The following is a 57,671-nucleotide window of genomic DNA, read 5'->3' as shown; positions in this document are numbered from 1 at the left end:
CGTCTTCAATATTTAATGGATCGAGTAGTGCCTTTTTTGCCATTAACCCATTGTAATTTTCATCATTTGCCGGAACATTTCGCTCATCGCCAAAAAAGAAATATACTTTTTCCCAATCAATTCTATGTTCGCATTCTTTCGCCAGAAAATGATAAAGTGCTTTGGGTGAACTACCTCCGGTTAAAACAAAATTAAAACGATCATTTTCCTCAATAGAAACCTCAGCAATTTTGATAATGTAATCTGCTAAATCTTCAGTGAGTTCTTCAATCGTTTTATATATTAATAAATTCATATTGCTAAATATTAAACCTAATTGCGAGGCAAAAAGCAATCTCCATCACTTTAGTTGATTATTGCTTTTTGCCCAGCTATGAGGAGTTTTTACTCTTTATTTTTTAATGGTAAATTGAACCAATGGAAGCCATCTCTTGCAATAAGTGCCTCTGCTTCTTCTGGTCCCCAGCTATCGGCTGGATAGTTTGGAAAATTTATTGATTTTTTACTTTCCCAGGTGTTTAAAATTGGCATTACCAATTCCCAGGCAGCTTCTACCTGATCGCCACGCATAAACAACGTTTGATCACCCATCATGGTATCCAATAATAAAGTTTCATAAGCTTCCGGTGTGTCGCCCTCATAAGTTCCTTTATAGTCAAAAACCATATCAACAGGATTTAAAACCATATCCAAACCAGGTCTTTTCGCTTGCACCTGCATGCGAATACTCATTTCTGGTTGGATACTAATTACCAGGCGGTTTTGTTGCCAGCTTTCTGTTACATCAGAAGAGAAAATTTGATGAGGAACATCTCTAAACTGAATGGTAATAAGAGATGAAGTTTGATTTAACCGTTTTCCAGTTCTTAAATAAAATGGAATTCCCTGCCATCTCCAGTTATCAATATGGAATTTTACAGCGGCGAAGGTTTCTGTATTGGAGTGTGGATCTACACCTTTTTCCTGGCGATAGCCCGGAACCTCTTTACCTTCAACCCAACCTTTGCTGTATTGGCCACGTACAGTGTGGAAACGGATATCTTCAGCAGAGAACGGACGCATGGCTCTTAAAACCTCCACCTTACGGTTTCTAATTTCGTCGGCATCAAAGTTAATTGGCGCTTCCATGCCTATTAAGCACAACAACTGTAAAAGGTGATTTTGAATCATATCACGCAGAGCACCAGCACCTTCATAATAACCACCCCGATCGGCAACACCCAACTGTTCGGTAACCGAAATTTGAACGTGATCAATGTAAGATCTATTCCATAATGGTTCAAACAGTGCATTTGCAAACCTAAACGCCATCATGTTCTGCACCGTTTCTTTACCCAAATAATGATCAATGCGGTAGATTTGCTTTTCGGTGAAAATAGTACTTAATAATGCATTAAGTTCTTTTGCAGACTCTAAATCATGACCAAATGGCTTCTCAATTACGATACGGCTATTATCTTCATCCTCAGTAAGTTTATATTTTTGCAGGTATTCGGCAATAACAGGGAAAAAGTTTGGAGCCACGGCCAGGTAAAAAATCACCTGCGTATCTTTGCCATATTCTTTTTGGTATTTTTCTACTGCCGCTTTTAAATTCTCGAAGGTCTTAGGTTGAGCAAAATCTGTAGGACAATATCGAATGGTATCACCAAACGTATCCCATTTTTCTTTTTTAACTTTACCCGAGCGAGAAAATTCATTTACAGCTTCTTCTAGAGCGGTTTTGTAACTCTCATCGGTATACTCGGTTCTACCGGTGCCAATGATAGCAAATTGATCAGGCATGTAACCCTCAATAAATAAATTGTATAGCGCAGGTGCTAATTTTCTTTTATTTAAATCACCTGTACCACCAAATATTACAAATATTGTGGGGTTTAATGCGGTTTTGGTTTTCATTATATTTTTGGATTCTTAATCAAATTTATTACGATAATTTGTTCCAATCAGCATGGAATACGCCATCTTTATCTATACGTTCGAAGGTGTGAGCTCCGAAGAAATCTCTTTGTGCCTGTATTAAGTTCGAAGGCATTCGAGCAGTGGTAACGGTATCGAAATAGGTTAGGGTAGAGGCAAAAGCTGGAATTCCGATACCAGCGTTGATGCAGGCTGAAATGCTTTTACGAGTACCGGCAAGTGTAGATTTAATAATCTCCTGGATACCGCTATCACCGAACAAGTGTTCCAACGAATTATCTTTTTCGTAAGCCTGGTAAATATCTTCTAAAAATTTAGCACGGATAATACAACCCCCCCTCCAAATTTTCGCAATTTCCTGCAGTTGAAGATCGTATTGATATTCTTTAGAGGCTTGCACTAACAGGTGCATCCCTTGTGCATAAGCGCTAATCATAGAAAAATAAAAAGCATTTTCTAAATCATCAACAGTGATATCAATTTTGTTTTCTTTTTTACCAAAAGCATCCTCAAGTGAAACCCTTAATGCTTTAAATTTTGATAAATCGCGATTTGAAACTGCTTCATTGATGGTAGGCACCGGCAACTGAAGTTCCATTGAAACTTCTGAAGTCCATTTACCTGTTCCTTTTGAGCGGGCTTCATCTTTAATTTGATCTAATAAATCATTTTGTGTTTCTGTATCTTTAAACAAAAATATTTCTGCAGTAATTTCTAAAAGGAAAGATTGTAGTCTGCCTTCATTCCATTTCTTAAATACATTGTAAATTTCATTGTTAGAATAACCCATCCCGTTTTTAAGTACACCGTAAACTTCTGCTATAAGTTCCATGATAGCGTACTCAATGCCGTTGTGTACCATTTTTACAAAGTGACCGGAAGCACCTGGACCAATGTAAGTAACACACGGATCGCTACCTACTTTAGCAGCAACTGCGTCGAAAACGTCTTTAACCACGTTGTATGCTTGTTTATCTCCTCCAGGCATCATACTTGGTCCAAACCTTGCACCTTCTTCGCCACCAGAAATCCCCATTCCAAAGAAATGTAAACCATCTTTTTCCAATTCGTCAACGCGGCGGTTGGTATCTGTAAAGTGCGAATTTCCACTATCAATAATGATGTCGCCTTTACTCAACAAAGGTTTAAGTTCATTAATAACGCTATCCACAATTGGGCCGGCCGGCACTAACAAAATCAGGGTTCTTGGCGTTTGTAAACTATTGATAAAGGCTTTGATATCGTTAAATCCTTTAAGATTGTGCTCTTTTCCTTCATCTTCAAGTTTTGAGATCATCTTCTGATCTTTATCATAACCCGTAACGGAAAAACCTTTATCTGCCATGTTTAATAATAGGTTTCGGCCCATTGTGCCTAAACCTATCATCCCTAATTTGTAATTTTTAGAATCGTTATTTGACATTTCTTGCTCTTTTGCTTGTTACCCAAAATTAGGGTTTAGAAATTAATATTATTAATTGTGTTGTTATTTGATTGTAATAAAAAAACCAATTAGTGTATATTTTACACTTTGGGATTAACGGTAAATATATTGTATTTATCGGCCAATTTCCAAAGTTTGGCACCGCCTTTAATTCCATCTCTGTTGGTTACCAGTTTCATGTTTTCATCTAGCTTAAAGTCTATCTGTTTCGAGTTGCCTCCGCCGATATAAAGGAAATCATAATTGAATACCGTTTTATAAGTTTCGATTACTTTTTTAAGGCGTTTGTTCCAACGTTCGCCACCTATCTTTTCAAAAGCTTTGTTTCCGATATAATCGTCGTAATCTTCTTCTTTGTTTAACGGAAAGTGTGCAAGTTCCAAATGGGGTAAAAGCTCGCCATCAAACAGAAGGGCGGTTCCAAAGCCGGTTCCAACAGTGAACACAATTTCGAATCCTTTTCCCTCAACTACGCCCAAACCTTGTTGATCGGCATCATTTACCAACCTTACTGGTTTATCGAGAGCATCTGCTACACGTTGGGCCAAATCGACATCAGCCCATTTGTTTTTTGCCAGATTAGGTGCAGTTTTTACAATCCCATTTTTTACATAACCTGGAAAACCAATTGAAACCCTATTGAAAGTATTAGGGATAGGCTTAATTAACGCTTCAATACCGGATACAATATCTTTTGGTGTTGCACCTTCGGGAGTTTTACTTTTTAAATATTCTGATAGCATATTCCCATCCTCGTCTAGCAATACTGTTTTAATACTTGTACCGCCTATATCGATAGATAAGATATTGGATTGATCGTTATTTGTTTTTGTTGCCATGTTGCAATTATTTATACTAAAACTGATTGATGCAAATTAATAGAATCAAAAAACATAAAACGAATAGAAAGGTATTTAATTTAAAATAGTAGACTACTAAATATATAGATTTAGTAGAATATTATTATGTTTGTGGCGTTTAAAATTGAAACAGAACTTTCATATAATGGGCTTAAATTATCTTGCATTTGCAATTCCAGCTTTTTTTATTTTTGTATTTATAGAATATCAAATCGCTCAAAGGCAAAAAAGGGAGAAAATTTTTAGATATGAAAGTACCGTAGCTAACTTTAGTGTAGGTATAGCAGAGCGCCTATTAAATCTGTTTATTGCAGCTAGTTTTTATCAGGTATATGATTGGGTATATCGTAATTATGCTTTGTTTGATATTTCTACAAAATGGTACGTTTGGGTTTTACTACTGTTGGCGACAGATTTAGTTTGGTATTGGTACCATAGATTGGGGCATGAAATTAATTTTTTATGGGCTGCACATATTGTTCACCATCAAAGTGAAGAATTTAACCTTTCGGCAGCGGCGAGAATCACCACTTTTCAGGCAATTTTTAGAAATGTATTCTGGTGTATATTACCCTTCATAGGTTTTCAGCCTACTATGATCATTAGCATATTGTTGGTGCATGGGGCCTACTCATTTTTTACCCATACGCAAATGGTAGGGAAACTGGGTTGGTTAGAAAAGATTTTCATTACCCCATCGCTTCATGGAGTGCACCATGCAAGTGATGAAAAGTATTTGGATAAAAATTATGGTGATGTTTTCGTTTTTTGGGATAAACTTTTCGGTACTTTTCAGCAGGAGGAGGAGGCCCCAAAATACGGTCTCACGCACCCATTAAAAAGTTATAGTTTTTTGTGGCAACATTTTCATTACTACCTCGAGATAGGAGAGGCCTACAAGCAAGCAAATGGTTTAAGGGCAAAATGGGATGCACTCTTTGGTAGTCCTGCATTGATGGACCAAAATATCAGGCCAATTTTAGAAAAGAGATTTGAACAAAATAAGATTAAGAAAAACTCCAGGGTAAATTTTAGGCTTTACCTGAATATTCAATTAATTGTGGTTGTAGCCATGCTTACGGGGCTAACATTGTTTTTTAACGTTATTGATTCGTGGGGGAAAATCGCCATGTCATTTTTTATTTTGCTTACTTTAATTAATATTGGTGCGCTCCTGGAGCAACGAAGATGGATCTATTATCTTGAATGCTTTCGTTTGATTTTAATTCTGGCTTACTTGTTTTATAGCTTAAATATTTTCAGCTTCGTTATTTTGCCAATATTCGTACTTGTTATTCTAGAGAGAACAATTTCTTTAAGTAAAATTTACATTAAGTACGTTTTTGCTAGGTAAGAGCGTAGTGTTTGGTGTTTCTTTATCTTTCATTTACGCTGACATGAGAATGTTACATAGAATTTTTATTTTATTAAAAATGCTTTAATAGCATTTTAGTTATATTTAAATATTTTAATGTAACCAAATAATTACCGGTTTTTCTTTAGCGAAATCTTATTCGCAACTCATGCTGTTAATGTCTGTATATACAGCTTGAAGCTATTTTATCGTACGTTTCTTTCATCGTATGTTGAATTATCTTGGCGCTTCATTTTCTTTAATATAGAATTGCAGCAATTGAAAAAGATAATTATCTTCTGAAATTCGTTAATTGTTTTTAGTTTCGATTTGTTTTGTTAATTTTATTTATCGAAACCATTAATAATGGCAAAACGAACAATTCGTAATTTTATGAGCGTTTATTTTGTTTTCTTAATTGTTGCTTAACATATCCTTAATCTCGAAGGGCTTATTTTGCAGCTATTCCGAAAGCGTAACAAAACGAAAATTACTAATTAAAAAAGCTAATAACCGGATATAATATGAACAAACTTTTTACTAAAACTAGTTCCATGTTTTGGCATGGATCAAAAACTGTTGATGAAATCCCTAAGCATCTTCAGTATGATGAACAGAAGTCTTTTCTATCAGTAGTAAGTCATCCCTTTTCATTTTATTTCAAAATTTTACTTATTGGGCTATTTCTTTCATCTACTCTGAGCCTGTTTGCGCAGCAGCCGGCACAACGCTTTGTAGTTAAAGGAAAAGTGCTCGATGATGGAGATGGACAGCCTTTAGTGGGTACAACCATAAGCGATGGCGCTAGAAAGGTATTGGGCGTAACAAACGATAATGGAGATTTTTCGGTTAGGCTTCAAGGTACAGGAACCATTTCATTCAACATGGTTGGATATACGGTTGTAAGCAGAAGTATTTCTGGGAATTTGACTGGATTAACAATTAGACTGAAATCATCAAACAGCCAGTTAAATGAAGTGGTAGTAACTGCTCTAGGCATAAAACGAGAAGAAAAATCACTAGGTTATGCGGTTTCTAAATTAGATAGTACAGCATTCACCAATGCGGTATCAAGTAACTGGACGGATGCCTTATCGGGTAAAGTTGCTGGTTTAAATTTGGTTAGAAATAGCGGTCCTGCAGGTTCAAACAAAATAATTTTGCGTGGCGAGAATAATTTAACGGGAGATAATGAAGCATTAATTGTAATCGATGGTGTGGTTGCAAGTAGTTCGGCCAGGCGTACTGGTGGAACAGGCGGTGGCGTTTACGGTACATCAGGAGATATAATGCCGGCCGATTTTGGCAGTGGCTTAAACGATTTGAATCCCGATGATATTGAGAATGTTACTATCTTAAAAGGACCTGCGGCATCAGCATTATATGGTCAACGTGGTGCAAATGGGGCAATCATTATTACAACCAAATCTGCTGGCTTAAACCGAAAAAAAGTTAATATTTCATTTACATCAAATAGCGCATGGGAAGAAATAAACCGCAGTCCTGATAGGCAAACACAATACGGGGCAGGCGTTGCCGGAAATTCATACTTTTCTTATGCTGCAAGTGCTGATGGTGCAAACACAAGTGCAACAAGTTCTACATACGGGCCAGAGTTTGACCCAGGTATGATGTTTTTTCAGTATGATCCTGCGACCAAAAGTCAAGGGTTAACCAGAACTCCTTGGGTGGCTGCGCCTGATCCTGTCGATGCATTTTTTAAAACAGGTTTTGAATCATCCAACTCATTCAGTATAGACGGTACTTTTAAAAAAGTTGGTTTACGTTTATCAGCAAGTCATGGAAATAATGAGTGGATTGTACCCAATACAGGATTAGATAGAACAACAGTAGCCTTAAATGCAACAACCAACATCACTAAAAAATTAAATATTAATACTAAAATACAATACAGTAATCGCAATAGCGATAATTTGCCTGCAACAGGGTATGGTAATCAATCGTTAATGTATTGGTTTATGTTTGCACAACCTAACGTAAATATAGATTGGTATAAAGACTACTGGGCACCAGGTCAAGTTTTTAGACAGTTTACGAACTTAACCACAACTTTTCCTGAAGGGCCTTATGCAATTTCAGAACAATATTTAAATGGGCAGAGACGTAATGGTTGGTTAGGAAATATTCAAGCTACCTATAAATTTACTGATGAGCTTAGTCTGATGTTAAGAGCATCTGGCGATTTAAATAACGATGTTCGGGAAACCCGCCGTCCTTGGGATGCTGCCGGTAATAAATTTGCACAGGGTTCCTTCCGTGTAGCTGACATCCGTTCGTATGAAATAAGTGCTGACTTTTTATTAAGATATAATAAGAAGATTTCCAAAGATTTTCAAGTGACCGCTAGTGTAGGCGGTAGCCAAATGAGAAACCAATATAATAAATTAGAGAAAAGAGCCGATGGATTAATTATTCCAAATCTTTATGATTTAACAAATAATCAGAATCCAGTGGTATATGTTCCAGATACAGCACAATTTAGACTGAACAGTTTTTATGCGCTAGGCTCTTTAAGTTATAAGAATTATCTTTTCTTAGATATCACAGCCCGTCAAGATTGGAACAGTACTTTAGCTACTATCACCAGAACTGATAATGTTGGTTTTTTCTATCCATCAGCAAGTTTGGCTTTTATTGCTTCAGATTATTGGAAGCTGCCTAAGATGGTAAGCTTTGCCAAGTTAAGAGCTTCAATTGCACAAGTAGGTAGTGGAAGCACTGTTCCCTACAGAACCGCCTATAATTATTTGTATGCCAGCGACGGAATTTATCCGGATAGTGCGATGAACAATCCTCGTGTGTTGCCAAACCCTGATTTAAAACCGCTTATTACTACAACGGTTGAAGTGGGTATGGAAGTAAAACTATTTAATAATAGATTAAATTTTGATTTTGCTGCATACAGCGGGAATACTAAAAACCAAATACTCAGTAGAATTATCGACAAATCTACAGGTTACAACTTGCAGGTTATAAATATAGGTAGAGTAGATAATAAAGGTATAGAGTTGGCTATTAATGGAACACCATTGAAATCAAGAGTTTTTAAATGGGAAGTAAATGCAAATTTTTCGGCCAATAGAAATAAAATTAGAGAATTAGCAGATAGTTCGGTTGTATTACGCACAGGTGCCCTGGGTGGTGGCCAGGTAGTGGCTAATGTAGGCGGAAGCATGGGCGATATGTACGGAAGAGGTTATTTAAGATCTCCAGACGGTCAAATCGTCTTTAACCCGCAAACTGGTGTTGCCCTTGAGAATCCAAACTTATTGTATTTGGGTAATACGTTACCACAATTTAGATTTGGTTTCGGATCAAACATCTCCTACAAGAATTTAAGTTTGGGCGCTCTGTTCGATGCACAGTTAGGTGCAGTTGGGCATTCGTTAACATTTTCTAGAATGGCATCCTTGGGTAAGCATACTATCACTTTACCAGGAAGATACAACGGTGTCGTTGGCGACGGCGTTCTTTTGAATCCAGATGGTACTTATAGAAAAAATGATGTAGTGGCTACTGATATGAACGCTTATTACGAATCTCTTTATGGTAGCGGCCAAGCGGAGGGAAGCGTTTTTAGAACTGATTATTTGAAATTCAGGGAAGCAAATTTAACCTATAATTTCGGGCAAAAAGTGCTTAAAGGTCTTGGTTTCACTAAACTAAGCTTAGGTGTTTATGGCCGTAACTTATTTATTTGGTCGCCTTGGCCTGCATTCGATCCAGAGTTTGGAACTTTAGCCGGATCAGATATTGTTCAGGGATTTGAAACTGGGCAGTTGCCTTCAACCCGTACTTTTGGCGCCCGTTTAGTTGTTGGACTTTAACTTTATTTATCATGAAAAATTATAAACTTAAAATAACATATACATTTTTGGCCATTATCGGTTTGGCGATATCATCTTGTACAAAAGATTTTACGGAGGTAAATACCGATCCTATTGGCAAAAGTACAACAAGCGCAAACCAATTACTTGCGCCAGCGCTGGTAGGTGTATTAAATACTAATATGGTTAGAAACTGGAATTTCAACAACCAGTTAATGCAAGTTACCGTTGAGATTAATGATTCTGAAGGTAGGGTTTTTAGGTATGATGTACGCAGAACGCTTGCAGATTATACCTGGAACAATTGGTACCTATATCTTACTGATTTAAAAGATATTTACAATATAGCGAGCAAACCAGAATCACTTAATAAGTCATATCAAGGCATATCATTGGTCGCACAAACTTGGGTATATCAATTACTAACCGATACTTATGGCAATATTCCTTTCAGCCAGGCGAATATGGGGAAAGAAGGTAATGTACAACCTGCATTTGATAGGCAAAAAGATATTTATACTGCGATGTTTGCTCAATTGGAGCAGGCAAATCAACTTTTAAAAGAAGGAACTCCTATTGTTGCTACCAGTGATCCTGTTTTTCAGGGAGATGTTTCTAAATGGAGGAGGTTCTGCAATTCTTTATACCTCCGGCTTTTATTAAGAGTATCGGCTAAAAGTGAGGTTTCAACAAGTGTAATTGCTAAGATTAAACAGATAGTAGATACGAATCCGGCAGAATACCCGATTATGCAAGACAATACGCATACCGCTAAAATACTATGGAATGGAACCAATAGCAGCACCGCAGTTTATTCATCGCCATTCATGGTAAATATACGTGCCGCCGACTTTAGAGGTATTCCTATCTGTGATTTCTTCTTAAGTAAATTAGTTAGTTGGGGTGATCCAAGAATGAATGGAAGTCTGGGAACAGGAAATGTTAATCGCTTTTGCATAGATCAAGCTCCAAATGGAGGTTTTGTAGGTGTTCCAAGTGGTTACGCACCTGGTTCTGGTGTTACTGTTTTATCACATTTTAATTCAGATGCAGATTCGAATAAACCAACATTACAAACCGATCGTTTTACAGGAATTATCATGAACACGGCGGAAGTTGATTTCATTTTAGCAGAAGCAGCTGCAAAAGGGTGGATTAGCGGGCCTACTGAAAAATATTACTATAAAGGAATGGTTGATGCCATTAACTATTGGCTGCCAAACTACATCAGTACCCCAACTGATAGTAGATTTATCGATTATATCACCGCTGCCGATTTGGAATGGGACCCAACATTGCCTCTAGATAATACAACTCTAGGCAATACGAGCCAGCTGGAAATGATCCACATTCAAAAATATTATGCTTTGTTTTTGGTAGATATGCAACAATGGTTTGAGTTTAGAAGAACTGGCCATCCAATTCTACCTAAGGGACCAGGTTTAGTAAATAACCAAAAAATGCCAGCCAGGTTAAATTATCCGTTGGTTACCCAATCTACAAACCCAACAAGCTACAGTAATGCGATAGCCATACAGGGACCTGATGATATTAATACGCTAATGTGGTGGCAAAAGCCATAATCATAAAAAATTCATTTGAAAATTATGAAAAAGATATTAAAAAATGCGCTGTATGCATTAGTTTGCATGGCCTTTATAATAAGTTGCAAAAGAGATTCCGATTATGTAATTTCTACTCCAAGTTCTTTTATTCCGAACTTCGATTTGCGGAAGATATATACTAACGCTGAGGTAAGCTTAAACCTTGAAAATATGCGTGGAGCGAGTATGGTTAAGGGTCAGGTAATCTCCGATCATTCTACTAGAAATTTACCTGCAGGTTTGCTAATTATTCAAAATACCAGAATTGTTGGAGGAGCAGATTCTTTAAGAGGAATAGCCATTAATATTGGTGCCGATGCGGCTAAATATGTTCCAGGAGATTCAGTTCACGTTAAAATTGATGGCGGTGTTTTAAAGCGTGTAAATGGCTCATTGCAAATTACCGGAAAATCGGGTGCAGATGTAACTAAAATCGCTTCAGGAAAAACATTGTTTAATACGCGTGGATTCGGAAATTTAATTACCACCTATCCTGATCGGTATGACTGTACTTTACTTACCATCTACAAATGTACGTTTAACCCTACTTTGTCGAGTTCTGAAACGCTGTCAGGTGAGAAAACAATTAATGATGGTACCGCAGATTTGACACTCGCAACCGATCCAAGCGCAACATTTGCGAATGTAAAACCGCCTTATTCTGGCAATTATAGGGGTATTATCATTAATAAAATGGTTAATGATAAGATCGTTCCACAACATCGTTTAATCAATCCTAATGACATAAGTCCTTTAAGTTCAACTGTCGATGCTCCTGAATGTATCATTAGTGGTTTTATCAGCGATGTTAACGGAGGCGATGGTAATAATGAATATGTCCAACTTCGGGCAACTAAAGATATTAATTTTGCAGTTACACCTTTCTCGTTAGTTGTAAGTAATAATGCTGGTGCATCTGTTCCTACTGGTGTGCCGGCGCAAGGTTGGGCAACTGGGCAACAAAGAACTTACAAAATTAATCTTACATCTGGAACAGTTGTTAAAGGAGAATTCTTTTATGTGGGCGGTATTAATAAACTTATAAATGGTGCGAATTCAACTTCTATTGCATCTTCGAAATGGATAAGAGCTTTAGATTATAATAAGGTAAGCGATAGATTCAATTCATCGAGCACTGTAACAGGTAATGCAACCACTGGACTATTTGCAAACAGTGGAAACGCATTTGGTATGGCATTGTTTAGAGGAATTGAAGTTACCCAAGCCACCGCACCTATTGATGTGTTATGGGTTCATAGTGGTGGAAGTTTGTATCAAATTGGCGCAGCGCCAAATTATGGTGCTGGTTATAGAATTGGAAACACAGATATTTACGATATCATCAACCCACAAACCTTAGTGCCTCAACCGTATTACAGAGCAGGAACAAATACTCAATCTTTAACTTATGCATTACCTGCAGATGCAGGTTACTTCTACGTGTTGGGTGGTGCTTATGATACAAAATTGAATAAGTGGGTAAAGGCACGTACACAAACCACAATTATTTTAAGCAAAACTTCTACTATAGCTGAAATAGAAGGCGCAAATGCCACTGAGATTAGGTAGCTGATTTATATAACCTAAAATGAAAATTGAAATGTTAGGAGAAAACTCAAAGAAATTTTCTCCTAACATTTTAAAACAAAGCAACTTCAAATTCTAAATATCTCCCATAAATTATCAAATCACCAATACATATTCATCCTAAATGAACAGAAGATCGTTTATCCAAAAAACTGGATTACTTACCACAACCTTATTTGTAAGCTTAAAATCATACTCCGCTTTTTCTCTTTTAGATATTGATAATAAAATTAGCGGCAGGGTAACAGCTAAAGGAAAAGGTATTGCAAACGTGGTGGTATCAGATGGTTTTAATGTAATCCAAACCGACAAAAATGGCAAGTATACTATCGAAGTAAATCCTTTAGCCAAGTTTATTTGGATTAGCACACCATCAGGTTATGAATTTACCACAGAAAGCCATTTGGCAAAGTATTATGAGCAGCTTGATGCCAAAACAGATTTAAATTTCGAATTGAAGGCGATGAAACAAGATGATAATCGCCATAATTTTATTATTTGGGCCGATCCGCAGGTGAAGAATAAAAAAGATGTCGAGAAAATGATGACAACATCGGTTCCTGATACTAAAAAGGTAATTCAATCGATGGGAAACATTCCGGTACATGGAATAACGGTTGGGGATATTGTTTGGGATAACCACGAATTATTTGTCGATTATAATCAAGCAGTGAAAGAAATGGGTATTCCATTTTTTCAATGTTTAGGTAACCATGATATGGATTACAGAATGGGTGGCGATGAAACTTCGGATAAGACATTTCAAGAGCATTACGGACCAACTTATTATTCTTTCAATCGCGGTAAAGCACACTATGTAGTAATGGATGATGTACGTTATTTAGGAGAAGAACGCAAATATGACGGCTATATTTCTCAAGCTCAACTAGATTGGTTGGCGAAAGATTTAAAGTTTGTAGATAAAGATGCGTTGGTTATCATCAATTTGCATATTCCAGTGCATAATTCGGTGAAAAACAATACAGATTTATATGCGGTTTTAAATGGTTTTACCAATGTTCACATCATGTCTGGCCATACCCATTACATGCGTAATGTTATTACCAATGGAATTTTCGAACACAATCATGGTGCAGTTTGTGGTGCATGGTGGACTGGGCCAGTTTGTGAAGATGGAACACCAAGAGGTTACGGCGTTTACGAAGTAGATGGAAAAAATTTAAAGTGGTATTATAAATCAACAGGTTTAGATAAAAAGGAGCAAGTACATATTTATGTGGATGAATTGACCAATCAAAAAAGATTGATTGCCAATGTATGGAATTGGGATCCGAAATGGAAGGTAGAGTATTTTCTGGATGGGAAAGCAATGGGAGAGATGGAGAACCAAAAAGGTTATGATCCACAAACGGTAACTTTATACAAAGGTGCAACGCTACCTGCAGGCAGAACTTTTCCCGAACCTCATTCTACCGAACATCTATTTCTTGCTCATTTTCCACCAGCTGTAAAAGCAGTAAAGGTTATAGCAACAGATCGCTTCGGCGAAAAATTCGAAGCTGAATTCAAAGCTTAAACGTAGAAGGCAGATAAATTATAGCATTCAAAATAATTAATATGAAGTTTAAAGTAGCAGTATCAGTTTTTTGCGGCGCAACCTTATTTGCGTCAGTTGGATTTTCTCAGCAAGCTAAATTTCCGGCATTTAGCGCAGAAGCCCACCGGGGAGGTCGCGGCCTTTACCCTGAAAATACCATTACAGCCATGTTGCAAACCATGAAAATTGATGGAATAACCACTTTGGAGATGGATACCCACATTACTAAAGATGGCAAAGTAGTGGTCACGCATGACGATTATTTAAGTCCGGCGTTTATGCTTACGCCTGAAGGGAACGAGATTCCTGTTACAGATGCGAAAAAATATCCTGTTTTCGGAATGAATTATGATGAGCTACGAAAATTCGATCTTGGAACCAAATATTTTGATCAGTTTCCAAAGCAGCAAAAATCAAAGCAATATATTCCATTATTAAATAGTTTGATCGATTCTGTTCAAGCCGAAATCAAGAAAAACAAAAGCAAGCAATTTTTCTACAATATCGAAACAAAATGTAGTGAAAAAGGAGATCGAGTGACCAATCCAGAGCCTGAGGTTTTTGTTAAACTATTAATGGATGTTATTGAGAAAAAGAAAATCATGCCTTATGTGGTGATTCAATCTTTCGACAAAAGAACGATTCAGATCATTAATAAAAAATATCCGAAGGTGAAGACTTCATTTCTGGTAGCCAATAAAAAAAGTTACGAAGAAAATATAGCTGATTTAGGTTATAAACCGTTTATCTTGAGTCCGGTATGGCAAATGGTTAACGAAGAAATGGTTGCGAAGGCACATGCTGATGGCGTTAAAATTGTGCCATGGACAGCCAATACAGCAGAAGATATTAAAAAGTTGAAAGCTCTTAAAGTTGATGGAATTATTTCTGATTATCCAGATATTTTAGTGCAGACAAAGTTGTAGCCTCAAGCCTTTAAAAATCATTCACTATGAGAAAAAACTATCTTACATTATTAGTTATCATCATTATAATCGCTCTACAAGTGTTTAATGTTGCCAATGCCCAAAGCGTTAAATGGGACAGTACTTATCGGCCGGGCAAATATGTAGAAATTGTAAACCGGTTTAAAGCAGATAGCAAATCAAAGAAAGATTTTGTGTTTTTGGGCAATAGCATCACAGCTGGAACCGATTGGGCAAAACTGTTAGATCTGCCTCAAGCAAAAAACAGAGGTATATCAGGTGACATCACCTTCGGTGTGTTAGAGCGGCTGCAAGATGTTATAGATGGTAAACCAGCAAAAATCTTTATTCTTATTGGAATAAATGATATTTCGAGAAATATCCCAGATAGCGTGATTTTAAGAAATTATAAAACAATGATTTCGCGAATTAGACAAGGATCGAAAAGAACTCAAATTTATTTTAATACACTGCTACCTGTAAATAGCTCTTTTGCCAAATTCAAAAATCATTATGGTAAAGATGACCACATTCTCTGGTTAAATGAGGAAATTAAAAAGCTTAGCGCTAAAAATGTAACGATTATTGATTTGTATTCAAATTTTACGGATCAAGATAAACATTTACGTGCCGAACTGACTAAAGATGGACTTCATTTGATACCAGAAGGTTATAAGGTATGGGCAGACTTTTTGAAAAATACAGGCTACCTCAATTAATGAGATTTCGATCTTCACGGAAACGAAAAAAGCGTCCAAATTAATTGGACGCTTTTCCTATTTATCGAATATTTTCTTAATTCTTAACCTTGTGTAGGAGGATTTGAAACCACTGGCGCTTTATCTCTTTTGCCTTTGCCCATTCCTTTTCTCATTCTGTCACCTTTCTCTCTCGCTTCCGATCTCATGGCTTCCATTTTGGTTTTTTGTTCTGCTGTTAAAATGCCATCTATTTTGGCTTTCTGAGCTTGCATCGCTTCCTTGCGTTCTTTCATCTTGCCTTTCATATCACCTTGATCAGCAGATCTCCATGTCTCTACCTTTTTAGCATTCTCTAGCTCAACGGCATAAATTTTAGTTTTCTGATCAGCAGTTAAGCTTAATTCTTTTTCTAACCTAGCTGTTGCCTTTTCAGCCCGCTGCTCTGCGGTCATTTTCGGCATTTGTCTTCTGGCTCTTTTTGTACTGTCTTGAGCAAATGCAGCAGTGAAACCCATTACTGCGATTGCTATTGTTAAAATTGCTTTTTTCATGTCTATGTTTTTTTATGTGTTTGTTTTCTAATAGATATGAAATAAGGCAAACGGTTTAATCGCGATAAGTTAAAAAGTGTTAATTTTTATTAAGCTGGGAAATGGATTTTTGCATTTGCGACATCATTTGGGTTAAGGTTTCCATTGTTGGATCTGGAGTTGGTTCAGGCAATGAAGTCGAAATATAGGCTTTTGCTTTCCAAATTTCCAAAATATCATCAGCCGCAATGGTATAAGGGTCGTATACTTTATTATCTGAAATCAACTTTAAATCTTTGTTTTCTTTGAATCGGTTACCAGCTCTTTTGTAAACTACGCCTTCGTTCTTACTGATCACTATGTACGTTTCTCCAGTTTTAACTTCGTTCCAATTATCCAAATACTCACCAATGATTACACTACCAGGTTGAACAGGCAACATACTATCGCCCATAATTTCAAAAGCACGAAAGGTACCTTGCCTTAATGCTGGGAGCGGCAGTTGAAATTTTGGAAGATCGCTAATATATTGAGGATCTGAAAATCCATTTAGGTAGCCTGCGCTTGCTTTCACAGGAACCAGTTCTATATTCTCTCTGTCGTTTTGATCGACAGAAATACTCAGCACTCTCAAGTTTGATCCAGAGCTTTTCGGTTTTGGTTTCCAGCTGTCACTTATCTTTTCATTGATAAATTCATCGATAGTAAGATCGAAATACTCTGCTATTTTTTTTAGTAAATCGTATTTTGGTTCCGCTCGGTCTTCCTCGTATGCACCGATAAGCGAACGCTTAATCTCCATAACATCTGCGAAATTTTGCTGTGTATGGCCTTTTTTCTTCCTGAGGTACTTTAAATTATTTGAAATATTCGACATAAAAATAAATTTTAAAATAAATTTGGAATTACTAAAATAGTTAGTAATTTTATGCTCATAAAGTTAGTAATATTATTTTGAATTGCAAGAAGGTATACTAAATAGTTTAGTTTTAATGTTTAAATCTATTATAATGAAAAAGTTTGTTTACATCGTTACCGACAGAAACCGTACAAGCATGCACGTAGGCATGAGTTCTGATTTGATTAAGACATTGGATTTTTACAAGCAGATGCCGAACTTATTTTTCGATAATGGAAAACAGTTAACGCGTTTAGTTTATTTTGAAGAGTTTAAAACTGAGCCACAGGCATTAGCTCGTTTTAAGGTGATCAGCCGTTTTACCCGCATGCAAAAAGAAAGATTGGTGAGATCTTGTAATCCGGATTGGATTGATTTAACAATTGGTTTAGATTTCGAAAATATTTTGTTGCACAGAAATATGACTAACCAGGTTAAACTAGCATTTACTAGTTTATCTTAACAATTATCAAGTTTAGACTAGTTTAATGTCCAAAATTAAGATTTTTTTAGATGATTACTGTTTGATCTTTTTGAGAAAAATATTTTCCAAATCTTTGATGTTTTTAAAATAGGTTGCTTTATCAGCAAATGCATTTGGATTATAAGCAGCTCCAGGTTTATGTTTTTCATGAAGATTGAACTGACTGGCATGGGAGGCTACCCATAAATCGAAATCGATGTTTTTCATTGCTTCAAAAGTTTTGGCATAATCGTTTTGAATGCCCAGATAATCTTTTACTTCAGAAAATTTTCTATCAATGATGATGGATGGAAGATTTGCTATTAATACCCTGTAAGTTTTTTTATCATCATTTGTGTTGAAAATGAAACTACATGAACCCTTTGTATGCCCAGGATGATGCAGCATAGTCAAGGTAGTATTGCCTAAAGTTAATTTTTCATTATTCTTGAGAAGATGATCCGGTTTGATGGGTTTAAAAGTTACCCCATATTTACCCATTTCGTAATCTGATTTGCCTCCCGAAATAATGGCAGCAGCATCTTTTTCATCAACATAAAGCTTAGCGCCTGTTTCACCTTTGATGTCAGCCATTGCACCCAGATGGTCAAAATGTGCTTGAGTGAGTAATAAGATTTTCGTTGCTTTATAATCAAACCCTAGTTTTTTGATATTTTCCTTAATTATCGGAAGCGAATTGGCCAAACCCGTGTTGATTAAAATGTTACCCTTGTTGGTCACAATTAAATAGGAGGCAAGATCGTAAGTACCTACATAATATAGATTTCCCGCAATTCTAAACGGTTCTGTTTTTTCAGACCACTCTTTAGGATTATTTTTCGGCTCGTTTACTTTTTGTCCAAAGATTGATCCGCTGAAAAATAATGCAGCGATTAATACGATATACTTAACAGCAGAAATCATTTCAAACTCTTTTAATATTAAGCAAAGTAATTTACCATCCAGGAGCGAAGGTTAATCCAAATACGCCTCCCTTAACATCCTTCCGTTGGAAGGGAATTGCATAGTAAGGCTCCAAAACAAAGTATCCAAATACATTTACCCTTAGCGAAATACCAACGCTCATTGCGGGTACACGCTCATTTGTTGCTTGGTAAGTAACCTGATTTCCTTTACTATCCAATACAGGGTTTCCGTTTGTGTCTCTTACCACTTCAGATGTGTAAGTCGGCTCACTTTTGAATTTAACTTTTGTATCATTTGTCCACGCTAACCCGGCATCAAAGAACAAGTTTAAATCACTAAACAATAATCCAGATGGTATCGCCGCTAATTTTTTAGGCCCGGTAAAAGGTAACCTTAATTCAAAGTTGAAAACGGCAATCTTGCTTCCTGTTAATTGGTTAATGTCAAAAGACTCTGAAGATTGTGCTGAAGTGGTTTTGTAAATCGAGTTGGATTCGTAACCTCTAATTAAATAAGGATAACCAACATACATTGGATATAATCGATCGGCATCTTTCCCAATTCTAAAAGTATTGTAAGACCTCGCCGCAATTGTAATGGGTTTCAATCTCCAATATTTTCTTAAGTCGGCAGTTGCGCCGGCAAAATTGTAAGTACCGAAATATTTTTCACCACTTACGCGATATCTAAAACCATCTAATGGTCCGGTTAAACCGAAAATAGAATTATCGCCAACAAAGCCAGCGTTTAACTGATAAAGTGTAAATGAATTAAACGGAACGCCGTAATCTAATGTAGCTTGCTCGTTATCGAGGCGTTTTCTATCCGAACCTATGTAATAACCTGCAGTATTGTAGTAATTGCTGTAACGGTCAATTCTGTAGCTATATCTTGAGAATGCTCCACCAACTTCAAACCGGTGTATCTTGCTAAAAGGGTAGGCGCCAAAAAGCTGTACCTGATCTTCAAAAGTTCTGATGATATCCGTTCTTTCATTTAAAGCATCTACAGTGGTATTATTATCAGCAGGTAGTTTTTCGTACCCGTAAGAACTAAAACCCGATACATAAGGGATATGCGAAATTGCCGCTCCCCAATTTATTCGGCTTTTCTGATTGATGTAACCTACCAAACCACCAGCATCGTAAATCTCTCCGTTAACGGAAATGTTGGCGATAATTTGGTTGGTTCCTAAGATGTCACTGAACATGCCCACAATTCCGCCAGAAACTCCGGTTCCAAATCGACTAGTTGAAACTCCAACGCCACTATTGGCCAAATAATCCAACTTAAATTTTGGTCGGTAAGCAACGGTTTTCATTGAGTCGGCAACAATTTTTTCGAAGCGATCAAAGTTGTTCAAATTCGAATTGATGATGTTTACCCCATAATTTTCCATCGGTGGAAGAATGGCGGCATCAAAATTCTCTTCTTGGTTGCCAATTCTCTTCGCTTTAAAGCTGCTTAATTTTGCATTGTAAAGGGTGTAGCGTTGGTAGCGGTAATAGCTATACACGATATCATCGGTACCAGAAACTGAAATGGCCGGAGAAAATTCTGTGATTCCGCTTATGCCTGTAAAGTAATCAGTTAATTGATCAACCGTGTTGCCATCGAAATTGTATTTATACAAATTCCGAAATCCATCTCTATTGGATAAAAAGTATACGTTTTTACTATCAGAAGAAAATTGCGCATTTAAATTATTTGCGCCTGGAAACACATCGAGGTTCTTAACTTCCTTGGCTGAAATGTCGTAAATGGCCAGATTGATTGGCAATACCGCGTTGATGTTTTTATTCTGAATAGCAGCTCTATCTGATGAGAAAACTATTTTTTTTCCATCTGGAGAATAGCTAGGCGCATAATCTGAATAAACATCGTTGGTAATTTGTGTAATTTCTTTCGTATCTAAATTGTATGAAAAAATGTCACTTTGCCCTTCAACCATCCCAGAAAATGCAATATCTTTTCCATTTGGCGACCAGGTTAAATTGCCGAACTGTTGCACCTGACTCATTGCTGTCTGCGAAACTGTTAATCCGTTCGCCACATTGATAATCATCATCTGGTTTTTGCCATGGCTAAAAATACTGAATGCGAACTGTTTACTATCTGGCGACCAAGCCCCTGCAGATTCTATAAAGTTAAAATCGTCGATGTGACCATTGGATATTTGACTGGTAAGCTTTCGAATAATCCTTCCTGTTTTGGCATCGGCCAGAAATAAATCAATGCCAAATAAATCCTTCTCAGACATGAATGCCACATACTTACCATCAGGACTGATTGCCGGAGCAACGTTCATGTTCCCTGCATTTTTATTATCGATAATTTTAGTCCCTGTTATTTTAATCTGCGAGCTGTCTGCTTTTAACATCGGTTTGTAGTGCGCATCAATCGAGTTTTTCCATAAACCAGATAACGTTTTATCATCATAACCAAATGTATATCTTATCGCATTTTCGTAACCGTATTTAGCTGTATTTTTAAATAGCGGAACTATTGTGGTATCGCCATACTGCGAACCGATGTAGGTCCAAAATGCCTGACCATAACGATACGGGAAATATTTATTCGAATTGGTAAGGTCCTTCAACGATGGAATATCTCTATTCAACATCGCATCACGCATCCACATTGAAGTAAAGGCATCCTTTTTACCAATGGATAGATATTCGGCCATTCCTTCAACCATCCAAAGTGGCGTTTTACCTACGTTTTCTAAACTAATGGAATCTTTCTCCAATAAAACATGGTATTGGAAAGCATGAACCAACTCATGCCCTAAAACATGTCGTGTTTGACTGTTTAATTCCATTACAGGCATAATTACCCTGTTTTTTAGCGCTTCAGTAACACCACCAGTTCCAATCCCTATTTCTCCCTGCAATGCCGTAGTTTGCTGAAAATCAGGGTGATTGTTATATAGAATAATAGGATTTTTAGTTAAAAATGTATCTCTAAAAACTTCCTGATGCATTTTATACCAGGTTTCTGCATCCTGAGAAAAACGTTTCAGCATGTTTTCATTTTTCAGATAGTAATAAATCTCAAAATGTGGCGTCTGCAAAACTTTAAAATCAAGCTTTTTGTATCTAACCTTATTTTGGCCAAAGTATTGGGCTTTGGAAGAAAACGAAATCATAATCAAAAGCAATAAAGGGATGTATTGCTTGAAATAAGTAGCGCTTATTTTCATAAATGTGTGTTTTTGATTATTCAAATAATTAATAACGAAGATTCTATCGAATGGATAAAAATAGCAATTCTTAAAATCACAATCAGGAATTTAACAGTTTTTAAACAGTGAAATCATGAGGTACAAATCACGTTCAAAATCAATTACCGCCGCTTTCATTTTTTTTCTTGTCACGCTCTTCCTGTCTCTGTTTTCTTCTTAGTTCACGCTCTTCTTTTTTCGTTAACGGAACCGTTGTTGCAGGTTGGTTTTGAACAGGATCAGGCTTCTTTTCATCTTTTTTAACCTCTTGCTCGGTCGTTGCTGTTGGCTCTGCTACCTCAGGAGTTTCTGTAGGATTAAACTCTGTAGAATCTACCTCGACACTATCATTTGAACTAGTATCGCGAACATATTGCGGACTAGGACAATTATAAGTTCTGGTAATTTCTACCGTCGCTTTCGGGAAAGGACCGTAGGTATATCCTGTTGATGGATCCATGTAAACCTTATCCATAAATTTAGCGAATATTGGCAACGCTGTTCTAGAGCCTTCACCTTGTTCGCCATTTTTAAAATGGGCCGTTCTTTCATCGCAACCTACCCAAACACCGGTTACCAAATCTTTGGTTAAACCCATATACCAGGCGTCAACATAATCTGATGAAGTACCGGTTTTTCCACCAATTTGGTTATTCTTTTTAAATAGATTTGGCCATTCCCACAAAGCTTGAGAGGTACCTCTTGGTTCTTCCATACCGCCACGAAACATGTAGGTCATTAACCAGGCAATCTCTTCAGATAATACTCTTTTGGTTTTAGGCTTAAATTCCTCGATGATGTTATTATCTAAATCGGTAATTTTTTCAACCAAAATAGGGTCAGTTTTTATGCCCTTATTCATGAAGGTAGCATAAGCTTTAACCATTTCATAAACAGTAACATCGTTTGAACCCAAACTTACCGATGGAACAGATTCCAAATGACTATCAATACCACACTCATGAGCGTACTTTACTACATTATCCCATCCAACTTTATCAGTTACTTGTGCTGTAATGGTATTTACAGATCTGGCCATTGCCCAACGCAAACTCATTTCCTGGTAAGTAACACTGTAATCGGCATTTTTGGGCTCCCAATACTTGGTTTCGCCTTTATCTTTATATTCAATTTTAACAGGCTTATCAGTAAATTTATCGCAAGGACTCATTCCTTGCTCCAATGCTGTTAAATATGCAAATGGTTTAAATGTAGAACCAGCCTGGCGTTTAGCCTGATTAACGTGATCGTATTTGAAAAATTTGTGATCGATACCACCCACCCAAACCTTGATTTTTCCACTGGCTGGTTCCATCGTCATCATACCAGTGTTCAATATTTTGCCGTAGTAACGGATAGAATCCAAGGTAGAAAACAAAGTATCGCGATCACCTTTGTAGGTAAAAATTTGCATTTTTTTCTTCTTGTTGAAATAGGCAGTAACCGAATCTGGTTGATTTGGAAACTTTTTCTGAAGCAAAGCATAAATAGGGAGGTTTTTCATTGCCCGGTCCGGATAATCCACTTTCTTCTTTTCAGAATCGTACCAGGGATCTTCATTGCCCCAAACGCTGTAAAACCTGCGCTGTAAAGTTTTCATTTGCTCTGCAACAGCTTCTTCAGCATATTTTTGCAGTTTCGAATCGATGGTGGTATATATTTTTAAGCCATCTTCATTTAAATCGTATCCATTATCGGTACACCACTTCTCCAGATATTTCGACACTGCAGCACGTAAATAGGAGTCGCCATCGCTTCCGTCTTCCATTTTACCTTCTTTAAGTTTAATGGGCTCTTTAGAAAGTATGGCCAAGCTATCCTTGCTTAGCTTATTATTTTTATTCATTTGGCTCAATACCACATTTCTGCGTACCAAAGCTTTTTCTGGATTTTTAGTTGGGTTGTAAAGGCTAGTCCCTTTCAGCATACCAACAAGCATCGCAGCATCAGTGGTGGCTAGATCTTTGGTTTCCTTATCAAAATAAATTCGAGCAGCGGTCTTAATTCCGTAAGTATTATTACCGAAAGAAACCGTGTTCAGGTACATGGTTATGATGTCGTTTTTAGAGTAATTGGATTCAATTTTTACAGCAGTTAACCACTCTTTAAGCTTTACAATTAGCGTCCTAACCAAGGGGATTTTCACTAAAAAACCTTGAGATTTATTATACCTGGTGCGGTATAAATTCTTAGCTAATTGTTGAGTAATTGTACTGGCACCACCATCTTTACCCATTCCAATAACAGCACGCCCAACAGCTTGAGCATCAATTCCCCAATGTTTATAAAAGCGAACATCTTCGGTAGCTACCAAAGCATTAATTACACTTGGCGCAATATCACTAAAACTTACCGGAGTACGGTTTTCCTTAAAATATCGACCAATCAGTTTTCCATCACTTGTATATAATTCAGATCCCACACGCAATGTAGGCGTTTTAATGTCCCGATAACTTGGAGAATAGCCAAACAACCACAAAAAATTGAGTTGAAGGGCAGAAAAGAAAATAATGATAAAGAATATTAAGATTGTAAAATAACGTAAGTACTTGTTTTTTATCTCTTTGAACATATTGAATGTGCTGATAATTTGGTAAATGCTGTGGCGATAAATATAAAAAACTCTGTATGCAAATTAACGTTTTTAATTTACTAATTTTTTAGTACTATATTTAAAACTTTGGTTCTGGATTAATCCGAAACTGTATATTGTTAGATGCTAATCACGATCGAAAATATTGAGAGATTACGATAGGTACTGAATCAATCACCAAAAAAATATGGTATAAAAATGAAAAACGAATTCAAGGAGCTAATTGTACAGGGCGATAAAAAATTTTCGATTAAAAGTGCGAAAACTGATTTTACCGGTGGATACAATAAAGAAACGGCCAAAGATGCATTGATAAACTCAAAAATTGAAGTCAATCATTTACAGGAAAAATTATATGCATCAGCAACGCATTCTATACTCATTATTTTTCAGGCGATGGATGCTGCCGGGAAAGATAGCGCTATTGAACATGTAATGAGTGGATTAAATCCGCAGGGTTGCCAGGTTTTTAGTTTCAAAGTGCCAACATCCGAAGAATATAAACATGATTTTTTGTGGCGGCATATTAAAGCATTGCCAGAACGGGGAAGAATTGGGATTCATAATCGTTCGCACTATGAAAACGTTTTGGTTTGTAAGGTTCATCCGGAATATATTTTGAGTGAAAGCCTCCCAGGTTTTGATGAGGTAAAGAAAATCAATAGAAATTTTTGGAAGAAGCGTTATGAAAGCATCAAAAATTTTGAAGAGCATTTGGCTGCAAATGGAACAGTAGTGCTTAAATTCTTTTTAAATGTGAGTAAGGATGAACAGAAACAACGGTTTTTGGATAGGATAGAAGACCCTACCAAAAATTGGAAGTTTTCTTCTGGTGATATTAAGGAAAGGGCTTTGTGGGATGACTATATGAAGGCTTATGAAGACGCCATTAACGAAACAAGCACGAAAGAATCGCCATGGTATATTATTCCAGCAGATAAAAAATGGTTTGCCAGATTAGCAATTAGTGAAATAATTGCCGACAAATTGAAAAGCCTGAATATCAAATTTCCTGTTTTGGACGAAGTTGAACAAGGTAAATTGATGGAAACTAAAACGGCTTTACTTAGCGAATAATTCTGCTTGCTTGAACGTGGCAATCTCTTTTTGGTTATAAAATTAACTGAAATGAGATTGCCATTAAATCAAGAACAGTCGTTTCTAACAGCGAAATGCAATATCTCATTACTGATAATTCATCTTAAATTTAGATAAATCTGGTTTAGGCTTTTTACGACTGGTTTCCAATTCGTAAATCGTTCGCCCCAAATTTTTCATAAAAGGAAAACAGACCGTATCATATTCATATTTGTTATCGTTATAAATCCCGTCTTCATTACTCTGTATAACAGCCGTAAGTAAATATTCAATTCCATTTTTAAAGTCTACAAAATAGGAGTTGTCGATAATATATCCGTAACTGTCGCCATATTTGTTGAAAATCCTGATGTTTGGATCCGGAATTACATTTTTCTCTCTACCATAATAAAGCATTTTAGCATATGTTGGCCAAAATTCCTTTTCATCATATTTTGGATAATCACTTTCTGTTGGATATTTGCTCATGTAAGTGTAAATCAATTTATAATCTGCAGCGGTTAGGTTAAATCGTTCTTGAGCCTGTAAAGCTTCTGGAAACATTAGTTTTTGCATTAAACGATGTTGATCATTGATGGCAAATGCGTTCTTATTGGCTAAACTAAAAGGTTTATTTACCAGTTTATCTGCGCTATCTAAATAACCTTTACCCATTACCAGGTTAGTTAAGTTCAATTCGTATTCTTTCGGATCGTATTTTGCTTCTTGCTCATATACCAAACGGTTGTCATTATAAAAACGAATTGGGTTGGTATGTTTAGCGGTTTCTCCCGCGTCGCCTATGGCTAAACGGTTCAAAATTCTGCTATCATTAAAACCATACTTTTTAAATTTATCATTAATTTCAGCACGCCCGATAAACTCAAACAACCTATTGAAAGCATCATTATCACTGGTAAGCAAAATCTTTTTAATATAATGCTCAAGGGTCGGAAGTCCATTTTTCGCACTGCCGTCTTTTTCAACTTTAGTTTGTCCCCGAAAAGCGCTATCGGTTATCATAATGCTTTTCACGGTTAAGCCTGTGCTTTTTAATCGGTTCACTTTTTCCAAAGCAAAAATAACAGCCGCAAGTTTTACGGTGCTTGCAGGATAGAAATAATGGTGTGGATCTAAATTAAAACTGTAGCTTTTAAAACTTGGTTTGTTTTTAATGTCACGGGTAATCTGGGTGTATAAAATTTGAACCTGGTTTTTATCTGGATGGTTAAGAACAGAACCAAATAATTCTGGCTTTGATTCCATTAACTTTTTAAGCATAATAGTATCAGTTTTTTGAGCCATAACGACAGAATAGTTTATTAAAAGGGTGATCAAAAGTAGGATTCTCATTATTTTGGCTTTGATATTTAAAGTTAAACTTTTGATTGAAGAAATGCTTTCTCCATCATCCATTTTACAACTTGTTTAATTTTGTTAGCTTTGCGCCGCTTTTGGTTTTTGTGTTGCCACAGAATTAAAAGGGAATTTGGTGTAAATCCAAAACTGTCCCGCAGCTGTAAGCTCTATAATGATTTTTAATTCTACGCCACTTTTCTAATCATGGAATGGGAAGGCTAAAAATCGGGAGTAAGTCAGAAGACCTGCCTTTAGCATATAATTTCATAGCTTTCGGGGATTGAAGCTTGGATTGAAGTACTTAGCGTTTTCGTATTTTCATTTCCTTTTCTATCTGCTGGCTGTGGGCAAAACTCACAATCAAATGAACAAAACAAAAATTTTGATTGCCGCAGGCTTAGGTTTGGGGCAAATCGTAATTGGTGAATCAGTTAAGGCACAGGATACCTTGAAACTGAAAGATGTGGTAATTTCTGCCACCAAGAATGATCAAAAACAATCACAAACAGGTAAAGTGGTTAGTATCATCAGTAGGGAAGTATTGGATCGCAGTCAGGGCAAATCTCTTCCAGAATTGATTAGCGAACAAGCCGGTATTATTGTAGCTGGTTCAGGAAGTAATCCTGGCGCTAACAAATCAGTTTTTTTTCGCGGAGCGGGAAGTGCTTACGCTGTCGTATTAATTGATGGAATCGTTCAAAATGATCCCTCTGGAAACGGTGGTGCTTTCGATCTTCGCCTTTTTGCTATCGATCAAATCGATCACATTGAAATTCTACGAGGCGGCCAGTCTACCATTTACGGCTCTGATGCCATTGCTGGGGTAATCAATATCATTACCAAAAAAGGCGGCCCAAAAGGCAATACAATATACGGTGTAGCCAGTGCAGGCAGTTACGAAACTTATAAAGGTACAATTGGCTTAAATGGCAGCCTTGATGCTTTTACTTATAATATAAACTACACCCACCACAAAACGGATGGGATATCTGAAGCAGCAAACCCAGTGGGTAATAACACAGCGTTTGATAAAGACGGCTTTAAAACAGATGGGGTAAATGCAAACTTCGGAATAAAATTGGATCAACATTTTTCTGTTAATCCTTTTATCAGATATTTTGAAGGCAATTACAAAATTGATGAGGCTGCTTTTACTGATGGTATCGCAGCCAACCATTCACTGCTGAAAAATTTTAGCGGGGGTGTAAATTCCAAATACGAGTTTGGAACGGGCAAGATCAATTTAAATTATAGTTACCAAAGCACTTCGAACAATACCTTAAGTAGTTTTGACGGTTTTCCATATGAAAGTGTTGGTGCTGGAAGAATAAGTTTGCTTGATTTATTTTATAACCAAAAGCTTGGAGATAAACTCGATTTATTGGTAGGCATTGATAACAGGGTGATGAAACTTTCCTCGGCAGGCAACAAACCGGAGAGTAATATTTTTGCCGCTTACGGCTCACTCTTTTTGCATGATTTAAGTATCTTCAATTTAGAAGTTGGCGGTCGTTATAACAAACACGAGCAATATGGTGAAAACTACACTTACACCATTACACCGAGTATTAATATAATTAAAGAACTAAAACTATTCGGTACAGTTTCAACAGCTTTTAAAATTCCAACACTTAATATGCTGTTCGGGCAATATGGATCAAATTTAAACCTGAAACCAGAAAAGTCTCAGAACTATGAAGCTGGTTTTAATCTGAGTTTAGCTGATGATAAATTCTCGCTACGTGGAGCGGCTTTCAAACGCGATTTAACAGATGCGATCATTTACGATTTTGCAGTTGGGTACATTAATCAGGAAAGTCAAAAAGTAAGAGGTTTTGAAATCGAGCCAGCAGTTAAAATATGGAAATTTACCCTTAATGGTTATTATGCTTTTACTGATGGAAACGAGTATAACAGTGTAAATAATAAAGTGGAAGATTTTCTTTTTAGAAGACCTAAACATGCTTTTGGCATTACAACAGGTATTCAGGCAACTGATAATTTATTCATTAATGCCAATTTGAGGTATTTTGGTTCACGTACGGATGGTAATTTTACGGACTATGTTGTAGAAACATTGCCAAGCTACAAGTTGTTAAATGCTTATGCAGAATATGCGTTCGCGAAAAAACGTCTTAAAATCTTTTTCGATGCTAAAAACATTTTAAATGAAAACTATAATGAAATCATCGGTTACAATGCAATGGGTTTCAATTTTAATACAGGCCTAAGTTTTAATATCCGCTAATAAAATTTAACTTTGTGTTGTGATAAAAACTCGTACATCACAAGCAACTTGTCTTACTAACTAAATACTTTATACTAATCACTATATACTAATATATGTCTAATTTGAAATTTAATCCACGTAACCTCATTCTGTTACTAATCATCTTGGTAATTACTTTGTTTCGTTTACTGGTAACGTTTAACTCAGATGAGCTTCAGTTTGCAAACTTTTCTTCTATTGGAGCGGTAGCGCTGTTTGGTGGCGCATACTTTAAAGATCATGCAAAAGCTTTTGCTTTTCCATTAGTGAGCTTGTTTTTAAGCGATTTTATCTTAGCCAGTACAATTTTTAGTAAATACAGTAATGGTTTTTTATATGAAGGATGGTATTGGACCTATCTTGCTTTCGCCTTGATGGTTTTGGTGGGAAGAGTATTGTTAAAAAAGATAAATGTAGTCTCACTACTTTCATCTACCTTAGCAATTGTTTTTATTCATTGGATTGTAACCGATTTCGGAGTATGGTTTCAAAATCCATCATATCCACAAACTGTAGCTGGATACTGGAGCTGCCTGGTTAAAGCAATACCGTTTGAAATCAGGTTTTTAGAAGGAACTTTAATTTACGGTGCTCTTATTTTTGGTGCCTTTGAAATATTGAAATCAAAATATCCGGTCCTTAAAATGCAGAAGCAAAGCATTTAATTTCTCAATATTTTTGTTAAATCCTCTTTTGATCTGTTTCAAAAGAGGATTTTTTTTAACTTTATATTTTCCTTGTTGGATAAGCTCCAGCTAAACAAAAATCATCCATTCCCAATTAAAACATCATACATTCAATGAAAGTCGTTTCTTTTTTACCAGCTGCCACCAAAATGATTTACGATATGGGTTTGCAAGAATACTTGTAAGGGGTAACTTTTGAATGTCCGAAAGAAGCGGCAAATCAACCTAAAGTAGTGCGATGTGTTTTAGAAGGTAAAAATTACTCGAGCATCGAAATCGATCGTATCTTCTCTGCTTCAAAAGCACAAGGTAAAAGTTTGTATTGGGTTGATGATGAGCTTTTAGAAAGCATTGCTCCCGATGTTGTTTTCACACAAGATATTTGTGAGGTTTGCAATATTGATACCGTGTGTACCGAAACCGCTGTAATGAAGCTTTCTAAAAAACCGACACTCGTCCCCTTATCGCCAAATAACCTTCAGGATGTTTTTGAATGTGCCATAACTATAGCAAAGGCTTTAGGGAAGGAAGAAGTTGCTTTAAGGTACTTGGCCAATCTTCAACAGAAAACCGACTTTATTTTAGATGAACTACGTGCAAATAGAGCGCCTTTAAAACGAGTGATGCTGATGGAATGGATTGAGCCGATCTACAACTGTGGTCATTGGATTCCTTTTCAAATTGCTGCTGCCGGTGGGGTAGATATGCTTTCCAATCCTGCCGGAGATTCAATTGTAACCCAATGGGATAAAGTCGTGAAATACAATCCTGAAGTATTGGTAATTGCCCCTTGCGGTTTTGATAAAACAAGAACTTTGGCCGAAATGGATCTACTTCTAACAAAAAACAATTGGACAGACTTAGCAGCCGTACAACAAAATCAGGTGTACATTGCAGATTTTGACATGTTTACCCAACCCAGCATCGGTACATTGGTTGCAGGAATAGAAGCGTTGGCCTGTATGTTTCACCCGGAGATCTTTAAAGCCGACGAGTCAATTACAGCGAAATTTATCAATCTTTCCGAGTCAAAGACGTTTCAATCTTCGGTATTTTAAATTTAAACGAGTATTCTCCCATGCAAAGGAGAAGCGTTATAAAGCATCTACAGTCGGCCAAATCATTCCAATCCAATAATTTTAATATTAGCTTATGAAGATAGTTGTTTTAACAGGTGCAGGAATAAGTGCAGAAAGTGGATTAAAAACATTCAGGGATGCTGATGGCTTATGGGAAGGCTATAATGTTCATGATGTTGCAACTCCAGAGGCCTGGGAGCGTAATCCTGAATTGGTGCAGCAATTTTACAACGAGCGAAGAAAGCAGGTAATCGAAGCAAAACCCAACAGAGCGCATCAGCTCTTAGCTGAACTGGAGCAAGATTTTGATATAGAAATTATTACACAAAATATTGATGACTTACATGAGCGAGCCGGTTCAAGTAAAGTGCATCATCTTCACGGCATCATCACAAAATCACAATCAGATCTACGGGAAGATCTTACTTATTCTATAGACGGATCTGACTTAAAAATGGGCCAGTTATGCGAATTAGGTTCTCAGCTTCGTCCGCATGTGGTATGGTTCGGCGAAGCCGTGCCTATGATTGAAGTTGCCGCTGATATTTGTCAGCAGGCAGATATCTTCGTCTTGATTGGCACTTCATTAGCAGTTTATCCCGCCGCTGGTTTAATCGATTTTGTTCCCGCTGAAGCTATCAAATATATTATCGATCCCGTAACACCTAATGTGAAAAGGTATAGAAATGTAGTCAAGATTGAAGCGAATGCTGTTCAGGGTGTTGCTCAACTAAAGGAAATCTTAATTAATGAATGATAGAAAACTTTGCATTTTTAATTGGAGCGGAGGGAAAGACAGTACCTTGGCGCTTCACTATGCACTTGAAGATCCTTCAATAGAAATCAAATACCTCGTTACAACGGTTACGGAACAATATAACCGGATTTCGATGCATGGCGTTAGAGAATCTTTGCTTATCGCTCAGGCCGAAAGTATTGGCATTCCACTATATCAAATTCGTTTAGGTGAAATGCCCGATATGGAAAGCTATGATCAAGTGATGCATGCTCACCTAACAAAATTCAAGGAAGAAGGTATCACGCATTCCATTTTCGGAGACATCTTTTTGGAAGATCTTCGCCGCTATCGTGAATCAAAACTAGCGGAAGTTGGGTTGAAAGCTATTTTTCCGCTATGGAAAACAGATACCACTCAACTGATTGATGACTTTCTTAACTTGAACTATAAAACCATCATTGTTTGCACACAAGAAAATTTAGAGGCTTTTTGTGGAGAAATAATTACCAAAGTTTTAATTTCTAATTTACCAGCAGGCATTGATCCCTGTGGCGAAAATGGAGAGTTTCACACTTTTGCTTTCGAAGGCCCTATTTTTAAAAAGAAAGTCCCATTCGAGCTAGGACATAAGATGTTTAGAACCTATAATGCACCAAAAACAGATGATGTTGATCAAGAAGATGCAGCATCAAAATCTCCGACCATCGGCTTCTGGTACGTCGATTTATTAAATTAATTTTTATTAATTAAAACTTTTTGGCATCATTTTTTCTTTAGTACACGTAATTAACTAAAATACACATCCTAATGAAACCTGTTTTGTGAGGTTAGGTAGCAAAACAAGATTCATATAAACAAAAAGTTATGAAAAAGATATTCGTAGTAATCGCATTGAGTTCAGTAATGTTTGCTTGTAACAATAAAGCAAAAGAAGAAGCTGCTTTAAAACAGCAAGAGGCAGAAAAACAACTTGCCATAAAAGCAGTTAAAGATAGTTTACGTTTAGATAGTTTTAAAAAAGCCGAAACAGCTAAAGTAGAAGCTGAAAGAGAAGCTAAACATCAGGCAGAATTAGCAGAAGCTAGAAGAGCTGGTGCAGCATCATCTAAATCATCAAGTTCTTATGCGAGTTCAGGTGGTAGCAGTTCTAGTTCTTATGGTGGTACACAACCAACAGCTAAGAAAAAAGGCTGGAGTGATGGCGCAAAAGGTGCGGTAATTGGTGGTGCAGCCGGTGCAGTTGGTGGTGCTTTAATAGATAAGAAAAAAGGTAGAGGTGCTATTATTGGTGGTTTAGTTGGAGCTGGTGGCGGTTATTTAATCGGCAGAGGCGAAGATAAAAAATCAGGTAGAGTGCAATAATTTTAAAAATAATATTTACTTTAAAGCGGCTAATCATAGCCGCTTTTTTTATGCCTATACAATTTTAAATTTTAGCATCCCTTTCAAATGATAGAAAATACTAGCCTCAGTAAACAAAAAGTTCAACATTTCGTATTGTTTTGGTTGAAGCCACAGTTGACAACAACAGAAATTAATGACTTTGCTAATTTTTTCGAGAGTTTAAAGTCTATCAAATTGATTAAAAGCTTACACTATGGATTAGCGGCGAGCACACCCGCAAGATCAGTGACGGACAATTCGTTCACCTATTCATTAACAGTCACTTTTGATAGTATCGAAGATCATAACGCTTACCAGGAAGACGCGACTCACTTAGATGCAGTTGAGAAATTTTCTAAAAACTGGTATAGGGTAGTGGTTCATGATACTGTTGTCAATTCATAAATTGTATGAGTCGTGATCTATTGTTTTATATCTTCTGAGAGTTCTACATCCAGGCATCATAATGAAGGTTAAATCGACCGTAATCAAATAAAGGCTTTTTGATTATAATATCGAGTTATACTAATTATAATTTCTGATATCCCATTAATTTGGCAAAATAAACAATCGAAATATTATTCTGTTTAGTGTTTTAATTAATTAGTAACCAATTAATTATAAATACTTATCTAAACTCTAAATTTATATTGAGCATTTTTTAATAGTTAAAAATGGTAGAATAGTCAGAATATAATTTTGAATTCATAATTATTCTATTAATGACCAGGTAGTTACGGGTTAAAATTGATGCCTTTTATAAGCTAGAGTAAAATCAGTTCGCATAACTTTAAACCGATCTATCACCGATTCAATAAACTCTTCGTCTAAGATTTCAAATACATCATTAACGCCACCCCCACTTAAATCTAACTCTGCAACTTTATAGCTTTGCTCAAAAGTTCCTTGTTCAAATTTTACGATGTATTTTTGATTCATGGCAAAAATGCTAATCTTACATTCCGGATGTGGAAGTTCTGCGATTACTCTCATGTTTAAACGTTATTTATAGTTGTAATTGATAAGCCATTAAGCGTTCCGATGGTTTCGATAATTTCAAATCGGGCAAATAACTCTTCTGAGTACCATTGCCGCTCTCTAGTCAATTTGATTACGTCAGAATGGTCGTGGGATTTATAAGCATAATTTTTCATGGACTGTGCATCTGTCCAAATTGAAAACGTGGCCTGGTCTAAGAATGGATTTTCACCGACTCCGGCCGATAAGATAAAGCCGTCTGCTTTTCTCATTGCCGCTGCTGCTCTTTTGATGTTACTTCTAAAATCTTTAACCTTACTGAATTTAATAGCTGCTCGAGTAATTACGGCAATTCTATCAGTCGATTTTATCGAATTTTTATTGACAACAAAAGGTTGTTTTCCAGACCAAAAGCCATGTGAAGATAAAGGATTAAGTAATATAGTAAACTCTTCTGATCCAAATAAACGGAACCACTTTATCGGTAAAGATTTTTTATAAAAGGCGTCGCAATCGGCCCGGGTTTCCCAGTTTGTTAAGATTGCCCAATGTCTAAAGTCTGGGGGTAAATCGACTTGTGCATCTTTGCCGCTGCCCATTAATTTCCAAAATTTACATTTGTTGTTTAACCATAAAGGGATTCTTAAAATTGCCATTCCCAAAAATGCGAATGGTATTGCAATCCTATTAAATTTGGTAATGGTTAAGGCAACAATCATACTTAAGATTTATGTGCTTCAAAACTAATAAAATTAAGATTGTGCTTCATTCAATTTTTTGTCATTATCAATTAATTGTGTAAAAATCAACAAAAACCTAGTTAACTTTGGGTCATGGCAGAAGACTTAACTATCATCAAAACCGCTACGAAAGCTGAACAATATCAATCGTTAATTCCTCAAATCGAAGCTCTTCTCACGGGAGAAACAGATTTCGTGGCGAACATGGCGAATGTTTCGGCTGCATTAAAGGAACAGTTTAATTGGTTCTGGGTAGGGTTTTACCTGGTAAAGAACGATGAACTAGTTTTAGGCCCATTTCAAGGTCCTGTGGCCTGCACCAGAATCAAGAAAGGTAAAGGCGTATGTGGTTCATCATGGGAGAAAAATAAAACCATAATAGTACCTAACGTTGATGACTTTCCGGGGCACATTGCTTGTGCTTCGGCGTCAAAATCAGAAATTGTATTACCACTAATTCAAGGTGATGAGGTAATTGGTGTGCTGGATGTTGATAGTGAATTTTTAAGTCATTTTGATGAAACAGACCAATCTTATTTAGAGCAAGTTATATCCATTTTGTTAAATCAATAGTTTATTAAAATTGAAGCTACCTGCAGAATATTATCTCAGTGAAGATGTCATTAAATTAGCAAAAGATTTACTGGGTAAAGTCTTATTTACTAATATTAACGGTGATATTTCTGGAGGTATGATTGTAGAAACCGAAGCTTACTTCGGCATCAAAGATAAAGCCTCGCATGCTTATGGTGGCAGGAGAACGAACCGAACAGAAACAATGTATTCCAAGGGCGGCATCGCATATGTTTATTTATGTTATGGCATGCATAACCTTTTTAACATAGTAAGTGCCAACATTAACGATCCTCACGCAATCTTAATCAGGGCAATTGAGCCTTTAATAGGCAAGGAGATTATGGAAGAACGCCGCAATATGCCGTATACAAAGGCCGCCATATCTTCTGGTCCAGGCTCGGCTGCTAAGGCCCTCGGCATTGACCGTTCTTTCAATGCTAAATATTTAACCGGAGATGATGTTTGGATAGAAGATCATCACAATACTTTTCAAGACGATGAAATTGCAACAACGCCCAGGGTAGGCATTGCGTATGCTGAAGAACATGCTCTACTGCCACTACGATTCTTCGTTAAGGGCAATAAATATGTGAGCAAACCAAATAAGATCTAGCTTCACTCAAACATTTCATCCTTCCCGCTGTTTTCTTTCAAAGATCTAAAATCATGAAAAACGAAAAAAATATAGCGATATTAAAAGAGATGGCGGAAAGTGTTCGCACTTGTATGTTCACCACTTTTTCTGCTAACGATGAGCTTGGTAGCAGACCAATGGGAACCGCAAAGATTGAAGATGATGGGAGTATTTGGTTCTTTACGAACGAATATTCATTAAAATCTAAAGAAATTTCAAAGGAAAATAATGTGCTACTGGCTTATAGCGATCCGTCCAAAAACACTTATCTAACAGTAAAGGGACAAGCAGAGTTGGTTGATGATCAGGTGCGCAAAGAAGCATACTTTTCACCGTTTATTAAGGCATGGTTTCCAGACGGAGTGGAAGACCCTAGATTGATTCTTATAAAAGTTACACCAGCTGAAGCTGAGTATTGGGATTCATCATCTTCAAAAATTGTAGTGTTGTTTAGTATCTTGAAAGCTGCTGTAACGGGAGATACACCGGATTTAGGTAAGCACGACACCATTAAATTCTAATTTAAAGTACATCTATAGGAAGCAGGATTGGAAACAATACCTGCTTTTTTTGTATTATTGAGGCAATGAAATTAGAAAATACATTAGATTTTGCAACTGCTTTAGATGAGAAAGACCAGCTCAAAGAATTCAGAGCTCAATTTCTTTTTCCAAAATATAAAAATAAATATTTTATCTATCTGTGTGGCAATTCGTTAGGACTTCAACCTAAAATTGCTAAAGAGGTTTTAAACAATCAATTGGATAATTGGGCAAATTATGCGGTAGAAGGTTGGTTCGATGGTGAAGAACCTTGGATGTTCTATCATAAGGAGCTTAAACGGCTGATGGCACCAATTGTCGGCGCATCGCCAGCAGAGGTTTGTCCGATGAATACCCTTACTGTTAATCTACACTTGTTGATGGTCAGTTTTTATCAACCCAAAGGAAAAAGGTTTAAGATTATCATGGAAGGTGGAGCATTTCCCTCTGATCAGTACGCAATTGAAAGTCAGGTGAAATTTCATGGGTTCGATCCAAATGATGCAATTATCGAAGTATTCCCTCGAGAGGGAGAAGATACTCTTAGAACTGAAGATATATTGGCTAAGATTGCAGAAAATGGAAAAGAAATAGCTTTAGTGCTTTTCGGCGGAATAAACTATTACACCGGTCAATGGTATGATATGGAAGCCATTACTAAAACTGGGCATAAGGTTGGTGCAATAGTCGGTTGGGATTTAGCGCATGCTGCAGGTAATGTTCCTGTTAAACTTCATGATTGGGGAGTAGATTTTGCTTGTTGGTGTTCTTACAAATATCAAAACTCAGGTCCTGGTGGAATTAGCGGGATTTTTGTACATGAAAAACATTTTGCAAATGATAAGCTCGATCGGTTTGCAGGCTGGTGGGGTTATCAGGAAAGTAAGCGTTTTAAAATGGAAAAAGGCTTTGTCCCTGAAAACGGTGCAGATGGATGGCAAGTGAGTTGCACCCAGGTAATGCCTATGGCCTTATACCATGCATCGTTGCAAATATTTGAAAAGGCAGGTTATATTGATAGCCTTAGAAAGAAAAGTATAGATTTAACTAATTACTTAGAATACGTTATCAATGAGGTAAATAAGGAATTAAATGTAGATCAGTATAAAATCATTACGCCGAAGAATTCTGAAGATCGTGGTGCACAACTTTCCATCATTGCTAAGAATAATGGAAAGGAAGTTTTTGATGGATTAGTGGAGGCCGGTATTCTCGGCGACTGGCGTGAACCAAATGTTATACGCTTAAGTCCGATCCCCTTGTATAATTCCTACGAAGATATTTATTTAACAGGTAAGGCACTTATTGAAGTATCCAAAAAGGTGTTAAAAGCTATATAACTTATGATCCACTATAATCCGAAAGATTGGTTTACATTTATTTTTCACATTCATAACGGTGATACCTTTCGAAAGTTATGGCCCTTGATGATCAGCATGGCTATTTTTTCTGCTTTTGTAGCATTTCTTGAACTTAACATATTCAAACTTTCGAAAAGTGATTATGTAAGCAATATAGGAATGATGCACAGCTTGTTGGGTTTTGTAATTTCAATGCTTTTGGTATTTCGCACCAATACTTCTTATGACAGATGGTGGGAAGGAAGAAGACTCCTGGGTTCGTTAACAAACGTTAGTCGCAACTTTGCAATGAAAATTAAAGCCCTAAAGCTACCAGATGACGAAGTTAGATTTTTTGAATATGGTATTCCCAAATACGCTTTTGCATTAAAAGAACATCTTCGTGAGAAGAAATATTTTGGTAAAAATAGTTTCCTGATTGAGGTAGAGGAAAGCAAGCATATTCCAAATCAAATAGCAAGCAGTATGATCTCCCGACTGTATGACTTAACACGACAAGGTTTGATTACACAAGAGCAGCTGATTGTGCTTACTAATGATGTAAATCAATTCACTGATATATGCGGCGGTTGCGAACGTATCAAAAACACACCAATTCCGTTTTCTTATAGTGTTTTTATTAAAAAATTCATCTTTGTATACGTGCTCACCATTCCAATAGGTTGGGTTTTTAGTTTAGGATATTATTTGGTGTTAATCGTTCCTTTTATACTCTATGTATTAGCGAGTTTAGAGTTGATAGCTGAAGAAATAGAAGATCCATTTGGTTATGATCCTAATGATTTACCGGTAGATCAAATCTCAAATAATATCGAGAAACACGTTGAGGAGATTTTGAGTTGATGATTAAAGTAGCCTGGCACCCGCTATATGCTCACCCGCTACCGGAAGGTCACCGGTTTCCAATGCTTAAATACGAATTGATCCCCGAGCAACTGTTGCATGAAGGGACGATTGAAAAGGGTAATTTATTTTATCCAGGGAAGGTAGCAGAAGAGATCATTCTTCTATCACATGAAAAATCGTATTGGGAACAGCTTCGGGATTTAACGCTATCGGCAAAAGATCAAAGGAGGGTTGGTTTTCCATTAAATGCGCAATTGGTTGAACGAGAATTGCGTATTACACAAGGTACAATTGATGGAACCAGGTTTGCAATTGAAAATGGAATTGCCTTTAACGTAGCTGGTGGAACGCATCACGCAGGTAGTAATTGGGGCGAAGGTTTTTGCTTGTTAAATGATCAAGCTATTGCTGCTAACTATCTGATAACTAAAAAAGTAGTAAATCGTATCTTAATCATCGATTTAGATGTTCATCAGGGTAATGGCACCGCTGAAATTTTTCAGAATAACTCAAATGTCTTTACTTTCTCTATGCATGGAGATAAAAATTTTCCCTTCCGCAAAGAAATTTCAGATTTAGATGTACCTCTTGATGATAATATTGAAGACGACACCTATTTATCATTACTAGAAACGAATTTAAAGTTTGCTTTCGAGCGCTCAAAACCTGAATTTGTTTTTTATTTATCTGGAGTGGATGTACTTTCTACTGATAAATTAGGAAAGTTGTCATTAAGTAAAGTTGCTTGTAAAGAACGCGATAAAATGGTACTCATGACCTGTAAAAATAACAACCTCCCCTTACAGGTGAGTATGGGTGGCGGTTATTCTGCCGACATTAAAGATATTGTAGATGCGCATTGCAATACTTATCGTTTAGCTTTTGATTTATTTAGTTAAAGCAATATCCTTATCTTCGCCGAATGTTGGAGATTATTTATCAGGATGAACATTTGATTGCCATTAATAAACCTCACGGTTTGTTGGTGCATCAATCTTCAATTGCCAGAGATGCAACAGAATTTGCGCTGCAAATGCTGCGAGATCAGGTTGGGAAGCACGTTAGTCCTGTGCATCGACTTGATAGAAAAACAAGTGGTATTTTGTTGTTTGCGTTTGATAAGGAATCTGAAATCGCTATGCATCAACAATTTATGAATGCAGAAACTGAAAAAAAATATTTAGCTATTCTTAGGGGTTTCACGCCAGAAGCGATGAATATTGATTATCCTTTGGCTAAAGAGAATGGAACGATGCAAGATGCTTATACTTCATTTAGAACTCTATCACATGCTGAGATTAATGTTCCTCTCGGAAAACATTTAACTTCCAGGTATTCACTGGTAGAGGCTACTCCGAAAACAGGGCGAATGCACCAATTGAGAAGACATTTCAGTCATATTCTGCATCCGATAATAGGAGACAGAACCCACGGATGCAACAAGCAAAATAAGCTTTTTCTAGAACATTGGAACATGACAACCATGTTACTACATGCATCAGAATTGAGTTTTACCCATCCTAAAACATCAACAAAGATCCATTTAAAGGCCGATCTACACGAAGAATTTAAAAGAGTAATGAGTTTTATGAAAATGGAACTTTAACACAATTTTTATCCCGAAAAACTGTTTATAAATCATCTATGAATCAATACCTACGTTTAGCTTTCCCAATTTTAGCACTTTTTGCCAGCAGTTGTTCTTCAGTTTATATGCCCAATGTACCCAATACGCCCATGTTAAGTAAGCAAGGTGAATTTAGTGGTGGCGGGCACATTTCTCTAAAAGGTAATGCTAGTATTAACGGCGCTTATGCAGTTTCAAATCATATTGGAGTCCTTTTCAGTGGCTCAAGAATGAATAGTGAACGAAAATCAAAAGATTTCGGCCACAAGCTGATTGAAATAGGTGGCGGCTATTTCGATACCTTCGGGCCAGATAATAACCGAATTATCGAGATTTATGCAGGTGTTGGCAAGGGTTGGAGCGATATCACCTTTAGGGATTACAAGAACGATGTTTTAGTAAGCAGTGAATTGCAGGAAGTGGATTATAGGAAGTCGTTTCTTCAGGTTAATTATAGTTCAAAAAAGAAAAATAACTTCAGGTTATTTGGTAAAGACTTCCCGATTAATTATGGAACGGCCCTTCGAATAAGTCACGTTAAAATGGATCGATTCTTTTTGAATGGGGTAGTACAGCCTAAAGAAGATAATATTTTCTTCGAACCTATCTTTTTCACCAGAATGGGCTTAAACAAAAATATCCAATTACAATATACTACGAGCAGTAATTTCGGCTTAAAGAATAGAGATTACATGTCTGCAGGCAATTCTATTTTCACTATCGGTGTAGTGGTAAATGTTGGGGGTAAATAATGGTCCTGGTAGAATAAAAAAGATAAAGCTATTTTATCAAATCTTATGATCTTAGACATGAGGATTTTAACCAGCCAATTGCTTTGTTTTATTTTGAAATCTCCAAAACAATAGGATAGAAGCAGTTAGCAATCCGAAGGTTAATCCATACCATATTCCATTTACGCCCAGGCCAAAAGTAAAACCTAGCAAATAACCAACAGGTATGCCTACAACCCAATAGGCTAAAAATGTGATGAGTGTTGGCATATTAACATCGCCAATGCCTCGCAGTACACCCAACCCTACAACCTGTGTTCCATCAAATAGCTGAAAAAAGCCAGCAATAATAAGGAGTTGCCCAGCTATCGCCACAACTTTTAAATCGTTGGTATAAATAAAAGGCATCACCTGGTGTGCAGCCACAAAAATTATTGCTGTCAAGCTCATAAACAACAGAATAACATGATAACTGGCTATTGCAGATTTACGAAGATCGATGAAGTTCTTTTTACCAAAATTATTACCTGTTTTAATTGTCGCCGCCGATGCGATTCCACTCGCAATCATATAAGTCATTGCAGCAAGGCTAATTGCGATTTGATGAGCGGCCTGTTCAGTTGCGCCGATTGTGCCAATTAATATTGCAGCCCCGCTAAATGCGCTAATTTCGAACGAATATTGCATGGCCACGGGTGCACCAATTTTTATGATTTTAAGAGCGGTAATTTTATCAATAAAAGTAATTTTAAAATTGACCAAATACTTTTTGAAATTAGGAGATCTCAAAACGTAAATACCCATCACTATTGCCATTAAAAAACGATCGATAAAGGTGCTTAAACCTACACCGCTAACACCCATTGGCTTTAAGCCAAACATTCCCTTTACGAAAATGATACCCAAGGTGATGTTGAGCGCATTACCCCAGATAGAAACGTACATGGCTTGTTTGGTAAAGCCTAACCCCTCTGCAAATTGTTTAAACGTTTGGAAAATAAGTAATGGAATAATAGATATAGAAAGCCAGCCTAAGTAAGGCTTGGCATAAAAAACAACTTCCGGAGTTTGATTCAAATGATCGATGACAAGCAAAACGCCAAAATGAACCAATATATAAAGTATTATACCGACAATTATATTGATGATTAAGCTATTGGACAATAATTTCCCACACTCTTCATCATTTTTGCGACCATTTTCCTGAGCAATTAAGGGCGTTAAGCCATAAGATATTCCTAAGCCAATTACCATGATCAAAATAAAAATGCTATTTACCAATGATACAGCAGCAAGCTGGGTAGTATCAGTAAAGTGCCCAACAATAACACTATCTGCCATGTGTACCAACGTATGGCCAACTTGTGAACCCACAATTGGAAGGGCCAAATGGAGATTTTCCTTATAGTAAGGTTTGTATTTGGCGTAAATTTTAGAAAACATAAGTTTGCAAAGGTCGGCTTTTTAAACTTCAAAAAGAGATCTATAAGACGTTAATTTATATGATTTGCTCTGCGGTAACAGAGAAATTTAATAAGAGATAAGGTTGGAGGAGCAAATTGAAAGTTTCCGAATAGCTTTTATACCGCTACAAAATATTCTTCTTTTTCTGATGTGTAAGCTTTTATCACGTTCGTTAGTATCAGGCTCACTAGAATTTTCTGAGCCTTTCGATAAGAGCACCTCAAAAGTTTGCTAAATTCTTTTAATGTAATCCTGTCATGATCGGCTAAATACTGTAACAGGGCTTTTTCGTTATCAGAATAGGAAATGAGGATACCCTGATCTTTATGGTCGTTTTTTAAAACTTCGACAATTATTTTACTTGCCAAAACAGTTTTATCGTCTATGCGAATATAGGCCCACCATTTGTTCTGATCATCAAGGGCGTAATGTGGTTTGAGGTCACTCTCTGGAATATTTACAATCAAAACTAATTTATCATCAACGTAGATCTCTTCAAAGAAAGGTTCTATTGCTGGTTTGCAAAATTGATGAGCAGCAGTTAAAATCATATATTTCTCTTCTTCTTCTGATTTTACACCCTTGATGGTGCCATCATCGGCCACACCAATCAATAACTTTCCACCTTTATTATTAGCAAAAGCAACTAAGCTTTTAGCGATTTTTTCAGTGTTGGTAATTGTTTTTTTAAAATCGAGCATAACGCCCTCACCCTGTAGAATCAAACTTTTAATACTCGGCATGTCAACAATTAGTAAGCAACTCTTGGCGTTTCGCCTTGGTGCAGGTTTCTGATATAAACTTCATTCATCACGGTAGCACAAAGCTCTCCGTTTTTGTTTGTAATTTCCATAGGATAGGCTTTTACAAACTTCCCTATGGTTTTTAAAGCGTGTTCCGCCTCCGCAATCATTTCATCGTCAACACGAATTGTGAAATACAGATTGCTACGCCCGGGTTTTAGATATTGAATGGATGCACTTTTTAACCAGACTCTAACTTTAAAGCCCCTACGCTGCATTAATTGATCAAATAAAAGTGCATAAAATGGATCGGTTGCGGCATATATTGTTCCCCCAAAGATGGAACCATTATAGTTTTTATTTAAAAAGCTTTTACTCAACTTAACGGTACAGCTTCTAAAATCATTTTCAAATTTTTGAACCCAAATGCGCTGAAAAAATAAAGGGGGATAAAAGCGCATCACCCATTTCAAGGTATTTTGAGAAATAATCATACTTCCTAATATCAGAAAGATTTGGCAACTTTTAAAGTTTTACTGTGCATGTTTTGGTAATTATTAGGTAAATAAAGGCAGCACAAGTTTATGTTGATAGGGTGGATGCGGTTAAACAGTTTGATAGCGTTGTGTTCTTTAATTCTGCATAACAACGAAGTTCTTAAGCTTAAAACAAAGACGCTGTTTCACGACTTCTCCGCGTTTTAGTTAGATATCACTGCTATCTGGCACGAGATTTATGCTCCTAGTCATATACTTTTTCGGTTGAATAGCTTGTAAATCAGCCACATGAAATTACATCTAAGCATTTCTGAAGAAAAAAAATAAAACCAAATGATTTCAAGGTTGTTAAGATTACAGATAACATTAAAAAACTATGAAAAAAATAATTTTAAGTCTTGCTTTTGCTGGTACGATAATGATTGCCACATCAGCATGCAATTCATCTAAAAACATGGCTGGATCTTCAGACAGTACTACGATGGATTCTACAACAACAACAGCTCCAATGGATACAACCTCGACAACCACGCCGACGGATACATCCAAAACGATGCCACCAGATACGACAAAAAAAATGCCTCCTATGTAGGAGAATAAAAAGCCGCTCCAATAGAGCGGCTTTTATTTTTATAAACTATTTTATTTATTTGTGCTTATTTGTACTTTCAGCAGATAAACCAAATATTAAATGAAACCTGAATCAAAAGCCAACAATCGTAATGTAGTTTTTTTAGTTATTGTAGCTGCTCTTGGCTATTTTGTAGATATCTACGATCTTGTTTTATTTTCCGTTGTACGCGTTCAAAGTTTAACTGAAATTGGTGTTTCTGCAGAAAATATGCAGTCTGACGGTTTTTTGATTATTAACTCACAAATGTTCGGGCTGTTGCTTGGCGGAATACTATGGGGGGTTCTGGGAGATAAGCTAGGCAGAATTAAAGTTCTTTTTGGCTCAATACTTTTATATTCTTTAGCGAACATAGCCAATGGCTTTGTAACCACGGTTAATAGTTATGCAATCATTAGGTTTATTGCAGGTATAGGTCTGGCTGGAGAACTTGGCGCTGGCATTACCCTGGTAGCCGAGACGATGGATAAGGAAAAACGTGGGTATGGAACGATGATAGTTGGTGCGATTGGTTTACTTGGAGCGGCCGTAGCAGCAACAGTAGCTTCAAAATATACCTGGCAAACTTCTTATTTTGTTGGTGGTGGCATGGGTTTAATCCTCCTTCTACTGCGTGTTGGCACTTTCGAGTCCGGAATGTTTAAACATGCAGCCAATACAGATGTCTCTAAAGGAAACATCTTCATGCTCTTTAATAACAAAAAGCGGTTCTTAAAGTATTTGTATTGCATACTAATCGGTATTCCATTGTGGTTTGTTGTAGGCATATTGGTAACGCTGGCTCCCGAATTTGGCAAAGCTCTAGGCGCAACAGAACCATTAAAAGCCGGAACGGGGATAATGTTTACTTATTTCGGTATCGCCATTGGAGATGTAGTTACCGGATTACTCTCGCAGGCACTTAAGTCTCGAAAAAAGACTGTGTTTATTTTTCATTTATTATCAGTTATTAGCGTGGTAGTCTACTTAACTAGTTTTGGTTTAACCAGTAGCGCATTTATTTGGATCTGTTTATTTTTGGGTTTTTCAGTTGGATACTGGGCTACTTTTGTAACTATAGCTTCAGAACAATTTGGAACAAATATCAGAGCAACAGTAACCACTACCGCACCTAATTTTGTGCGTGGGGCACTTATTCCAATCACTTTTCTGTTTGAATTTTTAGCCAAAAGATACAGCTTAATCACTGCTGGATATTTGGTGATGGCTATCTTGACCATTATAGCAGTTTTTGGCTTAAGTCAGTTGAAAGAGAGTTTCAGCAAAGATTTGGATTACCTGGAAGAGTAAATCTTTAAAGTAGCCGATCGGAGCGCTTCTAATAGTTAATGTCAAGAAAATGTACTATCTAAACATAAATCCCTTTAGCTATTTCAATAGGGTTAAATTTGTGTGTATTTAATAATTCCACCATGTTTAAAGAAGAAGTAGCAGAACGTTATAAGCAAATACAGGATGAGATTTGTAGAGGTTTGGAAATTGCCGATGGCAAAGGGAAATTTGCAGAAGAGCTTTGGGAAAGAAATGGTGGGGGAGGTGGCCGCACCCGAATTATGCAAAATGGCGCTATTATCGAAAAAGGTGGTGTTAATTTTTCGGCCGTTTACGGAAAACTTCCTGAAGCAGTTAAAAAAGCCTTCCAAGTTACAGAAGATGATTTTTTTGCTACCGGGGTTTCAATCGTGATCCACCCAAATCATCCTTTAGTACCGATTATTCACATGAATATTCGCTATTTTGAGCTTAATGAAGAAACACGTTGGTTTGGTGGAGGGATAGATTTAACGCCTCATTATGTTTTCGAAAATGACGCCCGTTTTTTTCACCATAAACTAAAACAGGCCTGCGACGAGTTTAGCACGGATTTTTATCCAAAATTTAAAAATCATGCTGATGATTATTTCTTTATCAAACATCGAGAAGAAACACGCGGTATAGGTGGTATTTTTTACGATCGTTTAAAGCCAGAAAACACAAATTTATCATGGGATGAAATTTTGGATTTCTCTGCTAATGTGGGTGAAAATTTTTTGCCGATCTATACTGAATTAATTGATAGAAATCGGGACAAGGATTTTACAGAAGCACAGAAAAACTGGCAATATCAGCGTCGAAGCCGTTATGTTGAATTTAACCTGGTTTACGATTCGGGAACTAAATTCGGTTTAGAGACCAATGGTAGAATAGAATCGATACTGATGAGTTTGCCACCACAGGCTAACTGGGGTTACAATGTTCAACCCGAGGTAGATTCAGATGAATATAAAACACAGCAATTTCTAAAAAAGGGCATTCACTGGATTTAATTCGAATGCTATTTCACCACTTTTTTTTGATAGCTTTCCTTTAAGATAATATCGCTTGTTTATTATTATTCCTAAAAGTTGTAATGGTAATACTAGGTTAATACCTTCTTAATCTTCGGACTTTAATTTTGCCGCAGATTATATGAAACAACGACTCTTATTTGCATTGTGTTTTCCTTTATACGCTTTTGGCCAAAAAAATAATAATTCACCATCCAGTTATGAAATTCATGATATTAAAATAACCGGATATCTTCAAACTCAATATCAAAAAGCGCAATCTCCGGGAATGTCATCTTTTTCTGGTGGAGATTTCGATACCAATTCTGATAATCGTTTCATGATTCGAAGAGGGCGTCTAAAAATTGATAGGGTTGATAAATTTTCGAGTATCGTTTTCCAAATTGATGCAACCCAGACAGGGGTACAGCTAATGGACGCATTCATACAATTGCGTGAACCAACTTTTAAAACTTTAAAACTCACGGCCGGTTTATTTAATCGGCCTTTTGGTTACTCTATAGTTTATTCTTCAGGCTACCGCGATTTTCCCGAGCGGGCCAGAGTTTTCCAAACTTTGATGCCCCGCGAACGAGATTTGGGTGCTATGATTGGTTTTTATCCTCAAAAACGCAATACTACGTTAGCTTTTGAACTCGCTGTAGTAAATGGTAGCGGAAAAAATGCAACAGACTTTGATGGTAGAAAGGATTTAATAGCTAACCTTTCACTGAATATTGACAGCCTTGCTAACAAGAAAATCCAAATTGGCCTGGGTGTATCTGGTTATTTTGGTGCTGTTAGAAACAATACTAAAACTTCATATATAGATACCAAAAGCGGTTTTGAGCTTAGAAACTATGATGATGTAGGTAGTTATCTGGATAGAAATTACTTTGGTGCAAATTTGCAGCTAGGTTATGATAGTAATTTAGGCAAAACAACGCTAAAAGGCGAATATGTAGCAGGCTTACAGCCAGGTATTGCCGGCGATGGGAAAAAAGGCCCTAGTGCGAGTATGAGCTTTGGTACTCAACCCACCACTAACTTATATCAACGAAACTTTAACGGTTACTATATTTGGTTTACACATACCATTGCCAAAAGCAATTTAACTGCCTTAATTGCTTACGATGTTTATGATCCAAATACAAAAGTTAGTAATCAACAGATAGGGATCGCCAGCAACTTTACCAACGCAGGCGATGTGAAATATAACACGCTCGGCTACGGGCTGGCTTATCAAATTAATTCAAGGCTCAAAGTAACCCTATACAATGAACACATTAAAAACGAAATCACCAGTTTAAGTGATTTTAGTGATGATGTAAAAGACGACGTCCTCACTACGCGTCTTCAATATCGTTGGTAATAATTCAATTTCTCACAAATTAATCTAAAAAGTACATTAAAATAAACAGTATGCAAATTTGCTCTATTCAATCTTTTTTTGCCAATACAGATTTAACGGTCCCCTTAATTATTGTATTTGTATTATGCTTACTCGCCGTTGCCGGATTCGAGTTTGTAAACGGCTTTCATGATACAGCTAATGCTGTTGCAACCGTAATTTATACCAAAGCACTAAAACCAATGTACGCCATACCATGGTCGGGAATTTGGAATTTTCTTGGTGTATTTGCTGGCGGTATAGCTGTTGCTATGGGAATTTTAAAATTAGTTCCTCTCGATTCACTGATGGGACTACCAGTATCTATTGGTGCATGCTTCGTTTTAGCGGTACTTATATCATCAATAATATGGAATTTAGGTACTTGGTATTTTGGTATTCCATGTTCTAGTTCTCATACACTTATTGGCTCACTAATCGGAGCCGGGTTGGCATTTTCATGGTATTACGGCGGTAAGGGAGTTAATTGGGGAAAAGCCGAAGAAATCGGATTGTCACTCATTTTATCACCCATTATTGGTTTTGGTTTAGCCATATTACTGATGTATTTTTTAAAATATGTGGTCAGATATCCGGCGCTTTTTCAAATTCCTAAAGGCGAAAATGATCGTCCGCCGATGATGATTAGAATACTTTTGATTGTCACTTGTACGTTGGTAAGTTTTTTCCACGGCAGTAACGACGGGCAAAAAGGTGTTGGTTTATTGATGTTGATATTGATTGCATTTTTACCCGCCAAGTTTGCCGTGGATCATAGCATCCCTAATGATAAAGTTATTGCAACACTAAATAACACTGAAAATCTAATTGTCGCCATTGCCAAGACTAACCCTGCCAATACTGTAGAATTCACTGCTATTAGAGCCAATATTGCAGCTATAAAATCACATGTTGATATAAAAAACGAGAAAGATAAAGCCGCAACTTATAAGTTTAGAAAACAGATTGAAGGATTGGTCAAATCAATTAAAGGTGTTGTTGAAAATAAGGCAATAAAAAGTGATCAGAAATTAATTCAAGATTTAAAATCAGCTTCTGTTGACATAGAGAAATCAATTAATTTCGCACCGATTTGGGTAATTGCAATCATTTCTATATCATTAGGTTTAGGTACCATGATTGGCTGGAAACGTATAGCGGTAACCATTGGAGAGAAAATAGGAAATGAACACTTAAATTATGCGCAAGGCGCTTCAAGTGAAATTGTAGCCGCTTCAACCATTGGAATTAGTACAGTTTTAGGTTTGCCGGTAAGTACTACTCATGTTTTATCAAGCGGTATTGCAGGATCTATGGTGGCCTCTGGCGGTAAAAGTAATTTAAACAGCGGTACATTAAAAAGCATTGGGATGGCCTGGGTATTAACACTACCAGTATCAATCACGATTGCAGCATTGTTATTTGCACTTTTTCATCTTTTTGTCTAATCAAAAGGTTTTACTAAACCGTTATTTTAATTCATAAATAATATGAAACAAATATTAGTCGCTAGCGATTTCTCAAACAGCGCAAGTAATGCGCTTACCTATGCACTTTCTTTAGCCAGAGTTTTAAAGAAGGAAGTCGTTGCCATCAACGCTATTCACCCAACAGAAGGGATTAACAATAATACCTACAATGCTTTTTTTATAGAAACATATTATGATAAAAAAAGAGAAGCTTTAAAAGAATGGACCAATAATATTGTGCAATCCGGTGGCTTTGATGATGTTATTGTAAAATCAATTTGTGATGTTGGTTTTCTAAGAACAGTTTTAGAACGACATGCTAAAAATAATGCTGTAGCATTGTTGGTTATGGGTATCACAGGTTCAACTGGTATCTTAGGTATTGTAGGTAGTAATGCCAGTATGGTTATTGCCAAAATGCGAATTCCTACACTGATTATTCCATTGGATAGTGTTTTTCCACCATCACCGATTATTACTTTTGCAACCGATTATCAATCTAAATTAGGATCTAAAGATGTTAAAATCTTAAATAAGATCGTCAAAGAATCTGAAGCCGCAAAAATTCAAATACTATATATCGAAGAGACAAAAGAAGAAGAAACTTTTATCCAAAAGGGAGAGAAGAAGTTAAAAGGTATATTACCTAATTCTGATTTACTCTTTAATTATATAGAAGATGATGATGCGGCAGACGGCATTGTAGATTTTGTTGCAAAAAATGAGACAGATATTTTATGCTTGGTAAAACGACAACACAATATTATTTACAGATTATTTACCAGCAGCACTGTAAATAAAGTGGTTAACAAAGGTGTAAAAGCTGTTCTAGTTTTACACGAATAGTTTATTAAAAATATGTTTAGAAAGCAGTCAAATATATCTGACTGCTTTTTTTATGGTATTTTTTTTGTTCATCGCTATAATGATCATGCACAATCTAACACCTTAATATAATTGATTCACATTCAGTGTGATAAGTAAATGCTTTCCAGCAAAAATTGTCTGCCAGATATGGACATTTAGAAATATTAATATTTGTCTTATAATTAATATTATGTTAACTTGATAATGCTGAACATCCTACTCCTCTATGAATCTGATGAGGAAATTAAAGTTCTTGAAGTTTACGATTTAGTTCCTGCACTTTATCAGTTGCATTCTTTTTGGTGTAGATATCAACCAAAAGCTGAACCGTCTTTTTATCGTTAGGATTTATTTCATTAGCACGTTGCAAAGCAAACTGTGCTCGGTTAATTAAGTTATTATATTTTGCAGCTTTATCTGCCTCGTTCTTGCTTAATGTTTCATTTGCACTATTAATGTATGCTAAACTCATCTGATACAAAGCATCAAAATAATTTTGATCTGTATCAAGGGCTTTGTCGTAAGCTAAAATTGCCGTAGAATTGTTGCCGCCTATTTGTTGCAAATAACCGTAAAGAAAGTATAAAAGTTTATTTCCTTTTTCAACTTTCAAATTACCTTCAATAAGCGCTGCAGCTCTGGTGTAATTTTCGGTATCTAGTAAAAGATTGATGTAATCGTTGGTTAAATTTCTTTGAAAAGGATTTTTTACTAAACCATCTTCTAAAGTTTTAATGGCAGTTTCATTATCATATTTGCCTACATAAAGTTGCGCAAGTTTTTGAAACATGGCTGCATTTTGAATTCCGTTTTCTTTTGCTCTTTTGAAGTAATTGATAGCTTCATCATAATTCTGGATATTCAAAGCACAAATCCCGGTGTTTAACGCTAAGGTTGTGTCAGTAGGAAAAGCATCGCTTACTTCCTTCAAATCCGTATAGGCTTCGGTAAAATCATTGTTAAAAAAAGATGCATTAGCTTTCTCTTGTTTTTTAATTAAAATATTATGATGTGATGCCTTTATTAAGCCTGAATTGTCTTCATACTTATCCAAGCCCCTCGCCTGCTTGATGGCGCTATTGGCAGCATCGTAAAATTTATCAGCATTTGCTTTATCTGTGTCGATTAACGATGCGTAAGATGTGAGGTAAGATTTTATTGCCCAGGTTTCTGCCCAATTTTTTGTTTTATTGTCTTTTTCTGCAGATTCTATTGATTTCAATCCCTCAGTAATTATGGCCAATTGTTTTTTTTCGTCTTCTTTATTTGCAATTGAAGCCTGCAATTTTCCAACAGAATTCCTGGCGATTAATATTTGACTTTTCTGAGCTAAAGCATTAATTGAAGTGAAAATTAAGAATACTAATAATAACTTTGAACCGCTTTGCATAAGATAATTGTTGTATAATTATTGATTAAAAACTGCTAATGCTGTAAAAATAAACAAAAAAAAAGAGTCCCGATAAAATCGGGACTCTTTTTTAGAATTATGAGATCTTTATTGTTTCGGAAGCGCATCTAAACGTTTCTTGATATCCTCATAATTTTTGGTATCATTTCTAAATCCATAAATGGTTTTTAAGGTTTCTAAAGCACCAACATTTTTGGAATCAATTTCTAAAGCTTTTTTGTAATATGGTAACGACTTATCTAACAAACCGTTCATTTTAGCAGTTACCTCATTAAATTCTTTTACTTTTTTAGCATCAATTTTATTTCTATCATTTTGAAGTTTCAAGGCTTGAGAGAAATAAATGTTTCCTAATAAAACCTGATAGCTTGCATTATTTGGCTCTTTCGACGCTAAAGAATTTAACATTTGCTCAGATTTTGCTGCATCACCCCTATCAATATAGATTTGAGTTTCAGTTTTAATCAGCTCTACGTTTTCAGGATATTTGGCAGCTGCTTCTTTAATTATAGCTAAAGCGGCAGTGGTATCTTTTTGCTTACGTAAAGTAATGTCAACCAATTCGTTATACAAGTCTGATGATTGTGGCGAATTTAATGAAATTACTTTCTTAAATTGTTGAATTGTCGCAGGCCAGTTTTCAGTATTTCTTGCTGCAATACCAGCATTTAAATACATTGCTGTATCCTGTGGATTGATTTCTGTAGCTTGAACAAATTTAGTGTATGCAGTTTTATAATCTTTTTTGTTATAAGCCATCACGCCTGCATTTCTAACTGCATTAGCGATGTTGGTTTCTGCCAAAGCAAAATTGTCTTTCTCAGCACCTTTAGTATCGATCTTCTTACCTTCAACAATAGCATCTTGAGCTATCTTTAGATTAGCATCTGCGTTAGCAGCATCAACAGTATCGATAATCGCTGCAGATGAAGCAAATAAGGCACGGTAAGACCAAGCTTCCGGCATTATTTTAGACTTTTCGTCGGCTATCGCTTTATCTGTATGCGCTAAACCAGCCTTAATCGCTTCCATCTTTTTTGGTAGTGGCGTGCTAGCTCCCTGCGAGGTTAACTGGAAAATACCCCACTTCTTTTTTGCTTCGTTAACTTCGCTTTTCTGAGCAAATGCAGAGCTTACTGCTCCTGCTAAAATTATACCTAGAAATACTCTTTTCATAATATTTATTCTAATCTTTATTTAGTTAATTTTCTTCTTCCGTTTCTTCCTCTGAGTCTGTTTCATCTTCATCAGTTTCTTCAGCTTCGGTAGTATCTGGCTCTATTTCTTCACCGTCAGTAACCACTACATCAGCTAAATCAACTGTTTCTTCCTCATCTTCTTCGTGGTCGATTTTTGTTACAGATGCTATTTCATCATCACCTTTCAGTGAAATTAAACGAACACCTTGAGTAGCTCTACCCATCACCCTCAATGCAGAAACAGGAATTCTGATTACTATTCCAGATCTGTTGATAATCATTAAATCTTCGCTATCAGTAACGTCTTTAATTGATACTAATTGTCCTGTTTTTTCAGTAACGTTAATGGTTTTTACTCCTTTACCGCCACGGTTAGTTACACGATAATCTTCAATATCGGTCCGTTTTCCGTATCCTTTTTCTGATACTACTAACACCGTAACCTCTGGATTGTTTACAGCAATCATGCCAACAACTTCATCTTTGTCGTGAGCTAATCTAACACCGCGTACACCGGTTGCCGTTCTACCCATCGGACGAACAGTACTTTCGTTAAAGCGAATGGCTCTTCCTGAACGTAAAGCCATAACAATTTCGCTTTGTCCGTTGGTTAAACATGCTTCTAGTAAAACATCACCTTCGTTAATGTTTATTGCATTAATACCATTAACACGCGGACGAGAATATGCCTCAAGAGAAGTTTTCTTAATGGTACCTTTTTTAGTACACATGATGATGAAGTTATTCTCTAGGTATTCCTGATCTTTAAGGTTCTTAACTTTAATGTAAGCCTTAATTTTTTCATCTTTTGGAATATTGATGATGTTTTGAATGGCTCTTCCTTTACTGGTTCTTGAGCCTTCAGGAATTTCGTAAACCCTCAGCCAGAAACATCTTCCGGCTTCGGTAAAGAATAACATATAGTTGTGGTTGGTAGCGACCAGCATGTGCTCAATGAAATCTTCATTTCTAGAGGTACTGCCTTTTGATCCTTTTCCACCTCTACCCTGCGCTCTAAATTCGGTTGCTGGTGTACGTTTAACATAACCCTCATGAGAGATTGTAATCACTACTTCCTCATCATCGATGAAATCTTCCATGCTCATATCCTCCGCAGAGTGAACAATGGTCGTTTTACGTTCATCACCAAATTTCTGTTTTACTTCTTCTAATTCATCCTTGATAATTTGCATACGCAAACCTTCATCAGCTAAAATAGATTGCAAATATTCGATGGTTTTCATCAATTCCGCATACTCCTCTTTAATCTTATCACGTTCTAGTCCTGTTAAACGACGCAATGTCATATCCAGAATAGCACGGGCTTGAATATCGCTTAAGCCAAATTTCTCCATTAAACCTACACGGGCTTCTTCCGGAGTTTCTGATGCACGAATTAATTTAATTACTTCATCTAAATGGTCTAAAGCAATTAAATAACCTTCTAAGATATGGGCACGTTTTTCAGCTTCCGCTAGTTCATATCGCGTACGGCGAACAACAACATCATGGCGGTGATCTACAAAATGTACAATCAGGTCTTTCAGATTGAGCATCTGCGGACGACCTTTTACCAAAGCAATATTATTTACACTGAAAGATGTTTGTAAAGCGGTGTACTTATATAGATTGTTCAAAACAATCGATGCATTTGCATCGCGTTTTATCTCGTAAACGATCCGGATACCATCTTTGTTAGATTCATCTTTAATGTTTGAAATACCTTCCAATTTTTTCTCACCCACTAATTCAGCTGTCCGCTCAATCATTTGGGCCTTATTAACCTGGTAAGGAATTTCGGTAACAATAATTACTTCTCGGTCTCGAAGGTTCTCAATCTCAGCTTTAGCACGCATTACAATACGTCCACGACCGGTTTCAAAAGCCTCTTTAACACCAGTGTAGCCATAAATAATACCACCTGTCGGGAAATCTGGAGCTTTTACAAACTTCATTAATTCCTCAATGGTAATATCTCTGTTATCAATATAGTTTACAATACCTTCAATACATTCGGTTAAGTTATGTGGCGCCATGTTAGTGGCCATACCCACCGCAATACCACTAGATCCGTTAACCAAAAGGTTAGGGATTTTTGCTGGTAAAACTGTTGGCTCTTGTAACGTATCATCAAAGTTCAACTGAAAATCTACCGTATCTTTGTTGATATCAGCAAGCATTTCTTCGGCAATTTTTGAAAAACGTGCCTCCGTATAACGCATTGCCGCAGGTGAATCTCCATCGATGTGGCCAAAGTTTCCTTGTCCATCTACCATCGGATAACGTAAGCTCCAATCTTGAGCCATACGAACCATAGTAAAATATACAGATGCATCACCATGTGGGTGATACTTACCCAAAACCTCACCCACAATACGGGCAGATTTTTTATGTGGTTTATTACTGGTTACACCAAGATCGAGCATACCGTAAAGCACCCTGCGGTGAACCGGTTTTAATCCATCACGTACATCAGGCAAAGCCCTTGATACGATTACCGACATTGAATAGTCAATGTAGGCAGATTTCATCTGCTCCTCTATATTAATTTGGATGATTTTGTCGTTTTGTTGATTCTCTAAATCTTCTGCCATAAATTATTATTCTCGTTATCAAAAACGATATTTAAAAAAGCTATTGTTATAACCTTGCGAATTTAGCAAAAATATGCCGAAATAAGGCATTGTGGAAAAGTTTTGGCCGTTAGTTCGGCTCATCAAGTCATTAAATGTTTTTAATTCTTTTAAGCGTAGTTTAAATTGATTTGTCTTTGATTAAATCAATTGTATTATCTACAGATAATCTCAACAGCTCATTCATTTAACGTGCCCTGTAGGTTTTAACTTAATTTTAAGCGGAGATACTGCGTTCAAAATTATATTTTTGTGGCAAATCAATCTCGATATGGCCAAGGAAAGAAAATCTGCAATGAGTTTTATCATGATTACCTTACTCATTGATTTTACGGGTTTTGGAATAATTATTCCCGTTCTGCCAAAATTAATCCAGGATTTTACAGGCGGTGGCTATGGTCTAGCAGCAGAATATGGTGGATGGCTTACACTCGCATATGCTTCGGTACAGTTCATATCCTCTCCTATTATTGGGGCATTGAGTGATCGTTTTGGTAGAAGGCCAATTTTATTAAGTTCGTTATTCGGGTTAGGGATTGACTATATTTTTCTGGCCTTTGCACCATCAATTGTTTGGTTATTTGTTGGAAGAATTATCGCTGGGATCACCGGTGCGAGTTTTACCACTGCCCAAGCTTACATTGCAGACATCTCGTCACCTGAAAAAAGAGCTCAGAATTTTGGTTTGGTAGGTGCAGCTTTCGGCGTTGGCTTTATTCTGGGACCTGTTTTAGGTGGTATCTTTAGTCATTTTGGAACACGTGTTCCATTCATGATTGCGGCAGGTTTGTCGCTCATTAATTGGCTTTATGGATATTTCATCTTACCAGAATCGTTGCCAGTGGATAAAAGAAGGCCGTTTGAATGGAAAAGAGCGAACCCAGTTGGGTCTCTCATCAGCATTGGGAAATATCCGGCCTTACTCGGTTTGATGGTTACATTATTCCTGTTGTATTTTTCTAGTCATTCAGTTCAATCGAACTGGACATTTTATACGATGGAGAAATTTAATTGGGATGCCGCCTGGGTTGGCTACTCACTGGGCTTTGTTGGTCTTGTCATCGGTATTGTTCAGGGTGGCCTGATTCGAATTATCCTTCCGAAAATTGGTGAAAAGCGGGCAGTTTATATAGGTCTGTTACTTTACGTAGTCGGATTTACGGCTTTTGCATTCGCCTCTAAAGGTTGGATGATGTTTGCTTTTATGCTTCCGTACGGATTGGCAGGGATTGGCGGACCGGCAATGCAGGGAATTATTTCCAATCAGGTTGCGGGAAACGCTCAGGGAGAAATGCAAGGTGTTTTAACTGGATTACAAAGTTTGGCTGCCATTATAGCTCCGTGGGTGATGACCCATATTTTTGCTTATTTTATTGAAGGAAATGCTCCGGTATATTTTCCTGGTGCGCCATTCATTTTAAGTGCAGTGCTTACCCTAATTGGATTTTTCATTGCACTTCGGTCTTTACAGAAATATCATTAGTTACGAGCCTGTATCACTTTAAATTCGTTTACCACCATCACAACGTTATATATCAGCAGTACAACAGCTTCGATGTTAGCTACTTTTTCAAGCGCTTTGTTAAAGGCTGATGAAATGATTAGTCCGAGAATGATTAACACAATTGATATGAAAAACGATAATTTGATGGACCGATAGAGCATTGATAACCTGAAAACGGTCTTCTTTTTAAAAAGCACCGGATCTTTGATCAACTCAAAAATATTTCCGAACACGAAAAATAAAATCAAGATTACAGCGACACCCGAAACTGTGCCTTGGTTGAAATTAGGAATAACCAAATAGTCTTGATAAATAAAATAGGCAACAATGAGTATACAGGCGAGTGCCTTAAGCAGCTGCCAGTTTTTTCCTTTTGTGAGCCAAAATAACCAGGGTGCTTTCGTGGCTTCTGCCCCATCTTCAATCTTCATTTTTAATTCAGGCGATAAATTTACAAAGGGATTTATGATGGTGATAATCAAAATTAGAACGGT

At 36.6% G+C, this 57,671-nt stretch carries 50 protein-coding genes and 1 riboswitch (2 of these 51 cut by a window edge); of the genes, 31 read left to right on the top strand and 19 right to left on the bottom strand.

Features of this window, described 5'->3' with window-relative positions:
* The 4 genes from pgl to ACZZZK_RS01305 form a co-directional block, all read right to left on the bottom strand.
* Window positions 1-295, bottom strand: partial view of a 6-phosphogluconolactonase gene (gene pgl, locus ACZZZK_RS01320; protein ID WP_463482486.1) — the start only. 431 nt of this gene lie to the left of the window's left edge; only the first 295 of its 726 coding nucleotides appear in the window; the start codon lies at window positions 293-295; the stop codon falls past the left edge of the window.
* 89 nt (window positions 296-384) lie between these two features.
* Window positions 385-1,899: a glucose-6-phosphate dehydrogenase gene (gene zwf / locus ACZZZK_RS01315; RefSeq protein WP_463482485.1), complete on the bottom strand. Its 1,515-nt coding sequence runs from the start codon at window positions 1,897-1,899 to the stop codon at window positions 385-387.
* A gap of 28 nt (window positions 1,900-1,927) precedes the next feature.
* Window positions 1,928-3,343 carry an NADP-dependent phosphogluconate dehydrogenase gene (gene gndA / locus ACZZZK_RS01310; RefSeq protein WP_463482484.1) on the bottom strand — a complete coding sequence of 472 codons (1,416 nt, stop codon included), beginning with the start codon at window positions 3,341-3,343 and terminating at the stop codon, window positions 1,928-1,930.
* Window positions 3,344-3,444: 101 nt separating this feature from the next.
* Window positions 3,445-4,203, bottom strand: a complete 759-nt coding sequence (locus ACZZZK_RS01305) for an ROK family protein (protein WP_463482483.1) — start codon at window positions 4,201-4,203, stop codon at window positions 3,445-3,447.
* A 145-nt stretch (window positions 4,204-4,348) separates the two neighbouring features.
* Here ACZZZK_RS01305 and ACZZZK_RS01300 point away from each other — a divergent pair, with 145 nt between their 5' ends.
* The 7 genes from ACZZZK_RS01300 (at window position 4,349) to ACZZZK_RS01270 (ending at window position 15,820) form a co-directional block, all read left to right on the top strand.
* Window positions 4,349-5,578: a sterol desaturase family protein gene (locus tag ACZZZK_RS01300; protein ID WP_463482482.1), complete on the top strand. Its 1,230-nt coding sequence runs from the start codon at window positions 4,349-4,351 to the stop codon at window positions 5,576-5,578.
* A 524-nt stretch (window positions 5,579-6,102) separates the two neighbouring features.
* A complete protein-coding gene (locus tag ACZZZK_RS01295) occupies window positions 6,103-9,426 on the top strand; it encodes a SusC/RagA family TonB-linked outer membrane protein (RefSeq protein WP_463482481.1) in 3,324 nt (1,107 codons plus the stop codon).
* An 11-nt stretch (window positions 9,427-9,437) separates the two neighbouring features.
* Complete coding sequence (locus tag ACZZZK_RS01290; protein ID WP_463482480.1) at window positions 9,438-11,009, top strand: SusD/RagB family nutrient-binding outer membrane lipoprotein; 1,572 nt, start codon at window positions 9,438-9,440, stop codon at window positions 11,007-11,009.
* A 24-nt stretch (window positions 11,010-11,033) separates the two neighbouring features.
* Window positions 11,034-12,599 carry a DUF5689 domain-containing protein gene (locus ACZZZK_RS01285; protein ID WP_463482479.1) on the top strand — a complete coding sequence of 522 codons (1,566 nt, stop codon included), beginning with the start codon at window positions 11,034-11,036 and terminating at the stop codon, window positions 12,597-12,599.
* 142 nt (window positions 12,600-12,741) lie between these two features.
* Window positions 12,742-14,154, top strand: coding sequence for a calcineurin-like phosphoesterase C-terminal domain-containing protein (locus ACZZZK_RS01280; RefSeq protein WP_463482478.1), 1,413 nt, complete (start codon window positions 12,742-12,744; stop codon window positions 14,152-14,154).
* 41 nt (window positions 14,155-14,195) lie between these two features.
* Window positions 14,196-15,101 carry a glycerophosphodiester phosphodiesterase family protein gene (locus ACZZZK_RS01275; RefSeq protein WP_463482477.1) on the top strand — a complete coding sequence of 302 codons (906 nt, stop codon included), beginning with the start codon at window positions 14,196-14,198 and terminating at the stop codon, window positions 15,099-15,101.
* 26 nt (window positions 15,102-15,127) lie between these two features.
* On the top strand, window positions 15,128-15,820 hold the full coding sequence (locus tag ACZZZK_RS01270; protein WP_463482476.1) for a GDSL-type esterase/lipase family protein: 693 nt from the start codon (window positions 15,128-15,130) through the stop codon (window positions 15,818-15,820).
* 83 nt (window positions 15,821-15,903) lie between these two features.
* On the opposite strand, the gene ACZZZK_RS01265 is transcribed toward ACZZZK_RS01270, so the two are convergent.
* Window positions 15,904-16,353, bottom strand: a complete 450-nt coding sequence (locus tag ACZZZK_RS01265) for a hypothetical protein (protein WP_463482475.1) — start codon at window positions 16,351-16,353, stop codon at window positions 15,904-15,906.
* A gap of 79 nt (window positions 16,354-16,432) precedes the next feature.
* A complete protein-coding gene (locus ACZZZK_RS01260) occupies window positions 16,433-17,209 on the bottom strand; it encodes a LexA family transcriptional regulator (protein ID WP_056849035.1) in 777 nt (258 codons plus the stop codon).
* 133 nt (window positions 17,210-17,342) lie between these two features.
* Between ACZZZK_RS01260 and ACZZZK_RS01255 the strand changes: the two genes are divergently transcribed.
* Window positions 17,343-17,693 carry a GIY-YIG nuclease family protein gene (locus ACZZZK_RS01255; RefSeq protein ID WP_056849298.1) on the top strand — a complete coding sequence of 117 codons (351 nt, stop codon included), beginning with the start codon at window positions 17,343-17,345 and terminating at the stop codon, window positions 17,691-17,693.
* Window positions 17,694-17,747: 54 nt separating this feature from the next.
* Here the strand turns inward: ACZZZK_RS01255 and bla are convergent, their stop codons facing one another.
* The 3 genes from bla to ACZZZK_RS01240 form a co-directional block, all read right to left on the bottom strand.
* Window positions 17,748-18,617, bottom strand: a complete 870-nt coding sequence (bla, locus tag ACZZZK_RS01250) for a subclass B3 metallo-beta-lactamase (RefSeq protein WP_463482474.1) — start codon at window positions 18,615-18,617, stop codon at window positions 17,748-17,750.
* 31 nt (window positions 18,618-18,648) lie between these two features.
* Window positions 18,649-21,822: a TolB family protein gene (locus ACZZZK_RS01245; RefSeq protein ID WP_463482473.1), complete on the bottom strand. Its 3,174-nt coding sequence runs from the start codon at window positions 21,820-21,822 to the stop codon at window positions 18,649-18,651.
* Window positions 21,823-21,961: 139 nt separating this feature from the next.
* Window positions 21,962-24,415: a transglycosylase domain-containing protein gene (locus ACZZZK_RS01240; protein ID WP_463482472.1), complete on the bottom strand. Its 2,454-nt coding sequence runs from the start codon at window positions 24,413-24,415 to the stop codon at window positions 21,962-21,964.
* A gap of 219 nt (window positions 24,416-24,634) precedes the next feature.
* On the opposite strand from ACZZZK_RS01240, the gene ACZZZK_RS01235 reads away from it, so the two are divergent.
* Complete coding sequence (locus ACZZZK_RS01235; protein WP_463482471.1) at window positions 24,635-25,513, top strand: polyphosphate kinase 2 family protein; 879 nt, start codon at window positions 24,635-24,637, stop codon at window positions 25,511-25,513.
* A 108-nt stretch (window positions 25,514-25,621) separates the two neighbouring features.
* On the opposite strand, the gene ACZZZK_RS01230 is transcribed toward ACZZZK_RS01235, so the two are convergent.
* A complete protein-coding gene (locus tag ACZZZK_RS01230) occupies window positions 25,622-26,818 on the bottom strand; it encodes a serine hydrolase (RefSeq protein ID WP_463482470.1) in 1,197 nt (398 codons plus the stop codon).
* A gap of 133 nt (window positions 26,819-26,951) precedes the next feature.
* A riboswitch (cobalamin riboswitch) is annotated at window positions 26,952-27,139 on the top strand.
* A gap of 97 nt (window positions 27,140-27,236) precedes the next feature.
* Here ACZZZK_RS01230 and ACZZZK_RS01225 point away from each other — a divergent pair.
* From ACZZZK_RS01225 to ACZZZK_RS01195, 7 genes are all read left to right on the top strand, one after another.
* Window positions 27,237-29,120, top strand: coding sequence for a TonB-dependent receptor plug domain-containing protein (locus tag ACZZZK_RS01225; RefSeq protein ID WP_463482469.1), 1,884 nt, complete (start codon window positions 27,237-27,239; stop codon window positions 29,118-29,120).
* A gap of 95 nt (window positions 29,121-29,215) precedes the next feature.
* Window positions 29,216-29,806 carry a DUF6580 family putative transport protein gene (locus tag ACZZZK_RS01220; protein WP_463482468.1) on the top strand — a complete coding sequence of 197 codons (591 nt, stop codon included), beginning with the start codon at window positions 29,216-29,218 and terminating at the stop codon, window positions 29,804-29,806.
* Window positions 29,807-30,060: 254 nt separating this feature from the next.
* On the top strand, window positions 30,061-30,885 hold the full coding sequence (locus ACZZZK_RS01215) for an ABC transporter substrate-binding protein (protein ID WP_463482467.1): 825 nt from the start codon (window positions 30,061-30,063) through the stop codon (window positions 30,883-30,885).
* Between the two features lie 94 nt (window positions 30,886-30,979).
* On the top strand, window positions 30,980-31,663 hold the full coding sequence (locus ACZZZK_RS01210) for an SIR2 family NAD-dependent protein deacylase (RefSeq protein ID WP_463482466.1): 684 nt from the start codon (window positions 30,980-30,982) through the stop codon (window positions 31,661-31,663).
* A complete protein-coding gene (locus ACZZZK_RS01205; RefSeq protein WP_463482465.1) occupies window positions 31,656-32,381 on the top strand; it encodes a Dph6-related ATP pyrophosphatase in 726 nt (241 codons plus the stop codon). Before ACZZZK_RS01210 ends, ACZZZK_RS01205 begins: the two co-directional genes overlap by 8 nt.
* 128 nt (window positions 32,382-32,509) lie before the next feature.
* Entirely contained in the window at window positions 32,510-33,007 is a 498-nt protein-coding gene (locus tag ACZZZK_RS01200; RefSeq protein WP_463482464.1) for a YMGG-like glycine zipper-containing protein, read from the top strand.
* Between the two features lie 87 nt (window positions 33,008-33,094).
* A complete protein-coding gene (locus tag ACZZZK_RS01195) occupies window positions 33,095-33,433 on the top strand; it encodes a Dabb family protein (RefSeq protein WP_463482463.1) in 339 nt (112 codons plus the stop codon).
* Between the two features lie 336 nt (window positions 33,434-33,769).
* Here ACZZZK_RS01195 and ACZZZK_RS01190 read toward each other — a convergent pair whose 3' ends face one another.
* Both ACZZZK_RS01190 and ACZZZK_RS01185 read right to left on the bottom strand, forming a co-directional pair.
* Window positions 33,770-34,021: a hypothetical protein gene (locus ACZZZK_RS01190; RefSeq protein WP_463482462.1), complete on the bottom strand. Its 252-nt coding sequence runs from the start codon at window positions 34,019-34,021 to the stop codon at window positions 33,770-33,772.
* A gap of 2 nt (window positions 34,022-34,023) precedes the next feature.
* Window positions 34,024-34,725, bottom strand: a complete 702-nt coding sequence (locus ACZZZK_RS01185) for a DUF3291 domain-containing protein (protein ID WP_463482461.1) — start codon at window positions 34,723-34,725, stop codon at window positions 34,024-34,026.
* A gap of 114 nt (window positions 34,726-34,839) precedes the next feature.
* On the opposite strand from ACZZZK_RS01185, the gene ACZZZK_RS01180 reads away from it, so the two are divergent.
* From ACZZZK_RS01180 to ACZZZK_RS01145, 8 genes are all read left to right on the top strand, one after another.
* Window positions 34,840-35,319, top strand: a complete 480-nt coding sequence (locus ACZZZK_RS01180) for a GAF domain-containing protein (protein ID WP_463482460.1) — start codon at window positions 34,840-34,842, stop codon at window positions 35,317-35,319.
* A 10-nt stretch (window positions 35,320-35,329) separates the two neighbouring features.
* Complete coding sequence (locus ACZZZK_RS01175; RefSeq protein WP_463482459.1) at window positions 35,330-35,935, top strand: DNA-3-methyladenine glycosylase; 606 nt, start codon at window positions 35,330-35,332, stop codon at window positions 35,933-35,935.
* 53 nt (window positions 35,936-35,988) lie between these two features.
* Complete coding sequence (locus tag ACZZZK_RS01170) at window positions 35,989-36,477, top strand: pyridoxamine 5'-phosphate oxidase family protein (protein ID WP_463482458.1); 489 nt, start codon at window positions 35,989-35,991, stop codon at window positions 36,475-36,477.
* Window positions 36,478-36,542: 65 nt separating this feature from the next.
* Window positions 36,543-37,838 (top strand): kynureninase, encoded by a 1,296-nt coding sequence (gene kynU, locus ACZZZK_RS01165; protein WP_463482457.1) that lies wholly within the window; start codon window positions 36,543-36,545, stop codon window positions 37,836-37,838.
* Between the two features lie 3 nt (window positions 37,839-37,841).
* Window positions 37,842-38,702: a bestrophin family protein gene (locus tag ACZZZK_RS01160; protein ID WP_463482456.1), complete on the top strand. Its 861-nt coding sequence runs from the start codon at window positions 37,842-37,844 to the stop codon at window positions 38,700-38,702.
* Complete coding sequence (locus ACZZZK_RS01155) at window positions 38,702-39,604, top strand: histone deacetylase family protein (RefSeq protein ID WP_463482455.1); 903 nt, start codon at window positions 38,702-38,704, stop codon at window positions 39,602-39,604. The genes ACZZZK_RS01160 and ACZZZK_RS01155 overlap by 1 nt, the downstream gene beginning before the upstream one ends.
* Window positions 39,605-39,627: 23 nt before the next feature.
* Entirely contained in the window at window positions 39,628-40,311 is a 684-nt protein-coding gene (locus ACZZZK_RS01150) for a pseudouridine synthase (RefSeq protein WP_463482454.1), read from the top strand.
* Between the two features lie 38 nt (window positions 40,312-40,349).
* Entirely contained in the window at window positions 40,350-41,084 is a 735-nt protein-coding gene (locus ACZZZK_RS01145; protein WP_463482453.1) for a hypothetical protein, read from the top strand.
* Window positions 41,085-41,150: 66 nt separating this feature from the next.
* Here ACZZZK_RS01145 and ACZZZK_RS01140 read toward each other — a convergent pair whose 3' ends face one another.
* From ACZZZK_RS01140 to ACZZZK_RS01130, 3 genes are all read right to left on the bottom strand, one after another.
* A complete protein-coding gene (locus tag ACZZZK_RS01140; RefSeq protein ID WP_463482452.1) occupies window positions 41,151-42,506 on the bottom strand; it encodes an MATE family efflux transporter in 1,356 nt (451 codons plus the stop codon).
* A 137-nt stretch (window positions 42,507-42,643) separates the two neighbouring features.
* Window positions 42,644-43,270 (bottom strand): RNA-binding domain-containing protein, encoded by a 627-nt coding sequence (locus ACZZZK_RS01135; RefSeq protein ID WP_463482451.1) that lies wholly within the window; start codon window positions 43,268-43,270, stop codon window positions 42,644-42,646.
* An 8-nt stretch (window positions 43,271-43,278) separates the two neighbouring features.
* On the bottom strand, window positions 43,279-43,764 hold the full coding sequence (locus ACZZZK_RS01130; protein ID WP_265798851.1) for a PaaI family thioesterase: 486 nt from the start codon (window positions 43,762-43,764) through the stop codon (window positions 43,279-43,281).
* 379 nt (window positions 43,765-44,143) lie between these two features.
* Here ACZZZK_RS01130 and ACZZZK_RS01125 point away from each other — a divergent pair, with 379 nt between their 5' ends.
* The 6 genes from ACZZZK_RS01125 (at window position 44,144) to ACZZZK_RS01100 (ending at window position 50,409) form a co-directional block, all read left to right on the top strand.
* Window positions 44,144-44,359, top strand: a complete 216-nt coding sequence (locus ACZZZK_RS01125) for a coproporphyrinogen III oxidase (protein WP_463482450.1) — start codon at window positions 44,144-44,146, stop codon at window positions 44,357-44,359.
* A 99-nt stretch (window positions 44,360-44,458) separates the two neighbouring features.
* Window positions 44,459-45,688, top strand: a complete 1,230-nt coding sequence (locus ACZZZK_RS01120; protein WP_463482449.1) for an MFS transporter — start codon at window positions 44,459-44,461, stop codon at window positions 45,686-45,688.
* A 122-nt stretch (window positions 45,689-45,810) separates the two neighbouring features.
* The gene (hemF, locus tag ACZZZK_RS01115; protein WP_463482448.1) at window positions 45,811-46,704 is read left to right on the top strand and encodes an oxygen-dependent coproporphyrinogen oxidase; all 894 of its coding nucleotides are present in this window, start codon (window positions 45,811-45,813) and stop codon (window positions 46,702-46,704) included.
* A gap of 142 nt (window positions 46,705-46,846) precedes the next feature.
* Window positions 46,847-48,076, top strand: coding sequence for a porin (locus ACZZZK_RS01110; protein WP_463482447.1), 1,230 nt, complete (start codon window positions 46,847-46,849; stop codon window positions 48,074-48,076).
* Window positions 48,077-48,126: 50 nt separating this feature from the next.
* Window positions 48,127-49,542, top strand: coding sequence for an inorganic phosphate transporter (locus tag ACZZZK_RS01105; RefSeq protein WP_463482446.1), 1,416 nt, complete (start codon window positions 48,127-48,129; stop codon window positions 49,540-49,542).
* 42 nt (window positions 49,543-49,584) lie between these two features.
* Window positions 49,585-50,409, top strand: coding sequence for a universal stress protein (locus tag ACZZZK_RS01100; RefSeq protein ID WP_463482445.1), 825 nt, complete (start codon window positions 49,585-49,587; stop codon window positions 50,407-50,409).
* A gap of 265 nt (window positions 50,410-50,674) precedes the next feature.
* Here the strand turns inward: ACZZZK_RS01100 and ACZZZK_RS01095 are convergent, their stop codons facing one another.
* The 3 genes from ACZZZK_RS01095 to gyrA form a co-directional block, all read right to left on the bottom strand.
* Window positions 50,675-51,820, bottom strand: a complete 1,146-nt coding sequence (locus ACZZZK_RS01095) for a tetratricopeptide repeat protein (protein WP_463482444.1) — start codon at window positions 51,818-51,820, stop codon at window positions 50,675-50,677.
* A gap of 108 nt (window positions 51,821-51,928) precedes the next feature.
* The gene (locus ACZZZK_RS01090; protein WP_463482443.1) at window positions 51,929-53,017 is read right to left on the bottom strand and encodes a tetratricopeptide repeat protein; all 1,089 of its coding nucleotides are present in this window, start codon (window positions 53,015-53,017) and stop codon (window positions 51,929-51,931) included.
* Window positions 53,018-53,042: 25 nt separating this feature from the next.
* Window positions 53,043-55,634 carry a DNA gyrase subunit A gene (gyrA, locus tag ACZZZK_RS01085; protein WP_463482442.1) on the bottom strand — a complete coding sequence of 864 codons (2,592 nt, stop codon included), beginning with the start codon at window positions 55,632-55,634 and terminating at the stop codon, window positions 53,043-53,045.
* A 310-nt stretch (window positions 55,635-55,944) separates the two neighbouring features.
* Here gyrA and ACZZZK_RS01080 point away from each other — a divergent pair, with 310 nt between their 5' ends.
* A complete protein-coding gene (locus tag ACZZZK_RS01080; RefSeq protein WP_265798845.1) occupies window positions 55,945-57,156 on the top strand; it encodes a TCR/Tet family MFS transporter in 1,212 nt (403 codons plus the stop codon).
* Here ACZZZK_RS01080 and ACZZZK_RS01075 read toward each other — a convergent pair.
* Window positions 57,153-57,671, bottom strand: partial view of a hypothetical protein gene (locus ACZZZK_RS01075; RefSeq protein ID WP_463482441.1) — the 3' portion only. 246 nt of this gene lie beyond the right edge of the window; the window shows 519 of its 765 coding nt (coding positions 247-765); the start codon falls outside the window, past its right edge; its stop codon occupies window positions 57,153-57,155. The genes ACZZZK_RS01080 and ACZZZK_RS01075 overlap by 4 nt on opposite strands.

The sequence above is a fragment of the Pedobacter sp. AC163 genome (assembly GCF_979258665.1).
Note: the sequence above shows the minus strand (reverse complement) of the source record. Positions and strands in the feature narration are given on the sequence as shown.

Coding starts and splice junctions, on each gene's coding strand:
- gyrA (WP_463482442.1), bottom strand. CDS start 55,634: ATGGCAGAAGATTTAGAGAATCAACAAAACGACAAAATCATCCAAATT.
- ACZZZK_RS01180 (WP_463482460.1), top strand. CDS start 34,840: ATGGCAGAAGACTTAACTATCATCAAAACCGCTACGAAAGCTGAACAA.
- ACZZZK_RS01080 (WP_265798845.1), top strand. CDS start 55,945: ATGGCCAAGGAAAGAAAATCTGCAATGAGTTTTATCATGATTACCTTA.
- ACZZZK_RS01230 (WP_463482470.1), bottom strand. CDS start 26,818: ATGGCTCAAAAAACTGATACTATTATGCTTAAAAAGTTAATGGAATCA.
- ACZZZK_RS01205 (WP_463482465.1), top strand. CDS start 31,656: ATGAATGATAGAAAACTTTGCATTTTTAATTGGAGCGGAGGGAAAGAC.
- ACZZZK_RS01140 (WP_463482452.1), bottom strand. CDS start 42,506: ATGTTTTCTAAAATTTACGCCAAATACAAACCTTACTATAAGGAAAAT.
- ACZZZK_RS01210 (WP_463482466.1), top strand. CDS start 30,980: ATGAAGATAGTTGTTTTAACAGGTGCAGGAATAAGTGCAGAAAGTGGA.
- ACZZZK_RS01190 (WP_463482462.1), bottom strand. CDS start 34,021: ATGAGAGTAATCGCAGAACTTCCACATCCGGAATGTAAGATTAGCATT.
- bla (WP_463482474.1), bottom strand. CDS start 18,617: ATGATTTCTGCTGTTAAGTATATCGTATTAATCGCTGCATTATTTTTC.
- ACZZZK_RS01195 (WP_463482463.1), top strand. CDS start 33,095: ATGATAGAAAATACTAGCCTCAGTAAACAAAAAGTTCAACATTTCGTA.
- ACZZZK_RS01125 (WP_463482450.1), top strand. CDS start 44,144: ATGAAAAAAATAATTTTAAGTCTTGCTTTTGCTGGTACGATAATGATT.
- ACZZZK_RS01280 (WP_463482478.1), top strand. CDS start 12,742: ATGAACAGAAGATCGTTTATCCAAAAAACTGGATTACTTACCACAACC.
- ACZZZK_RS01275 (WP_463482477.1), top strand. CDS start 14,196: ATGAAGTTTAAAGTAGCAGTATCAGTTTTTTGCGGCGCAACCTTATTT.
- ACZZZK_RS01240 (WP_463482472.1), bottom strand. CDS start 24,415: ATGTTCAAAGAGATAAAAAACAAGTACTTACGTTATTTTACAATCTTA.
- ACZZZK_RS01245 (WP_463482473.1), bottom strand. CDS start 21,822: ATGAAAATAAGCGCTACTTATTTCAAGCAATACATCCCTTTATTGCTT.
- ACZZZK_RS01285 (WP_463482479.1), top strand. CDS start 11,034: ATGAAAAAGATATTAAAAAATGCGCTGTATGCATTAGTTTGCATGGCC.
- hemF (WP_463482448.1), top strand. CDS start 45,811: ATGTTTAAAGAAGAAGTAGCAGAACGTTATAAGCAAATACAGGATGAG.
- ACZZZK_RS01120 (WP_463482449.1), top strand. CDS start 44,459: ATGAAACCTGAATCAAAAGCCAACAATCGTAATGTAGTTTTTTTAGTT.
- ACZZZK_RS01270 (WP_463482476.1), top strand. CDS start 15,128: ATGAGAAAAAACTATCTTACATTATTAGTTATCATCATTATAATCGCT.
- ACZZZK_RS01265 (WP_463482475.1), bottom strand. CDS start 16,353: ATGAAAAAAGCAATTTTAACAATAGCAATCGCAGTAATGGGTTTCACT.
- ACZZZK_RS01200 (WP_463482464.1), top strand. CDS start 32,510: ATGAAAAAGATATTCGTAGTAATCGCATTGAGTTCAGTAATGTTTGCT.
- ACZZZK_RS01095 (WP_463482444.1), bottom strand. CDS start 51,820: ATGCAAAGCGGTTCAAAGTTATTATTAGTATTCTTAATTTTCACTTCA.
- ACZZZK_RS01220 (WP_463482468.1), top strand. CDS start 29,216: ATGTCTAATTTGAAATTTAATCCACGTAACCTCATTCTGTTACTAATC.
- ACZZZK_RS01135 (WP_463482451.1), bottom strand. CDS start 43,270: ATGCCGAGTATTAAAAGTTTGATTCTACAGGGTGAGGGCGTTATGCTC.
- kynU (WP_463482457.1), top strand. CDS start 36,543: ATGAAATTAGAAAATACATTAGATTTTGCAACTGCTTTAGATGAGAAA.
- ACZZZK_RS01170 (WP_463482458.1), top strand. CDS start 35,989: ATGAAAAACGAAAAAAATATAGCGATATTAAAAGAGATGGCGGAAAGT.
- ACZZZK_RS01225 (WP_463482469.1), top strand. CDS start 27,237: ATGAACAAAACAAAAATTTTGATTGCCGCAGGCTTAGGTTTGGGGCAA.
- ACZZZK_RS01295 (WP_463482481.1), top strand. CDS start 6,103: ATGAACAAACTTTTTACTAAAACTAGTTCCATGTTTTGGCATGGATCA.
- ACZZZK_RS01160 (WP_463482456.1), top strand. CDS start 37,842: ATGATCCACTATAATCCGAAAGATTGGTTTACATTTATTTTTCACATT.
- ACZZZK_RS01155 (WP_463482455.1), top strand. CDS start 38,702: ATGATTAAAGTAGCCTGGCACCCGCTATATGCTCACCCGCTACCGGAA.
- zwf (WP_463482485.1), bottom strand. CDS start 1,899: ATGAAAACCAAAACCGCATTAAACCCCACAATATTTGTAATATTTGGT.
- ACZZZK_RS01145 (WP_463482453.1), top strand. CDS start 40,350: ATGAATCAATACCTACGTTTAGCTTTCCCAATTTTAGCACTTTTTGCC.
- ACZZZK_RS01110 (WP_463482447.1), top strand. CDS start 46,847: ATGAAACAACGACTCTTATTTGCATTGTGTTTTCCTTTATACGCTTTT.
- ACZZZK_RS01105 (WP_463482446.1), top strand. CDS start 48,127: ATGCAAATTTGCTCTATTCAATCTTTTTTTGCCAATACAGATTTAACG.
- ACZZZK_RS01260 (WP_056849035.1), bottom strand. CDS start 17,209: ATGTCGAATATTTCAAATAATTTAAAGTACCTCAGGAAGAAAAAAGGC.
- gndA (WP_463482484.1), bottom strand. CDS start 3,343: ATGTCAAATAACGATTCTAAAAATTACAAATTAGGGATGATAGGTTTA.
- ACZZZK_RS01100 (WP_463482445.1), top strand. CDS start 49,585: ATGAAACAAATATTAGTCGCTAGCGATTTCTCAAACAGCGCAAGTAAT.
- ACZZZK_RS01185 (WP_463482461.1), bottom strand. CDS start 34,725: ATGATTGTTGCCTTAACCATTACCAAATTTAATAGGATTGCAATACCA.
- ACZZZK_RS01255 (WP_056849298.1), top strand. CDS start 17,343: ATGAAAAAGTTTGTTTACATCGTTACCGACAGAAACCGTACAAGCATG.
- ACZZZK_RS01130 (WP_265798851.1), bottom strand. CDS start 43,764: ATGATTATTTCTCAAAATACCTTGAAATGGGTGATGCGCTTTTATCCC.
- ACZZZK_RS01150 (WP_463482454.1), top strand. CDS start 39,628: ATGTTGGAGATTATTTATCAGGATGAACATTTGATTGCCATTAATAAA.
- ACZZZK_RS01305 (WP_463482483.1), bottom strand. CDS start 4,203: ATGGCAACAAAAACAAATAACGATCAATCCAATATCTTATCTATCGAT.
- ACZZZK_RS01290 (WP_463482480.1), top strand. CDS start 9,438: ATGAAAAATTATAAACTTAAAATAACATATACATTTTTGGCCATTATC.
- ACZZZK_RS01090 (WP_463482443.1), bottom strand. CDS start 53,017: ATGAAAAGAGTATTTCTAGGTATAATTTTAGCAGGAGCAGTAAGCTCT.
- ACZZZK_RS01235 (WP_463482471.1), top strand. CDS start 24,635: ATGAAAAACGAATTCAAGGAGCTAATTGTACAGGGCGATAAAAAATTT.